At 61.6% G+C, this 54,959-nt stretch carries 57 protein-coding genes (2 of these 57 running past the window's edge); 33 read left to right on the forward strand and 24 right to left on the reverse strand.

Features of this window, described 5'->3' with window-relative positions:
- The 5 genes in view from kdpA to L6D81_RS04440 are tightly spaced (at most 57 nt apart) and all read left to right on the forward strand, a layout consistent with a single transcriptional unit that may run on beyond the window.
- Positions 1-968: the 3' portion of a potassium-transporting ATPase subunit KdpA gene (kdpA, locus tag L6D81_RS04420; protein WP_236178038.1), read on the forward strand. The gene continues 727 nt to the left of window position 1, outside the view; only the last 968 of its 1,695 coding nucleotides appear in the window; its start codon lies off the left edge, out of view; it ends in the stop codon at positions 966-968.
- Positions 969-978: 10 nt separating this feature from the next.
- Positions 979-3,036, forward strand: coding sequence for a potassium-transporting ATPase subunit KdpB (kdpB, locus tag L6D81_RS04425; protein WP_236178039.1), 2,058 nt, complete (start codon positions 979-981; stop codon positions 3,034-3,036).
- A gap of 57 nt (positions 3,037-3,093) precedes the next feature.
- Complete coding sequence (kdpC, locus tag L6D81_RS04430) at positions 3,094-3,639, forward strand: potassium-transporting ATPase subunit KdpC (protein WP_236178040.1); 546 nt, start codon at positions 3,094-3,096, stop codon at positions 3,637-3,639.
- A 34-nt stretch (positions 3,640-3,673) separates the two neighbouring features.
- Entirely contained in the window at positions 3,674-6,325 is a 2,652-nt protein-coding gene (locus L6D81_RS04435) for a sensor histidine kinase (RefSeq protein WP_236178041.1), read from the forward strand.
- Positions 6,326-6,373: 48 nt separating this feature from the next.
- On the forward strand, positions 6,374-7,072 hold the full coding sequence (locus L6D81_RS04440; RefSeq protein WP_039770498.1) for a response regulator: 699 nt from the start codon (positions 6,374-6,376) through the stop codon (positions 7,070-7,072).
- Here the strand turns inward: L6D81_RS04440 and L6D81_RS04445 are convergent.
- Complete coding sequence (locus L6D81_RS04445) at positions 7,069-8,106, reverse strand: patatin-like phospholipase family protein (RefSeq protein WP_236178042.1); 1,038 nt, start codon at positions 8,104-8,106, stop codon at positions 7,069-7,071. The two genes, L6D81_RS04440 and L6D81_RS04445, sit on opposite strands and share 4 nt — an antisense overlap.
- Before the next feature lie 217 nt (positions 8,107-8,323).
- On the opposite strand from L6D81_RS04445, the gene L6D81_RS04450 reads away from it, so the two are divergent.
- The 3 genes from L6D81_RS04450 (at position 8,324) to L6D81_RS04460 (ending at position 10,363) form a co-directional block, all read left to right on the forward strand.
- Positions 8,324-8,602, forward strand: coding sequence for a hypothetical protein (locus L6D81_RS04450; protein ID WP_011335323.1), 279 nt, complete (start codon positions 8,324-8,326; stop codon positions 8,600-8,602).
- A gap of 77 nt (positions 8,603-8,679) precedes the next feature.
- The gene (locus L6D81_RS04455) at positions 8,680-9,447 is read left to right on the forward strand and encodes a CHAD domain-containing protein (protein ID WP_236178043.1); all 768 of its coding nucleotides are present in this window, start codon (positions 8,680-8,682) and stop codon (positions 9,445-9,447) included.
- Between the two features lie 121 nt (positions 9,448-9,568).
- A complete protein-coding gene (locus L6D81_RS04460) occupies positions 9,569-10,363 on the forward strand; it encodes an acyl-CoA thioesterase (RefSeq protein ID WP_236178044.1) in 795 nt (264 codons plus the stop codon).
- A 1-nt stretch (position 10,364) separates the two neighbouring features.
- Here L6D81_RS04460 and L6D81_RS04465 read toward each other — a convergent pair whose 3' ends face one another.
- The 3 genes from L6D81_RS04465 to L6D81_RS04475 all read right to left on the reverse strand — a co-directional run bounded on the left by L6D81_RS04465 (position 10,365) and on the right by L6D81_RS04475 (position 13,247).
- Positions 10,365-10,730 carry an Mpo1-like protein gene (locus L6D81_RS04465; RefSeq protein ID WP_039770492.1) on the reverse strand — a complete coding sequence of 122 codons (366 nt, stop codon included), beginning with the start codon at positions 10,728-10,730 and terminating at the stop codon, positions 10,365-10,367.
- Positions 10,731-10,850: 120 nt separating this feature from the next.
- Positions 10,851-12,332: a methyl-accepting chemotaxis protein gene (locus tag L6D81_RS04470; protein WP_236178045.1), complete on the reverse strand. Its 1,482-nt coding sequence runs from the start codon at positions 12,330-12,332 to the stop codon at positions 10,851-10,853.
- A gap of 108 nt (positions 12,333-12,440) precedes the next feature.
- Positions 12,441-13,247: a TatD family hydrolase gene (locus L6D81_RS04475; protein WP_236178046.1), complete on the reverse strand. Its 807-nt coding sequence runs from the start codon at positions 13,245-13,247 to the stop codon at positions 12,441-12,443.
- Between the two features lie 236 nt (positions 13,248-13,483).
- Between L6D81_RS04475 and L6D81_RS04480 the strand changes: the two genes are divergently transcribed.
- From L6D81_RS04480 to L6D81_RS04490, 3 genes are all read left to right on the forward strand, one after another.
- Complete coding sequence (locus L6D81_RS04480) at positions 13,484-14,905, forward strand: MltF family protein (protein WP_236178047.1); 1,422 nt, start codon at positions 13,484-13,486, stop codon at positions 14,903-14,905.
- A gap of 107 nt (positions 14,906-15,012) precedes the next feature.
- The gene (locus L6D81_RS04485) at positions 15,013-15,447 is read left to right on the forward strand and encodes a DoxX family protein (protein ID WP_236178048.1); all 435 of its coding nucleotides are present in this window, start codon (positions 15,013-15,015) and stop codon (positions 15,445-15,447) included.
- Positions 15,448-15,697: 250 nt separating this feature from the next.
- Entirely contained in the window at positions 15,698-16,006 is a 309-nt protein-coding gene (locus L6D81_RS04490) for a hypothetical protein (protein WP_011335317.1), read from the forward strand.
- Positions 16,007-16,009: 3 nt separating this feature from the next.
- Here L6D81_RS04490 and greB read toward each other — a convergent pair whose 3' ends face one another.
- Genes greB through L6D81_RS04505 form a run of 3 tightly spaced genes read right to left on the reverse strand, consistent with a single transcriptional unit; the run spans position 16,010 to position 19,729 of the window.
- Positions 16,010-16,507 carry a transcription elongation factor GreB gene (gene greB / locus L6D81_RS04495; RefSeq protein WP_236178049.1) on the reverse strand — a complete coding sequence of 166 codons (498 nt, stop codon included), beginning with the start codon at positions 16,505-16,507 and terminating at the stop codon, positions 16,010-16,012.
- A gap of 34 nt (positions 16,508-16,541) precedes the next feature.
- Positions 16,542-19,046 (reverse strand): ABC transporter permease, encoded by a 2,505-nt coding sequence (locus L6D81_RS04500; RefSeq protein ID WP_236178050.1) that lies wholly within the window; start codon positions 19,044-19,046, stop codon positions 16,542-16,544.
- Complete coding sequence (locus L6D81_RS04505) at positions 19,046-19,729, reverse strand: ABC transporter ATP-binding protein (RefSeq protein WP_236178051.1); 684 nt, start codon at positions 19,727-19,729, stop codon at positions 19,046-19,048. Before L6D81_RS04505 ends, L6D81_RS04500 begins: the two co-directional genes overlap by 1 nt.
- A 10-nt stretch (positions 19,730-19,739) precedes the next feature.
- Between L6D81_RS04505 and L6D81_RS04510 the strand changes: the two genes are divergently transcribed.
- The 3 genes from L6D81_RS04510 to L6D81_RS04520 all read left to right on the forward strand — a co-directional run bounded on the left by L6D81_RS04510 (position 19,740) and on the right by L6D81_RS04520 (position 21,777).
- The gene (locus L6D81_RS04510; protein ID WP_192561918.1) at positions 19,740-20,345 is read left to right on the forward strand and encodes an arylesterase; all 606 of its coding nucleotides are present in this window, start codon (positions 19,740-19,742) and stop codon (positions 20,343-20,345) included.
- A 57-nt stretch (positions 20,346-20,402) separates the two neighbouring features.
- Positions 20,403-20,696, forward strand: coding sequence for a hypothetical protein (locus tag L6D81_RS04515; RefSeq protein ID WP_003226812.1), 294 nt, complete (start codon positions 20,403-20,405; stop codon positions 20,694-20,696).
- 109 nt (positions 20,697-20,805) lie between these two features.
- Positions 20,806-21,777: a L,D-transpeptidase family protein gene (locus L6D81_RS04520; RefSeq protein WP_236178052.1), complete on the forward strand. Its 972-nt coding sequence runs from the start codon at positions 20,806-20,808 to the stop codon at positions 21,775-21,777.
- A 123-nt stretch (positions 21,778-21,900) separates the two neighbouring features.
- On the opposite strand, the gene oprI is transcribed toward L6D81_RS04520, so the two are convergent.
- Positions 21,901-22,152 carry an outer membrane lipoprotei OprI gene (gene oprI, locus L6D81_RS04525; RefSeq protein WP_025113130.1) on the reverse strand — a complete coding sequence of 84 codons (252 nt, stop codon included), beginning with the start codon at positions 22,150-22,152 and terminating at the stop codon, positions 21,901-21,903.
- A gap of 637 nt (positions 22,153-22,789) precedes the next feature.
- Between oprI and L6D81_RS04530 the strand changes: the two genes are divergently transcribed.
- Positions 22,790-23,071 carry a GNAT family N-acetyltransferase gene (locus L6D81_RS04530; RefSeq protein WP_007955658.1) on the forward strand — a complete coding sequence of 94 codons (282 nt, stop codon included), beginning with the start codon at positions 22,790-22,792 and terminating at the stop codon, positions 23,069-23,071.
- A gap of 68 nt (positions 23,072-23,139) precedes the next feature.
- On the opposite strand, the gene L6D81_RS04535 is transcribed toward L6D81_RS04530, so the two are convergent.
- Positions 23,140-24,216: a 3-deoxy-7-phosphoheptulonate synthase gene (locus L6D81_RS04535; RefSeq protein WP_011335309.1), complete on the reverse strand. Its 1,077-nt coding sequence runs from the start codon at positions 24,214-24,216 to the stop codon at positions 23,140-23,142.
- Positions 24,217-24,346: 130 nt separating this feature from the next.
- On the reverse strand, positions 24,347-24,790 hold the full coding sequence (locus L6D81_RS04540) for a PilZ domain-containing protein (RefSeq protein WP_236178053.1): 444 nt from the start codon (positions 24,788-24,790) through the stop codon (positions 24,347-24,349).
- Between L6D81_RS04540 and L6D81_RS04545 the strand changes: the two genes are divergently transcribed.
- The 5 genes from L6D81_RS04545 (at position 24,789) to cysB (ending at position 28,750) form a co-directional block, all read left to right on the forward strand.
- Positions 24,789-25,175: a thioredoxin family protein gene (locus L6D81_RS04545; protein WP_236178054.1), complete on the forward strand. Its 387-nt coding sequence runs from the start codon at positions 24,789-24,791 to the stop codon at positions 25,173-25,175. The two genes, L6D81_RS04540 and L6D81_RS04545, sit on opposite strands and share 2 nt — an antisense overlap.
- Positions 25,175-26,131: a putative 2-dehydropantoate 2-reductase gene (locus L6D81_RS04550; protein WP_236178055.1), complete on the forward strand. Its 957-nt coding sequence runs from the start codon at positions 25,175-25,177 to the stop codon at positions 26,129-26,131. Before L6D81_RS04545 ends, L6D81_RS04550 begins: the two co-directional genes overlap by 1 nt.
- Before the next feature lie 23 nt (positions 26,132-26,154).
- A complete protein-coding gene (locus L6D81_RS04555; protein WP_236178056.1) occupies positions 26,155-27,060 on the forward strand; it encodes a 5'-nucleotidase in 906 nt (301 codons plus the stop codon).
- A 98-nt stretch (positions 27,061-27,158) separates the two neighbouring features.
- The gene (locus tag L6D81_RS04560) at positions 27,159-27,662 is read left to right on the forward strand and encodes a universal stress protein (RefSeq protein ID WP_236178057.1); all 504 of its coding nucleotides are present in this window, start codon (positions 27,159-27,161) and stop codon (positions 27,660-27,662) included.
- Positions 27,663-27,775: 113 nt separating this feature from the next.
- A complete protein-coding gene (gene cysB / locus L6D81_RS04565) occupies positions 27,776-28,750 on the forward strand; it encodes an HTH-type transcriptional regulator CysB (RefSeq protein WP_003183769.1) in 975 nt (324 codons plus the stop codon).
- A gap of 8 nt (positions 28,751-28,758) precedes the next feature.
- On the opposite strand, the gene L6D81_RS04570 is transcribed toward cysB, so the two are convergent.
- Positions 28,759-29,241, reverse strand: a complete 483-nt coding sequence (locus tag L6D81_RS04570; RefSeq protein WP_236178058.1) for a GreA/GreB family elongation factor — start codon at positions 29,239-29,241, stop codon at positions 28,759-28,761.
- 2 nt (positions 29,242-29,243) lie between these two features.
- A complete protein-coding gene (locus tag L6D81_RS04575; protein ID WP_236178059.1) occupies positions 29,244-29,651 on the reverse strand; it encodes a hypothetical protein in 408 nt (135 codons plus the stop codon).
- Positions 29,652-29,775: 124 nt separating this feature from the next.
- Between L6D81_RS04575 and earP the strand changes: the two genes are divergently transcribed.
- Together earP and L6D81_RS04585 are read left to right on the forward strand one after the other, a co-directional pair.
- Complete coding sequence (gene earP, locus L6D81_RS04580) at positions 29,776-30,918, forward strand: elongation factor P maturation arginine rhamnosyltransferase EarP (protein ID WP_236178060.1); 1,143 nt, start codon at positions 29,776-29,778, stop codon at positions 30,916-30,918.
- 48 nt (positions 30,919-30,966) lie between these two features.
- A complete protein-coding gene (locus L6D81_RS04585; RefSeq protein WP_003226785.1) occupies positions 30,967-31,536 on the forward strand; it encodes an elongation factor P in 570 nt (189 codons plus the stop codon).
- 65 nt (positions 31,537-31,601) lie between these two features.
- Here the strand turns inward: L6D81_RS04585 and L6D81_RS04590 are convergent, their stop codons facing one another.
- The 4 genes from L6D81_RS04590 to L6D81_RS04605 form a co-directional block, all read right to left on the reverse strand.
- Positions 31,602-32,615: an alpha/beta hydrolase gene (locus L6D81_RS04590; protein ID WP_236178061.1), complete on the reverse strand. Its 1,014-nt coding sequence runs from the start codon at positions 32,613-32,615 to the stop codon at positions 31,602-31,604.
- Between the two features lie 33 nt (positions 32,616-32,648).
- Positions 32,649-33,068 (reverse strand): organic hydroperoxide resistance protein, encoded by a 420-nt coding sequence (locus tag L6D81_RS04595; RefSeq protein WP_034155242.1) that lies wholly within the window; start codon positions 33,066-33,068, stop codon positions 32,649-32,651.
- A 270-nt stretch (positions 33,069-33,338) separates the two neighbouring features.
- On the reverse strand, positions 33,339-33,803 hold the full coding sequence (locus L6D81_RS04600; RefSeq protein ID WP_236178111.1) for a MarR family winged helix-turn-helix transcriptional regulator: 465 nt from the start codon (positions 33,801-33,803) through the stop codon (positions 33,339-33,341).
- An 83-nt stretch (positions 33,804-33,886) separates the two neighbouring features.
- Positions 33,887-34,843, reverse strand: coding sequence for a LysR family transcriptional regulator (locus L6D81_RS04605; protein WP_236178062.1), 957 nt, complete (start codon positions 34,841-34,843; stop codon positions 33,887-33,889).
- A 112-nt stretch (positions 34,844-34,955) separates the two neighbouring features.
- On the opposite strand from L6D81_RS04605, the gene L6D81_RS04610 reads away from it, so the two are divergent.
- Complete coding sequence (locus L6D81_RS04610; RefSeq protein WP_236178063.1) at positions 34,956-35,705, forward strand: sulfite exporter TauE/SafE family protein; 750 nt, start codon at positions 34,956-34,958, stop codon at positions 35,703-35,705.
- Here the strand turns inward: L6D81_RS04610 and L6D81_RS04615 are convergent.
- On the reverse strand, positions 35,695-36,549 hold the full coding sequence (locus tag L6D81_RS04615; protein ID WP_007955701.1) for a LysR substrate-binding domain-containing protein: 855 nt from the start codon (positions 36,547-36,549) through the stop codon (positions 35,695-35,697). The genes L6D81_RS04610 and L6D81_RS04615 overlap by 11 nt on opposite strands.
- 97 nt (positions 36,550-36,646) lie before the next feature.
- Between L6D81_RS04615 and L6D81_RS04620 the strand changes: the two genes are divergently transcribed.
- Both L6D81_RS04620 and L6D81_RS04625 read left to right on the forward strand, forming a co-directional pair.
- Positions 36,647-36,862: a DUF1127 domain-containing protein gene (locus L6D81_RS04620; protein ID WP_236178064.1), complete on the forward strand. Its 216-nt coding sequence runs from the start codon at positions 36,647-36,649 to the stop codon at positions 36,860-36,862.
- A gap of 64 nt (positions 36,863-36,926) precedes the next feature.
- Positions 36,927-38,174 carry a winged helix-turn-helix domain-containing protein gene (locus tag L6D81_RS04625; protein WP_236178065.1) on the forward strand — a complete coding sequence of 416 codons (1,248 nt, stop codon included), beginning with the start codon at positions 36,927-36,929 and terminating at the stop codon, positions 38,172-38,174.
- On the opposite strand, the gene L6D81_RS04630 is transcribed toward L6D81_RS04625, so the two are convergent.
- Complete coding sequence (locus L6D81_RS04630; RefSeq protein ID WP_103386347.1) at positions 38,171-39,517, reverse strand: class II 3-deoxy-7-phosphoheptulonate synthase; 1,347 nt, start codon at positions 39,515-39,517, stop codon at positions 38,171-38,173. The genes L6D81_RS04625 and L6D81_RS04630 overlap by 4 nt on opposite strands.
- Positions 39,518-39,667: 150 nt before the next feature.
- Between L6D81_RS04630 and L6D81_RS04635 the strand changes: the two genes are divergently transcribed.
- Positions 39,668-40,423, forward strand: a complete 756-nt coding sequence (locus L6D81_RS04635) for a spermidine synthase (protein WP_236178066.1) — start codon at positions 39,668-39,670, stop codon at positions 40,421-40,423.
- A 3-nt stretch (positions 40,424-40,426) separates the two neighbouring features.
- Here L6D81_RS04635 and L6D81_RS04640 read toward each other — a convergent pair whose 3' ends face one another.
- Complete coding sequence (locus L6D81_RS04640; RefSeq protein WP_236178067.1) at positions 40,427-41,218, reverse strand: crotonase/enoyl-CoA hydratase family protein; 792 nt, start codon at positions 41,216-41,218, stop codon at positions 40,427-40,429.
- Between the two features lie 422 nt (positions 41,219-41,640).
- On the opposite strand from L6D81_RS04640, the gene L6D81_RS04645 reads away from it, so the two are divergent.
- Positions 41,641-43,311 (forward strand): DEAD/DEAH box helicase, encoded by a 1,671-nt coding sequence (locus L6D81_RS04645; protein ID WP_476748319.1) that lies wholly within the window; start codon positions 41,641-41,643, stop codon positions 43,309-43,311.
- Between the two features lie 77 nt (positions 43,312-43,388).
- Here L6D81_RS04645 and L6D81_RS04650 read toward each other — a convergent pair whose 3' ends face one another.
- Positions 43,389-44,156: a DODA-type extradiol aromatic ring-opening family dioxygenase gene (locus L6D81_RS04650; RefSeq protein ID WP_236178068.1), complete on the reverse strand. Its 768-nt coding sequence runs from the start codon at positions 44,154-44,156 to the stop codon at positions 43,389-43,391.
- A 102-nt stretch (positions 44,157-44,258) separates the two neighbouring features.
- Here L6D81_RS04650 and L6D81_RS04655 point away from each other — a divergent pair, with 102 nt between their 5' ends.
- Complete coding sequence (locus L6D81_RS04655; RefSeq protein WP_236178069.1) at positions 44,259-44,915, forward strand: thiopurine S-methyltransferase; 657 nt, start codon at positions 44,259-44,261, stop codon at positions 44,913-44,915.
- A gap of 55 nt (positions 44,916-44,970) precedes the next feature.
- On the opposite strand, the gene htpX is transcribed toward L6D81_RS04655, so the two are convergent.
- Both htpX and L6D81_RS04665 read right to left on the reverse strand, forming a co-directional pair.
- Positions 44,971-45,858: a protease HtpX gene (gene htpX, locus L6D81_RS04660; RefSeq protein WP_064598312.1), complete on the reverse strand. Its 888-nt coding sequence runs from the start codon at positions 45,856-45,858 to the stop codon at positions 44,971-44,973.
- 304 nt (positions 45,859-46,162) lie between these two features.
- Positions 46,163-47,374 carry a pyridoxal phosphate-dependent aminotransferase gene (locus tag L6D81_RS04665; RefSeq protein ID WP_007955711.1) on the reverse strand — a complete coding sequence of 404 codons (1,212 nt, stop codon included), beginning with the start codon at positions 47,372-47,374 and terminating at the stop codon, positions 46,163-46,165.
- A gap of 225 nt (positions 47,375-47,599) precedes the next feature.
- Between L6D81_RS04665 and msrB the strand changes: the two genes are divergently transcribed.
- From msrB to L6D81_RS04680, 3 genes are all read left to right on the forward strand, one after another.
- Positions 47,600-47,995, forward strand: coding sequence for a peptide-methionine (R)-S-oxide reductase MsrB (msrB, locus tag L6D81_RS04670; protein WP_236178070.1), 396 nt, complete (start codon positions 47,600-47,602; stop codon positions 47,993-47,995).
- 102 nt (positions 47,996-48,097) lie between these two features.
- Entirely contained in the window at positions 48,098-48,583 is a 486-nt protein-coding gene (locus L6D81_RS04675; protein WP_011335290.1) for a glutathione peroxidase, read from the forward strand.
- Positions 48,580-49,041, forward strand: a complete 462-nt coding sequence (locus L6D81_RS04680; protein ID WP_236178071.1) for a MarR family winged helix-turn-helix transcriptional regulator — start codon at positions 48,580-48,582, stop codon at positions 49,039-49,041. Before L6D81_RS04675 ends, L6D81_RS04680 begins: the two co-directional genes overlap by 4 nt.
- Here L6D81_RS04680 and L6D81_RS04685 read toward each other — a convergent pair.
- The gene (locus L6D81_RS04685) at positions 49,025-51,346 is read right to left on the reverse strand and encodes a hybrid sensor histidine kinase/response regulator (protein ID WP_236178072.1); all 2,322 of its coding nucleotides are present in this window, start codon (positions 51,344-51,346) and stop codon (positions 49,025-49,027) included. The genes L6D81_RS04680 and L6D81_RS04685 overlap by 17 nt on opposite strands.
- A gap of 166 nt (positions 51,347-51,512) precedes the next feature.
- Here L6D81_RS04685 and L6D81_RS04690 point away from each other — a divergent pair, with 166 nt between their 5' ends.
- Together L6D81_RS04690 and L6D81_RS04695 are read left to right on the forward strand one after the other, a co-directional pair.
- Positions 51,513-52,403 (forward strand): ATP-binding protein, encoded by an 891-nt coding sequence (locus tag L6D81_RS04690; protein WP_236178073.1) that lies wholly within the window; start codon positions 51,513-51,515, stop codon positions 52,401-52,403.
- On the forward strand, positions 52,400-52,882 hold the full coding sequence (locus L6D81_RS04695; RefSeq protein ID WP_236178074.1) for a GAF domain-containing protein: 483 nt from the start codon (positions 52,400-52,402) through the stop codon (positions 52,880-52,882). Before L6D81_RS04690 ends, L6D81_RS04695 begins: the two co-directional genes overlap by 4 nt.
- Here L6D81_RS04695 and L6D81_RS04700 read toward each other — a convergent pair whose 3' ends face one another.
- Positions 52,883-54,959 carry the 3' portion of an HD domain-containing phosphohydrolase gene (locus L6D81_RS04700; protein WP_236178075.1) on the reverse strand. It continues 866 nt past the right edge of the window, so only the last 2,077 of its 2,943 coding nucleotides appear in the window; its start codon lies off the right edge, out of view; the stop codon is at positions 52,883-52,885.

Here is a 54,959-nt window from a genome sequence, read left to right on the forward strand (position 1 = left end):
ACTCGGCGCATCCGTTCGAGAACCCGACCGCCTGGAGCAACCTGTTCGAAGTCGCGTCGATCATCCTGATCCCGGTGGCGCTGGTGTTCACCTTCGGCCATTACGTGAAGGATCTGCGCCAGAGCCGCGCCATCATCGGCTGCATGCTCGCGCTGTTCATCATCGGCGGCGCCACTTCGCTGTGGGCCGAGTATCAACCGAACCCTGCCTTGAACAACGTCGCCGTTGAACAGACCGCGCCGCTGGAAGGCAAGGAAGCGCGCTTTGGCACCACCGCCACCGTGCTCTGGTCGGTGACTACCACGGCGGCGTCGAACGGTTCGGTCAACGGCATGCATGACAGCCTCAACCCGCTCAGCGGCATGGTCGCGCTGGTCAACATGATGGTCGGCGAAGTGATCTTTGGCGGCGTCGGTGCGGGGCTCTACGGCATGTTGCTGAACGTGTTGATCGCGGTGTTCCTCGCCGGCCTGATGATCGGCCGCACCCCGGAATACCTCGGCAAGAAACTCCAGGCCCGTGAAGTGCAACTGCTGGTCGTCACCCTGCTGGTGATGCCGGTCGGCGTGCTGGTGCTCGGCGCGATTGCTGCGAGCCTGCCGGGTCCGGTGGCGGCGGTGAGCAACCCCGGCCCGCATGGTTTCAGTCAGTTGCTTTACGCCTACACCTCGGCCAGTGCCAACAACGGCTCGGCGTTCGGCGGCTTCGGCGCCAACACAGCGTTCCACAACCTGATGCTGGGCCTTTGCATGTTGATCGGCCGCTTCGGTTACATCCTCCCGGTACTGGCCCTGGCCGGCAGCCTGGCGATGAAGAAAACCGCACCGATCGGCCAGAACAGTTTCCCGACCCACGGCCCGCTGTTCGTGACCCTGTTGACCGTGACCATTTTGCTGGTGGGCGGCCTGACCTTCTTGCCGACCCTCGCATTGGGCCCAATCGCCGAACATCTGAGCATGGGCTTCTAAGGAGTCAATGATGAATATGCCCGCAATCAAACCTGCCGCCATCAAGGCGCCGGAACAAGCGAAAACCGCGATCAGCGCCCTGTGGCGTCCGGCGCTGGTGCAAGCGTTCGTCAAGCTCGACCCGCGCCAGTTGCAGCGCTCACCGGTGATGCTGGTGGTCGAACTGACGGCGATCCTGACCACCGTGCTGTGCTTCATTCCTGACAGCAGCGTGCCGACTTTCGTCGCCGCACAAATCGCGCTGTGGCTGTGGTTCACCGTGCTGTTTGCCAATTTCGCCGAAGCGCTGGCCGAAGGTCGGGGCAAGGCCCGCGCCGACAGCCTCAAGGCCGGCAGCGAAGGCCTCAGTGCCCGACGCAAGCTGGCTAACGGCAGCTTCCAGGTGGTGCCGGCCACCAGCCTGCGCAAGGGCGATCTGGTGCGCGTCGAGGCGGGGGAGATGATCCCCGGTGACGGCGAAGTCATCGAAGGCATCGCGGCGGTCAACGAAGCGGCGATCACCGGTGAATCGGCGCCGGTGATTCGCGAGTCCGGCGGCGACCGTTCCGCCGTCACCGGCAACACCCGACTGGTGTCCGACTGGCTGCTGGTGAAGATCACCGCCAACCCCGGTGAATCGACTCTGGACCGGATGATCGCGCTGGTCGAAGGCGCTAAACGCCAGAAGACTCCGAACGAAGTGGCGCTGGACATGCTGCTGATCGGCCTGACCCTGATCTTCCTGCTGGTGGTCGTGACCCTGCAGCCGTTCGCCCACTTCGCCAACGGCAGCCTGCCGCTGGTGTTCCTGGTGGCGTTATTGGTCACGCTGATTCCGACCACCATCGGCGGTCTGCTGTCGGCCATCGGTATCGCCGGGATGGATCGTCTGGTGCGCCTGAATGTGATCGCCAAATCCGGTCGTGCGGTGGAAGCCGCGGGTGACGTGCATGTGTTGCTGCTGGACAAGACCGGCACCATCACTTTCGGCAACCGGCGTTGCAGCGCGGTGTATGCCGCGCCGGGTGTGGATGCCCGTGAACTGGCCGAAGGCGCGCTGTTCGCCTCGCTGGCCGATGAAACTGCCGAAGGCAAGTCCATCGTCGAGTACCTGCGCGGCTCCAATCCGCAGCCGGAACCGGCGCCGGAAACCCTGACCGCCGTGCCGTTCAGTGCGGAAACCCGCTTGTCCGGTGTCGACTATCAGGGCCGTGTGTTTCGCAAGGGCGCGGTGGATTCGCTGCTGGCCTTCCTCGGTCAACAACGCAAGGATCTGGCCCCGGCGCTGTCCCGGGAAATCGACAAGATCGCCCAGAGCGGCGGCACGCCGTTGCTGGTCTGCGCCGACGGCAAACTACTGGGTGCGATCCACCTCAAAGACGTGGTCAAGCCGGGCATCCGCGAGCGTTTCGCCGAGCTGCGCAAGCTGGGGATTCGCACGGTGATGGTCACCGGCGACAACCCGTTGACCGCTGCTGCCATCGCGGCTGAAGCGGGCGTCGACGACGTGCTGGCCGAAGCGACTCCGGAGAAAAAACTGGCGCGCATCCGTCACGAGCAGAACGACGGTCGTCTGGTCGCGATGTGCGGCGACGGTGCCAACGATGCTCCGGCGCTGGCCCAGGCTGACGTCGGCATGGCGATGAACGACGGCACGCAAGCGGCGCGCGAAGCGGCCAACATGGTCGACCTTGACAGCGACCCGACCAAGCTGCTGGACGTGGTGCAGATCGGCAAGGAATTGCTGGTGACCCGTGGCGCGCTGACGACCTTTTCCATCGCCAACGACGTGGCCAAGTACTTCGCGATCCTGCCGGCCCTGTTCGCGGCGATCTACCCGCAACTGGGCGTGCTGAACATCATGCAGTTGAGCAGTCCGCAGAGCGCGATCCTGTCGGCCATCGTCTTTAACGCTTTGATTATCGTCGTGCTGATTCCGCTGGCCCTGCGCGGCGTGCGGGTGCAGGCAGCGAGTGCGGCGGCATTGCTGCGACGCAATCTGCTGATCTATGGCCTGGGCGGGATTCTGGTGCCGTTCGTGGGGATCAAGGCGATCGACATGCTGCTGACGGCGTTGCATCTGGTTTGAACCTGAACAGCGGTGTGCCGGGCACACCGCTTCAAGCACGAATTCGAGGATTTTGAGATGTCCACACTGTTACGTCCGGCCCTGAGCCTGCTGGTGCTGATGACCCTGGTCACCGGCGTTGCCTATCCGCTGGTAGTTACGGGCGTCGCGCAAGTTGCCTTCCCCGAGCAGGCCAACGGCAGTCTGGTGCGCGACGCCGAAGGCAAGGTGCGCGGCTCGTCGTTGATCGCCCAGGATTTTGTCGGCGATGCCTGGTTCCATCCACGTCCATCAGCCGGTGCCTTCGCCACCGTGTCGAGCAGTGCGAGCAACCTGTCGCCGAGCAATCCGGCGCTGGCCACTCGGGTGATCGATGACGCCAACAAGTTGCAGGTGCCCGGTCAGGGCCCGGTGCCGCTGGCGCTGTTGACCACCTCCGGCAGTGGCCTCGATCCGCACTTGCCACCAGCGGCGATTGCCTATCAACTGGCGCGTGTTGCGGCCGCGCGTAATGTGCCGGTAGCGACTTTGCAACAACTGCTCGACGCGCACGTCGAACAGCCGCTGGTGGGCCCGCCGGTGGTGAATGTGCTGGCGCTGAACATGGCGCTGGAAAAGCTATGAATCGCGATGACACCAGGAAGAGAGAGCTTCAAGCATGAGTGACTCCGGCCGCGCCGACGCGCTGTTAGCAGAACTGCCCCGCGACGGACGCGGCCGGCTCAAGGTTTTTCTCGGCGCAGCGCCGGGCGTGGGCAAGACCTACGCGATGTTGCAGGCAGCCCACAGCCAGTTGCGTCAGGGCGTGAAAGTCATCGCCGGGGTGGTTGAAACCCACGGCCGCGCCGAAACCGAAGCGCTGCTTGGCGGCCTGCCGCAATTGCCGCTGGTGCGCTCGCAATACCGCGGTGTGACGCTTGAAGAAATGGACCTCGACGGCCTGCTCGCCGCCAAGCCGAAACTGGTGCTGGTCGACGAACTCGCCCACAGCAACGCCCCCGGCAGCCGCCACGCCAAACGCTGGCAGGACATTCAGGAGCTGCTCGCCGCCGGCATCGACGTCTACACCACGGTCAACGTCCAGCACCTGGAAAGCCTCAACGATCAGGTGCGCGGCATTACCGGTGTGCAGGTGCGCGAAACCTTGCCGGACTGGGTGTTGCAGGAGGCCTACGAACTGCTGCTGATCGACCTGCCGCCCCGGGAACTGCTCGAGCGCCTGCGCGAAGGCAAGGTCTACGTGCCGGAGCAGGCACGCGCCGCGATCGATGCATTTTTCACCCAGACCAACCTCACCGCGCTGCGCGAACTGGCGATGCAGACCGCTGCCGCGCAGGTCGATAACGATCTCGCTCAGGGCTATCGCCAACTCGGCCAGGCCGCACCGGCAGTGCGCGGTCGCTTGCTGGTCGGGGTCGATGGCGATACCCAGGCCGAACGGCTGGTGCGTCACGCCAGTCGGGTTGCCCAGCGCCGGCATTTGCCGTGGAGTCTGGTGCACGTCGACAACGGCAGCGTGCGGGACGAGCCATCGCGCCTGCGCCTGCAAAGTGCCCAGCAACTGGCCGAACGCCTCGGTGGCGAGGTGGTGTTGCTGCGGGCCGGCGAAGTGGCGAAAACCCTGATTCAGCATGCGGCTGAACGCCGGGCAAGTCTGGTGCTGGTCGGCCAGTCGCGGCCGCGCCTGCGCAGGCGTCTGTTTGGCGGTGGACTGGCGGCGCGTTTGTTGCGTCAGGCCCATGGCCTGGAAATCAACGTGCTGGACAGTGATCAGGAACAGCATCAACCGCGCCCGCGTTCAGCACCGACGCTGGTGTGGTTCGACTATGCGCTGGCGCTGGTCGCCACGGTGTTGGCCAGTGCACTGGCATGGGCGGTGTCCAGCGTGCTGCCCTTGCCGAACATCTCGCTGGTGTTTCTGGCGGCGGTGCTGCTGGTGGCCGTGCGCAGCAGTCTCGGCCCGGCGCTGGCCTGTGCGGCGTTGTCGTTTCTGACCTACGACTTTCTGTTCATCCCACCGAATTTCTCCTTCAGCATCCAGCGCGAAGAAGACGTGCTGACGTTGCTGTTCTTCCTGCTGATGGCGGCGCTCACCGGCAATCTCGCGGCGCGCCAGCGTCGGCAATTGCAGGCGCTGCGCGATACCCAGGAAGAGACCACTGAACTGCTCGACCTGTCGCGCAAACTCACCGCCGCCACCGACCGCCAAGCCGTGGTCAGCGCCGCCGCGCAGCACCTCAATGGCTGGAGCGATCTGCAATTGTGCCTGCTCAATCGCGACGGGCAGGGCGGCTGGAAAGTCGAGACCGGCGGGCCTTTGCAGTTCACCGAATCCGAACGCGCCGCCGCCGACTGGGCCTGGCAACACGATCAACCGGCGGGCATGGGCACCGGCACGTTGCCGTTCGGGCGCTGGTGGTGGTGGCCGCTGTCAGTGGAGGACGGGCCATTGGCGCTGCTCGGTGTGTGTGCCAAAGAGGGTCAGACATTGAGCGGCCAACGCCGTCGGTTGCTGACCGCGTTGAGTCAGCCTTTGGCTCAAGCATTGGCCCGGGCACAACTGGCCGATGACCTGGAAGCTGCGCGCCTGCACGGCGAAACCGAACAGCTGCGCAGTGCCTTGCTGGCTTCGGTGTCCCACGATTTGCGCACGCCGCTGACTTCGATGCGCGGCAGCATCGACAGCCTGCTGGCGCTCGGCGAAGCGATTCCGCTGGCGGATCGTCGCGAGCTGCTCGAAGGCACCCGCGATGAAGCCGAACGTCTCGATCGCTACATCCAGAACTTGCTGGACATGACCCGTCTCGGCCACGGCGCCCTGAAGCTGGCGCGGGACTGGGTGTCGCCGGCGGACATCGTCGGCAGCGCGCTCAATCGTCTGCGGGCGGTGTTGTCGTCGCTGCAAGTGAGCACCGATGTACCGGCCGAGTTGCCGCTGCTGTACGTGCATGCCGCGTTGATCGAGCAGGCGCTGGTGAACGTGCTGGAAAACGCCGCACGCTTCTCGCCGTCCCACGGCCGTCTGCAATTGCGCGCCGGGGCGGATGACAGCGAAGTGTTTTTCTCGGTCAGCGATGAAGGGCCGGGGATTCCGGTCGATGAGCGGGCGAAGATTTTCGATATGTTCTACACCGCTGCCCGAGGTGATCGGGGCGGGCAGGGCACGGGGCTGGGGCTGGCGATCTGTCAGGGCATGGTCGGCGCCCACGGCGGGCGAATCAGCGTCGGCGACGGCATCGACGGACGCGGCACCTGCATCACCCTGCACCTGCCGTTGCAGACGCAACCGGGGATGGACGGTGAAGCCTGATCCGCACTGCGCTACTCTCTTGCCACTCTTTTGTGTTGATGTGAATTCATGAGCCAGACCGCGACCATTTTGGTCATCGATGACGAACCGCAGATCCGCAAGTTCCTGCGCATCAGCCTCGCTTCTCAGGGCTACAAGGTGCTCGAGGCCGGCACCGGCGCCGAGGGCCTGGCCCAGGCGGCGCTGAACAAACCGGATCTGCTGGTGCTCGACCTCGGCCTGCCGGACATGGACGGCCAGCAAGTGCTGCGCGAGTTTCGCGAATGGGCCACGGCGCCGGTGCTGGTGTTGTCGGTACGCGCGAGCGAAGGGCAGAAAGTCCAGGCGCTGGATGGCGGCGCCAATGACTACGTGACCAAGCCGTTCGGCATTCAGGAGTTTCTCGCCCGGGTGCGCGCCTTGTTGCGCCAGGCACCCGCCGGCGAAGCGCAGCAGGCCGCGTTGAATTTCGGCCCGCTGACCGTGGATCTGGCCTATCGCCGGGTGCTGCTCGACGGCGTTGAAGTCGCCCTGACCCGCAAGGAATATGCAGTGCTGGCGCAACTGGCGCGGCATCCGGGGCGGGTGATCACCCAGCAGCAATTGCTCAAGGACATTTGGGGCCCGACCCACACCGAGGACAGCCACTACCTGCGGATCGTGGTCGGTCATCTGCGGCAGAAACTGGCGGACGATCCGACCCGGCCCCGGTTCATAGTGACCGAGGCGGGCGTCGGTTATCGCTTGTTGAGCGAGAGCAGCCTTTAGCTCTGCTCGCTCTCATAGCGATCCAGGGTATCCCGGGCAATCTCGCGACCCAGCGCGATCAGTTCCGGCGCCTTATAGAACTCGAAGAACCGGCATACCCGTTTCGGCACGTTGATCAACACGTCCGGTGGGTAGCCGGCGATCTTGTACTGCGCCAGCGAGGTCTGCATCACCTCGAAACTCTGGTTGATCAGGTCGAGCAATGAAGCGGGCCCGACGTTATCGACGATGAACGATCCGGTGGCGGACTTCGGTGCGCCATCGCGTTCAGGCGCGGCGGCCGGTTGCTGGGCTTCCGGCTCGGCGCTTTCGACCCACGGATTGATGTCTGCGGCTTCGGCACGCAGCGCTTCCTGTTCCAGCAACAGCAATTGCTCGGCCTGTTTGCGGCGGAACGGCATCTTCGAACCGAGCGAATTGATCAGGCTGTCAAAGCGCGTACGGAACGCGGCGGGCCGCTGGATCACCGGCAATTTGTAATGGCGCTGGTTGGTCGAGTTGAGGTTGACCGCGATGATCAGGTCGCAATGGCTCGACACCACCGGCACGATCGGCAATGGGTTGAGAATGCCGCCGTCCACCAGCATTCGGTTGCCCTGCATCACCGGGGTGAACAGGCTGGGAATCGCCGCCGAGGCGCGCATGGCCTGATGCAGGCAGCCCTCCTGAAACCAGATCTCCTGCTGGTTGGTGAGGTCGGCGGCCACCGCCGTGTAGGGAATGCGCAGGTCTTCGATGTTGATCTCGCCGACGATCTTGCGGATCTGACCGAAGACTTTCTCGCCACGGATCGCGCCGAGGCGAAAGCTGACGTCCACCAGGCGCAGCACGTCGAGGTAGTCCAGGCTTTCGATCCAGTTGCGGTATTCGTCGAGCTTGCCGGCGGCGTAGATTCCGCCGACCACGGCCCCCATTGAACAGCCGGCAATACAACTGATGTCATAGCCCCTTCGTTCGATCTCTTCGATGACCCCGATATGGGCATAACCCCGGGCGCCACCCGAGCCCAGCACCAGTGCGACACGCTTTTTCATCCAACTTCCTCCCGACAAGGTTCCACAATGCACCCATCGAGTGCCGGGCTTCAATCGCCGGGGTCGCTCGGGGCGGCGATGGCGTCGTTTTTTCGATACTTCCTGACCTGTCGGCGTTATCTTTTGCCGTGCGCTGTAATCGCGGGGCCCAAGGCACTTTTTCGCTGGCGCACCGTCTTACCTGCACGACTGTTGACCTATCTTCGAGGTGTGAGTGATGAAAGCCTGGATCTGTGTGCCGTTGATGGCCCTGGCATTGGCCGGTTGCGCCGGCAAGACCGCTTACCGCGACAGCTGCGGCAGTCAGCTCGACGCGGCGTGGCATGAACTGGATCTGGCCAAGGCCGAAGGGTTTGCCGGCACCGTCAGCTATTCCAAGGCGCTGTCGCTGTTGACGGCGGCCAAGACCCAGCAGCAATTCGAAGGATTCGAAGGCTGCACCAGGAAAGCCGAGAAGGCGCGTTTCTATATTCGCGAATCCCGCGCGGGGCGCTAAGCTGCTGACGTGGCGCAAGGGCAGGTCGCTCGCGCTGGCGCACACTCATGCAGCGTCATTGAATTCAGGAGCAAGTAATGTCTGCGTTGGTTGATCGGCTGGTGGCCCATGTCCTGAGCCTGGAAGTACGGCTGCTGGCCTGTCAGGCCCGTTTGACCGCTCGAACCGACCCTGAAGCACTGCACGACCTGCGCACCACCGTGCGGCGCTTGCGCAGTCTGCTGCGACCGTTGCGCGGCTTGCCGGGTGTAGAGCAACTGGAAAGCGCGGCGGCCAGCGTCGGGCAACTGACCACGCCGTGGCGCGACCGCGAGGTGCTGGCGGCCTGGCTGATCAAGCATGATCAGCCCGAAGCCGCGCAACGGCGCATGGCGCAGATGGCCGAGGCTTATCCGGCCTTGGCGGCCAGCGCCGAAGTGGCGTCGCTGCTGATGATCCTTGATGCCTTTCCACGTTTTCTGCGTGCGTCCCAGCGCCAGGGCTTGCTCAAGCGCCTGGATAAACGCATCGAAAAGCGCCTGGGCAAACAATGGAAAAACCTCGACGTGGCGCTGCACGACCCGGCCCACGACCGCCATCGCCTGCGTTTGCTGATCAAGCGCGTGCGCTACGGCATCGAGGCTTATCTGGAACTCGATCGTCTGCCCGAAGCTGCGTTGCCCCGTCTGAAATCCGCACAAGGCGCACTCGGTGACTGGCACGATTGCTGGCAATGGCTGGCCCGCGCCGAGCAGGAACCGGATCTGCAACCTTGCGTCGCCACCTGGCAGGCGACCATGATCCAGGCCGAAAGCAAGGCTGACCAGGTGCTGGAAAAACTCGACGCGACCTGCTTCAAATCCTGAAACCCGTTGGCGCGCAGCACTGCTGTCTTATCTGTCAGTCTCTTTGACCGGAATGGACGCTGCGCCGCTCTGCCGCGCTGGTTAAGATCCGGTCATTCCCTTTTTCGTGTCCGAGGTTTCCATGCGCTTTTGCGATCTGATCGATGCTGTCCGTCGTCAACCGGAGGTCACGATTCCGGCGGAGTGGGGGCAGGGCCGAGCCAGTTTTGGCGGCTTGGTTGCCGCCCTCCAATTTGAAGTGATGCGCACCAGGGTGCCGGCCGATCGACCGGTGCGTTCGCTGGCCATCACTTTTGTCGGCCCGGTCGAGCCCGGAGTGCCGGTGAGCTTCGAGGTCGAGGTACTGCGCGAAGGCAAGGCGGTCAGCCAGGTGCTGGGGCGTGCGGTGCAGAACGGTCAGGTGGTGACGATGGTGCAAGGCAGTTTCGGGGCTTCGCGGCCGTCGGAAGTGGCGGTTGAAGCCTATCCGGCGCCGGAGATGAAGCACTGGGAAGACTGCCAGGAGCTGCCGTACATCAAAGGCGTAACCCCCGAGTTCATGCGTCATCTGGCGATGCGCTGGAGTGTCGGCGGCATGCCGTTCACCGGCAATCAATCGCGGCTGATGGGCGGCTGGGTGCGTTTGCGTGGCGATGTGAAGGAAGAGCCGGTCAACGAAGCGCACCTGCTGGCGCTGGTCGATGCCTGGCCACCCGCGCTGTTGCCGTACCTGAAGAAACCGGCGCCGGGCAGCACCCTGACCTGGACCATCGAATTCGTTCAGCCGTTACGGGATGTGAGCACGCTGGACTGGTGCCAGTATCTGGCGGACATTGAGTATGCGACTGACGGTTACGGCCATGTCGCCGCCAAGCTGTGGAGCGCGAAGGGTGAACTGATTGCCATGAGTCGGCAGACGGTAACGATTTTCGCCTGACTCAATGCCGGCGATGGCGTTCACGCCAGGCGCGATACCAGCCGCCACTGAGGAAGAACCGCGGAAACGTCAGAAACTGCTCGACCAACAGGCGCGAGACGGCGTCCTTGCGATCACTGAACGGCTCGGAGGCTTGCGCCTCCAGGCTGTGACCATGGCGCTGCAGACCCAGCGCCGCGATGATGCCGATCACGCCGATCGCCACGCTGGCCAGACTCAGGCTGAACACACCCGAGACGATCAACAGAAACGCAACAATGAACAGCGGTACGGCAATCAGGTGCAGCACCAGATTGGTCGGGTGCTGATGGTTGTTCGGGTACGCGCGCCATTGCCACGCGGGAAGGTTGGGGTGACGTTTGCCCATGTTGCTGCTCCTCGATCCATGTTCGGTACATGATTGAAGAATAGGCCCGGGCAGCCGGGGCGGCGAATCAAGGTTGGCTATTGAAGTGATAGGGACAATGGCCATTTCTGATGTTGACCCCTAGAGCTTGAGCTGACCGATCGCCTGGTTCAGTTCCCCGGCCAGTTTCGCCAAGTCGTTGCTGGTGGTCGCCGAATCCACGGTCTGCTGCACGGTGTTTTCGGTCACATCGCGAATGCTCACCACTGCACGGTTCATCTCTTCGGCGACCTGGCTCTGTTGTTCCGCCGCCACCGCAATCTGCGTGTTGCTTTCGCGCATCTGCGCCACCGCCCCGGTGATTTCCGCCAGCGCTTCACCGGCCTCTTGCGCCTGCTGCACACAGTCGTCGGCCTTGTACGAACTCTCCTGCATGAAGTCCACCGCATCGCGGGTCCCGGCCTGCAACGCCGACACCATGGTGGTGATTTCATCGGTGGAGGTCTGCACGCGTTTGGCGAGGTTACGCACCTCGTCGGCCACCACCGCGAACCCGCGACCCATTTCCCCGGCACGGGCCGCTTCGATGGCGGCGTTGAGTGCCAGCAGATTGGTCTGCTCGGCGATGCTGTGAATCACGCTGACCACGCCGTTGATCTTCTGGCTGTCCTCGGCCAGGCGCTGGATCATCTCGGCAGTCTGCTGCACGCCGCTGGACAGCCCGGCAATCGAATGCTGGACGCGGGTCACCACTTGCTGACCGCTGCCGGCCAGGCCGTCGGCGGTCTGCGACAGGTCGCGTGTCGCGCCAGCGTGCTGGGCGATGTGGTAGACGGTGGCGGTCATTTCGTTGATCGCCGTGGCGGCCTGATCGGTTTCGCTCTGCTGGCCGAGCATGCCGTGACGCACCTCGTTCATGCTCGATGCCAGTCGCGCGGCGCCGACGTCCAGTTGCCGCGCAGTGTTGGCCACGGTGGTCACCACGCGCTGATAACCGGCCTGCATTGCATTGAACGCGTTGGCCATCTGCCCGACTTCATCCTTGCAGGCCAGCGGCACCCGGGCGGCGAGGTCGCCGGTTTTCTCCACGTGCAGCATCACGTCCTTGAGGGTGTTGAGCTGACTGAGCAGGAAGCGGATCAGCAACTGTGAGGCACCGAGCATCGCCAGCATCAGGATGAACACCGCCATCGCATAGTTGGCGAAGCGCTCGCGGAATACCTGGCTGAGGCTGGGGGCGTAGGCGATCACGGCGACCTGCTGGCCATCGGCACGGCTGAATACCTCGGCGCCGAGCAGCGGGTTTTCGCCGAACAATGGCAAGTGACTGATCTCGATCCAGCCGTTGCTGTCGGTGATCTCCAGCAGCGGCTGATCGTTGAGGCGCGGCGCGTCACCGCGTTTGAAGGTCAGCACCTGATCGGATTTGGGCAGCGCTTGCCCGGTCGGCCAGGCCTTGAGCAATTGCGCCTGGGCCTGGGCCGAGGTTTGCGCGGCGTGACTGCGGGCCTGTTGTTCAAGCTGTACGGCGTACAGTACCAGCAACAGGGTGGTGACAAAGGCGACCGCGTTGACCGCCCAGAATTTGTATTTCAGCGAAATATTGCTAAGCCAGGTACCCATGGAGGTCTTCTCTGATAGCGGAAACAGTTTTGGCAAGGTGCCATTATTGTGCCGCTACCCAGATGCCCGGTTCTTGATGTGCATCAACAAGTGATGCATCTGCCTCTTTCAAGGCAGGTCAGGTAGACCGTAGAACGCCCGTGCGCAGGCGGTAGTGTGGGCGGCCAGGTCTGCCTCGGTTTCGCCTCGATGCAACGCGACTTCACGCAACACTTCAGTGAGATACGCCGGCTCGTTGCGCCCGTTTTTCGGTTTTGGCCGCAGTGTGCGCGGCAGCAGGTACGGTGCATCGCTTTCCAGCATCAGGCGACCGCGCTTGATTTCCTTCACCAGCGGGTGCAAATGGGTGCCGCGACGCTCGTCGCAGATCCAGCCGGTGATGCCGATGTGCAAGTCCAGATCGAGGTAACTGAACAGCGCTTTCTGCTCACCGGTGAAGCAGTGCACCACGGCGGCGGGCAACTGATCACGGAAGTCGCGGAGGATTTCCAGCAGACGCTGGCTCGCATCACGCTCGTGGAGGAACACCGGCAATTGCAGCTCGACGGCCAGCGCCAGATGCTCTTCGAGGACTTTTTCCTGCTGCGGACGCGGCGAGAAATCGCGGTTGAAGTCCAGCCCGCATTCGCCCACCGCCACCCCGTTCGACTCCTGCAGCAGACTGCGCAGATGCCGTGCACTGTCGGCATTCCAGTCGCTGGCCGAGTGCGGGTGAATGCCGGCGGTGGCAAACAGTCGCTGGCCGTCCGGATCCAGTTGCTGGCACAGTTCCAGCGCCTGTTCGCTGCCCTCGACACTGGTGCCGGTCAGTACCAGTTGGCAGACCCCGGCAGCGTAGGCGCGGTCGAGCACGGCCTGGTGTTTGTCGGCGAAACTGGGGTTGGTCAGGTTGACGCCGATATCGATGAGTTGCATGGTGCTACCTCGGGCCGAAGGCCGGAAAGCATATCAGAGCTGTAGATTTATAAGAAAAGCCAAGAACTACAACGGCTTATGGCTGTCTGTTGAGGCCGCGAGACAGGCCGGGCTGGCAGAGTTGCCATCACTGTGCCAGTCTCTCGCACTTTATCAGCGCTCCAGGCGCTCTGTTTTCGTCGGTGTTTTACGGCCGCTCAGCGGTAAAAACACCCCGTATTCTTTCCGGAGAGTGGATGGTTCGTCCCTCGGTTTTGCTCCTGCTGTGTGGTTCGCTGCTGTTGCCGATGACCGCGGTCGCGCGGTTGCCCGGACCGCTGCAAGCTGTGCCGGCGGCCAAGGTTCGCGACCTGACCGAGATCCGCAGCAGCCGTGTCCTGCGGGTGCTGGTCAACCAGAGCCGCAACAGCTCCGGCGAAGTCCAGGGTCAGGCCATCGGCATCGAATACCACCGTCTGCGCGCCTTCGAACAATACCTCAACGGCCACGCCCGCGACGGCCAGGAAATCACCCTCAAGATCATCCCCAAAGCCAAGGATCAATTGCTCGGCGCGCTGCAGCGTGGCGAGGGCGATCTTGTTGCGCCGGGCGAACTGCTCGAGTTGCAACCGGGTCACGCGGTCGCCAGTAGTGAGCCGATTGCCAGCAACGTGCCGTTGCTGCTGGTCGGCATCAAGGGCGAGAAACGCTACACCAGGGTCGAGCAGCTGGCCGGCAAAACCCTGGCGTTGTCCACCGGCAGTGCGGCGGGGGAGGCGGTCAGTCAGCTCAACCAGAAACTGGCATTGCACAAACTGGCGCCGATCAAGATTGAATGGGTCGATCCGACTCTCGCGGTCGAGGATGTACTGGAGATGGTCCAGGGCGGGATTTTCCACCTGACCATCGTCGAGCAACCGATTGCCGAGCGTTGGGGCAAGATCCTGCCCAAGCTGCGTTTCGACCGGCAGGTGATGATCAGCGAACCGGGCGAGGAATACTGGTTCGTGCGCCGTGATGCGTCGATGTTGCGGGCGAGCATCGACCGCTTCCTGACCGGCTACAAGAAGCCGGCGAACGAAGATGCGGCCTTCCTGCGGATCTACCGCCGGCTTTATCAAGTTCACTATCCGTTGGCCAAGGCTGATCGCCTGCGTCTGGAAAAACTGCGTCCTACCCTGCAGAAACACGCCGAAGCGCAAAACATGGACTGGCTCAACCTGGCGGCGCTGGCTTTCAAGGAATCGGCGCTGCAGCCCAGCGCGCGCAGCGGCAGTGGCCCGACCGGGCTGATGCAGATCACCCCGTCCGCTGCGCAGCGGGTCGGCGTCAACAATATCCAGAATCTCGATGCGAATGTGCAGGCAGGGGCCAAGTACCTGGCGATGATCCGCCGCAAGTTCTTCAACAGCCCGAAACTCAACGAGCGCGAGCGCATGGCGTTCACTCTTGCGGCGTACAACATCGGCCCGGAGCGGGTGCAGGGGATGCGTGCCGAAGCGCGACGGCGCGGTCTGAATCCCAACCAGTGGTTCTTCCAGGTCGAGCGCATTGCCATGGAGCAGGTGGGAATGGGGGCCGTCAGCTATGTTAATAGCGTGAACAAGTATTACTTGGCGTTCGACCGGGAGCGGGAGTCGTTGGAGCCCCGGGGACAGAAAGTTGTCTCACGCAAATGATCTAATAAATTGATTGTTATGGCGGAATTTTTGCGCTTTTAACATGAAATTAACTGATTAATATGGCGACCAACCAACAAGCACTTCTGACAACAAGGAAACGCAACATGAGCTCTCTGATCAACAAGGTTCTGTTCACCCGCGCCGGCTACGGTCTGACCATCCTGCGCATTGTCGTCGGTGTGATCTTCGCCGCACACGGCTCGCAGAAACTCTTCGGCCTGTTCGGTGGCTATGGCCTGGCGGGTACGGCGCAATACATGGAAAGCATTGGCCTGACTCCGGGTTACCTCATGGCCACTCTGGCCGGCGGTACCGAATTCTTCGCGGGCCTGGCGCTGATTATCGGCCTGCTGGTTCGCCCGGCTGCATTGGGTCTGACCTTCCTGTCGCTGGTGGCCATCTTCACCGTGCACATCAGCAACGGTCTGTTCATGGCCAACAACGGTTACGAGTTTGCACTGGCCCTGCTTGGCGGCAGCCTCGCGGTGCTGATCGAAGGTGCCGGCAAGCTCTCGGTGGATCGCGCCATCGCCGGTTGAAGGCTCTGGCTCAAGCAAAAGGCCCGCATTGTGCGGGCCTTTTTTGTTGCGGCCGATTCTTGACACTGGCCGGTCACGTTCTCTAGGATGCCGCTCATGCGCCGATTTAAACAGCTACTTGCGGGGCGCCAGGTGACTATTCTTCAGTTGCCGTCAGAAGCCGGAACAGGGCTTCGAAATACCGCTAAAGCGCTGGTTCGGTGTTGCCTCTCACCTGCCATGCAGACTTTTGAGGCAGAGACACGACACGATGAATGCACTACGCCCTCCAGCACGTCCCGCGCCGATCACGGCACATATCACTCAGCGCAATCCGAAAATCCTGCTTGGCGGCAAACATCAGCCGACGCTATTGCGTTATCTCGATGGCTGGCCACGTCGCAGCGGCGGTCCTGCCGCATTCCTGATCCAGTTTGTCGAAGACGGTGAGTCGCTGGCGCGTTTTGCCGATGACAGTTTCGATCTGGCCGTCATTCAGGCCCCGAGCCGTGAAGAGGCGCCGGAAATGATTCGCCAACTGACCCGCGTCGCACGCCAGGGCCTGATCACCCGGCGCTGAGCGTCAGGGATATTCGATCGCCACGATGTAGACGAACTGTTCGCCGGTGGGCGTCTGTACCCGCACTTCAGCATCCAGCGCCTTGCCGATCAGGGCGCGGGCCAGTGGCGAGTCGATGCTGATCAGGCCCAGTTTCAGATCCAGTTCGTCCGGGCCGACGATGCGATAGCGCGACTGTTTGCCTTCTTCATCTTCAATAGTCACCCAGGCGCCGAAGTAGACCTTGTTCGGATCACTCGGTTTTTCGCTGACCACTTTCAACGCTTCAAGGCGTTTGGTGAGAAAGCGCACGCGGCTGTCGATTTCGCGCAGCATTTTCTTGCCGTAGGTGTACTCGGCATTTTCCGAACGATCACCCTGAGCCGCTGCCTCGCTGACCGATTGCGTCACTTGCGGGCGGCGCACATGCCACAGCTCATGGAATTCGGCACGCATGCGCGCTTCACCTTCGGGGGTGATCAGCGCGGTGCCGGCGGTGCGGGGAGGGCGATAACGGCTCATGGCTACTTCTTTTGATTAAGACGGCTTGAGTCTATCAACCCTCGCGCAACACTGTCAGCGGACTGGCGTTCAGTGCGCGCCGCGTGCCGAAGACGCCGGCGCCACCGATCAGCGCTGCGCCGATCAATGGCAACAGCAGCAACCACGGATGGGGATGCCACGGCAGGTCGAAGGCGAAGCGATACAGCACCAGGCTCACCACTTCCGACCCGATCGCCGCGAGCAATCCACTGACCGCACCGAGCAAACCGAACTCGATTCGGCGCGCCTTGATCAGCAACTGCCGCTCGGCCCCCAGCGCACGCAACAGCGCCCCCTGGCGAATGCGCTCATCCAGCGTTGCCTGCAACCCGGAAAACAGCACCGCCATCCCCGCCGCCAACACAAACAACAACACATATTCCACCGCCAGGGTGACCTGGGCGAGGATGCTGCGCAGCTGTTCGAGCAAGGCTTCGACCTGCAGGATGGTCACCGCCGGGAATGTCCGCGACAGCTCGACAATCTGCTGGTCGTGACCGGGCGCCAGATAGAAGCTGGTCAGGTAGGTCGCCGGCAGATCCTTCAGGGTGCCGGGCTGGAAGATCATGAAGAAGTTCGGCTGGAAGTTGTCCCAGTTGATCTCCCGCAGGCTGGTGACCTTCGCTTCGCGATTGACCCCGCCCACGCTGAACACCATGTGATCGCCCAGTTTGAGCTTCAGGCTTTCGGCCACCTTGCCTTCCACCGAAACGCCCGGAACGTCATCCGAGGGTTGGCCGGTCCACCACGAACCGGCGGTGATCTTGTTGCCCGCCGGCAGATCGGCAGCCCAGGTCAGGCTCAGGTCGCGCTGGATGGCGCGGTCGCCGGCCGAATCCTTGCTGACAATCTGCTGCACCGCTTCGCCATTGATGCTGATCAGCCGTCCCGGTACCACCGGGTACAACGGCGCGGCCTGGGCCGAGACATTGACCAGGTGATCGGTAAAGGCCTGTTTGTCCGCCGGCAGGATGTTCAGGGCGAAATAGTTGGGTGCGTTTTTCGGCAGCTGGTTCTGCCAGGTGTCGAGCAGTTCGCCGCGCAGCAAGGCGATCAACGCCATGGACAGCAGGATCAGCCCGAAGGCCAGTGACTGGCCGGCGGCTGCCAGGGGATGGCGCAACAACTGACCCAGTCCCAGACGCCACGGCAGGGACGCGCGCGCGAGCAGGCGACGCAGGCTCTGCAGCAGTAACAGCAGCAAGCCGCCGAGCACCAGCGCGGCGACCACACCGCCGCCGAGCAGGGCGAACGTCAGCAGCAGGTCCAGACTCAGACGCCACATGATCAGCCCGAGCGCACCGAGTGCTGCGCCGTAAACCATCCAGGTACTCGATGGAATCGGCAGCATGTCCCGGCGCAATACCCGCAGCGGCGGCACCCGGCCCAGTGCGGCGAGCGGTGGCAGGGCGAAACCGGCCAGTGCCACCAGTCCGGTGCCGATCCCGGCCAGCGCCGGCAGCAAGCCACCCGGCGGTACGTCGGTCGGCAGCAGATCATGCAGCAGCGCGAACAAGCCCAATTGCGCGAGCCAGCCGAGCAGGGCGCCGCCGAGACTGGCGAGCAGGCCGAGCACCGTCAACTGCAGACTGAACAGCACCAGGGTTTCCCGGCGCGACAGACCCAGGCAACGCAGCAGGGCGCTGGCATCGAAGCGGCGACTGGCGAAGCGGTTGGCCGACAACGCCACCGCCACCCCGGCCAGAAGCACGGCGACCAGACTGGCCATGTTCAGATAACGTTCGGCCTTGCCCAGTGCGCCACCAATCTGCCGATTGCCATCGCGGGCATCCTGAATCCGCTGATTGGCGGCGAGGCCCGGTTTGATCAGTTGGCGATAGGTTTCCAGCGCTTGCGGCTCACCGCGCCACAGTTCGCGGTAGCTCACCCGGCTGCCGGGTTGCACCACGCCGGTCGCGGCGAGGTCATCGAGGTTGATCAGCACTCGTGGCGTGAGGCTGTAAAAGTTGCCGGCACGATCCGGTTCGTAAGTCAGCACTCGCGTCAGTTTCAATGTCTTCATGCCGACATCGATGCTGTCGCCGATCTTCAGGTCCAGTGCCGTCAGCAGACGCGCTTCGACCCAGGCTTCACCGGGCTGCGGCTCGCCTCCGGCTTCCTCTGTCGCGTAAGGGGCGGGAGCGCTTTTCAGTTCGCCGCGCAACGGATAGGCGCGGTCGACCGCTTTGATGCTGGAGAGCTGAATGCCGTTGTCCGTGGCGATGACGCTGGAAAATTCCACCACCTGCGCATGATCCAGGCGCAGTTCGGTGCCGCTCCTGATTTGTTCCGGACGGGCCGGCGAGCTGCCTTCGAGCGACAGGTCGGCACCGAGAAACTCGGTGGCGCGCAGCATCATTGCGCCGTTGAGGCGGGCGCCGAAATAGCCGATGGCGGTACTCGCCGCGACCGCCACCACCAAGGCGAAAAACAGCACCCGCAGTTCACCGGCACGCGCATCGCGCAGCAGTTGACGCAGGGCGAGACTGAACAGACGCAACAGCGGCAGACGTGCCATCAAGGCTCCAGAGGGGCGACCAGCAGGCCGGCTTCAAGACGGATCAGGCGCCGGCAACGATGGGCCAGGCGTTCGTCGTGGGTCACCAGCACCAGGGTGGTGCCGCGTTCCTTGTTCAATTCGAACAGCAAGTCGCTGATGCGCTCGCCGGTGTGGCTGTCGAGGTTGCCGGTGGGTTCGTCGGCGAACAGCACATCCGGTTCGGCGGCGAAGGCCCGGGCAATCGCGACGCGCTGTTGTTCGCCACCGGAAAGCTGGCGTGGCGAGTGAGTCAGGCGCTGGCCGAGGCCGACCCGTTGCAGTAACTCAGTGGCGCGGCTTCGGGCGTCTTTGCGGCCGTCGAGTTCCAGCGGCAGCATGACGTTTTCCAGCGCGTTCAGACTGTCGAGCAACTGAAACGATTGAAAGACGAAACCCACGTGTTCGGCGCGAATGCGCGCGCGCTGGTCTTCGTCGAGCTGGCTCAGGGCTTGCCCGGCAAGGGTTACTTCGCCGCTGCTTGGCAGATCAAGGCCGGCGAGCAGGCCTAGCAGGGTGGATTTGCCGGAACCGGAGGCACCGACGATCGCCAGGCTGTCGCCCTTGTTCAGTTCCAGGCTGAGTTCGTGCAGGATGGTCAGTTCACCTTCCGCGCTGGGAACCACTTTGCTAAGGTTCTTCGCGGTGAGAATGCTTGCGCCCATGGAGAATCCGATGCGTGTGTGGTTTTTGAGTGCTGGCCTGGCCTTGATGTGCATGGCCCAGAACGCAGCGGCGGGTACAGTCCTGATCGTTGGCGATAGTATCAGCGCCGGTTTCGGGCTGGATACCCGGTTGGGGTGGGTGTCGTTGCTCGAACAGCGGCTCAAGACCGAAGGTTTTGACGATAAGGTGGTCAATGCGTCCATCAGTGGCGACACCAGTGCCGGAGGCCAGGCGCGGCTGCCGGCGCTGCTTGCAGAGCACAAGCCGGAACTGGTGATCCTCGAATTGGGCGGCAACGATGGCCTGCGTGGAATGCCACCGACGCAATTGCAACAAAATCTTGCTTCGATGATCGACAGCTCCCGCCAGAGCGGTGCCAAGGTGCTGTTGCTCGGCATGCAATTGCCACCCAACTACGGCAAGCGCTACACCGATGCCTTTGCCGAGGTCTATGGCAAACTCGCCGAGGAGAAAAAAATCCCGTTGGTGCCGTTTTTCCTTGAAGGTGTGGGCGGGCATCCCGACCTGATGCAGGCCGACGGTCTGCACCCGGCGGCCGGGGCTCAGGGCAAGTTGCTGGAAAATGTCTGGCCGACGCTAAAACCGCTGCTATGAGGCTTTTCTAGCGGCAGGCTTTCGGCTAATGTGGCGCCCCCTTATTTGGAGCCCCCGATGCCGCGTCCTGCCTGGTCCCTGTTCGCCTACCAACTGATCGAGCCTGACGAACAGCTGGACCTGTTCGCCTGCCAGGAAGTGCGGGTGCATCTGGTGACCCGTCAGCTGGAGCTCGGCGGATCGGCGGATCGAACCCTGTGCGGCAGTCTGCTGCCGGCGCAACCGCGCTGGTCGAGCGTGGATCGCCGGGTGTTTCAGGATCAGCGCCTGTGCTCGCTGTGCCGGGCGATCCTCGAATCGCAGAAGCGTGGCACCTCGCCGATCTGGCCTGAGCTGCGTTTCGAGCTCTGAGCCCTTTTTTGCCGATATCGCGGTCCATCGGCGCATCTCCCCGAATTCCCTGGGCGCGGTGTACAATCGCGCTCTTATACCCTTGTCGATCTTGCGAAGGATTCTCCGGATGTTGCCGCGTTTTCCTGCCGTCACCCGCTGCCTGTCTCTTGCCGCCCTGTGTGTGGCCGGTCCCGTTGCCGCACTGGAGTTTCCCTTGCCACCACCCGGTGAGGACATCATCGGCCAGGTACAGGTGATCAAGGCCAAGTACGAAGACACCTTTGCCGATCTGGGCACCGCCAACGATCTGGGCTATTCGGAAATGGTCGCGGCCAACCCGGGCGTCGATGCCTGGTTGCCGGGTGCCGGTACCGAGGTGGTCTTGCCGACCCGCTTCATCCTGCCGCCGGGTCCGCGTGAAGGCATTGTGATCAACCTGGCCGAATACCGCCTCTACTACTACCCGAAAGGCCGGAACGTGGTGTACACCTTCCCGCTGGGGATTGGTCGTGAGGGCTGGGGTTCGCCGATCGCCCATACCACGATCACTGCCAAGACGCCGAATCCGACCTGGACTCCGCCAGCCTCCATCAAGGCTGAACACGCCGCCGATGGCGATCCATTGCCGAACGTGGTGCCGGCCGGTCCTGACAATCCGCTGGGCCCGTTCAAGTTCACCCTGGGTACGCCAGGCTACCTGATCCACGGTTCGAACAAGAAGTTCGGCATCGGCATGCGCACCAGCCACGGTTGCTTCCGCATGTTCAACAACAACGTGCTGGAAATGGCCAGCATGGTGCCAGTGGGGACGTCGGTGCGGATCATCAACGATGCCTACAAGTTCGGTCGCAGTGGCGGCAAGGTCTATCTGGAAGCGCACACACCGATTGACGACAAGGGCAACCCGTCGGTGGTCGACAAGCATACGTCCGTGATCAATGCGATGCTCAAGCGTGAAGACATCACCAACAATCTGCGTGTGAACTGGGATTTGGTGCGTGATGTGGTCGCGGCTGAGGATGGCCTGCCAACCGAAATCGGTGCACCGAATACGTCACCGCCGATCGTTTCGAACACGCTGATCGATCTGCAGCAATAAGCTGAGAGACAGAACCCGCCGATGCTTGTGCAACGGCGGGTTTTTTGTTGCCTGAAGAAAGCCTCGGGCACAAAAAAGCCGACCCAAAAAATGGGTCGGCTTGATAACAATCCCGAAGGATTATTACTTGCGGCTAGCTTTGTCCAGCATGCGCAGAGCGCGCTCGTTAGCTTCGTCAGCAGTCTGTTGTGCTTTTTGAGCAGCAGCCAGCGCTTCATCAGCTTTACGGTAAGCTTCGTCTGCACGAGCCTGGGCGCGAGCAGCTGCGTCTTCAGTAGCGGTCAGACGTGCTTCGGTTTCTTTCGATGCGCTGCTGCAACCGGTAGCCAGAACTGCGGCCAGAGCCAGAGCAGAGAATTTCAGAACGTTGTTCATCGTGTTCCCCTTCAAGGACTTTCAATTAAGTGGCTGTCTCCTCCGATTGAGGAAATAGCCGGCGTACATACTACCCATTACTTGTAGTAAGTAAACTGACGTGAGGCAAGAAGCAAAAAAAATTGTAGGCGTTGATTCTTTTTCGAGCAACTTTTAACTGCGCTGTATAAAAAATGTTCAGTTGTAAGCCGCGAGATGAGCGAGTTGATGAGAAAAAGTTCCCGTTGCCGTGCGTTGTTTTGCAGGCAGTGGTCAAAGTCTGTCTATATGGATTCGTCCACACTTTTGTTGCGAATTTGCGCAGCACCTCGCATATCTTTGTCCATGTTGAGGTGACTTTAAAACGGGGGGCTCGTCTTAAGTCTCAACATCCGGCGATGTTCAGCCTTTCGGCTCGGGAAGATCGTCTCCCGAACCGGCCCTGAGTCCACCGGAACTGCCTTGTCACTCTGCATGATGACGAGTGTACCTTGAGCATTTTTGCCAATGGTGCCTACTATTTGATACGTGCTCGGGTTGCGCGAGATCGGTGCAGTTCTTCTCGGTGTCCGTCAGGCACGGGGTGGCGTAGATGTTCCTTCGCCGGGAAAACATCGGTAAGGTAGGGGTCAGAATTCGAGACCCGCGAGGAGTAGTGATGAGCGAGGCGTTGTCCATCCACCATGACCAGGCTGGTCATCAGTTCGAGACCAATGTGGACGGTCATCGTGCCTACCTGACCTATATGGATCTGGGGAAACAGACCCTGGATATCTACCGCACCTTCGTGCCCAACGCCTTGCGTGGCCGAGGCATCGCGGCAGCCCTGACCGAACGGGCGCTGCAATACGCCGATGAAATGGGCTACACGGTCATTCCGTCGTGCTCCTACGTGGAGCGTTATATGGAGCGTCATCAGCGGCGCACCGCCAAGATCTGACTGACCTCACCGCACACACAAAAACGCCGGGCAATGCCCGGCGTTTTTTTATGCCTGCGAAACGGCTGTCAGCCGCGCTGACGTTTCGGCAGTACATCCTTGAGCTTGGCGTGCATGCTGCGCAATGTGTTTTCGGTTGCGGACCAGTCGATGCAGGCATCGGTAATCGACACGCCGTATTGCAGGTCGGCGAGGTCTTTCGGGATCGCCTGGCAGCCCCAGTTCAGGTGACTTTCGACCATCAGGCCGATGATCGACTGGTTGCCTTCGAGGATCTGGTTGGCAACGTTCTCCATCACCAGCGGTTGCAAGGCCGGATCCTTGTTGGAGTTGGCGTGGCTGCAGTCGACCATGATGTTCGGCTTGATCTTGGCCTTGTTCAGCGCCTGCTCGCACAGGGCGACGCTGACCGAATCATAGTTAGGCTTGCCGTTGCCGCCGCGCAGTACCACGTGACCGTAGGCGTTGCCCTTGGTGGTGACGATCGACACGCCACCTTCCTGGTTGATGCCCAGGAAACGGTGCGGGCTGGAAACCGACTGCAAGGCGTTGATCGCCACGGTCAGACCGCCGTCGGTGCCGTTCTTGAAGCCGACCGCCGAGGACAGGCCGGAAGCCATTTCACGGTGGGTCTGGGATTCGGTGGTCCGTGCGCCGATGGCCGACCAGCTGATCAGGTCCTGCAGATATTGCGGGGAAATCGGGTCGAGGGCTTCGGTCGCGGTCGGCAGGCCTTTCTCGGCCAGATCCAGCAGCAACTGGCGACCGATGTGCAGACCGTCCTGGATCTTGAACGAGTCATCCAGGTACGGGTCGTTGATCAGGCCTTTCCAGCCGACGGTGGTCCGTGGCTTTTCGAAATACACGCGCATGACCAGATACAGGGTGTCCGAGACTTCTGCCGCCAGCACCTTCAGGCGATCGGCATATTCGTGGGCAGCCTTGATGTCGTGGATCGAGCAGGGGCCGATCACCACGAACAGACGATGGTCAGTGCCATCGAGAATGTTGCGGATGACTTCGCGACCCTTGGTGACGGTGCGCAGGGCAGCGTCGCTCAGAGGAATATCACGCTTGAGCTGATCGGGAGTGATCAGGGTCTCGTTGGAGGCGACGTTTAGGTCGTTGATCGGTAAATCAGCCATCGTTTACTCGTCAGGTCACGGGTGCCGGCCGCCAGCGATCCCCGCGCGGCGGAGCACAGCAGATTTAAGCGCGTCGGGGAGCCGAACCTTATCGCGTTAGACGCCTGCTAGACAATGGGCAAGTCACTGTTCAGTCCGGCACGGGTTGAGCAAAAGCCTTGCGAACGGTGTCGTGGGAGAATTCGTCGGCGTGCTGTTCGACCCATTGCAGGGCCAGGGCCTGAATATCCTGGAGGTCGTCGTGGGCGTCGTTGAGTCGGCAATAGCGTTCGATCTGACACACTTGCTCACCCATTCGCGCGCTGAACAGCGTCTGTTCGTCGGTGAAGGCGATGCCCACCAGATAGCCTTTCTTGCGTCGCAGGCACCAGGCCACGTAGCCCGGATAACAGATGTCGGCATTTAGAGTCGGCATGCGCACTTGCAGCGCAGTGCCATGGCGCCAGGCACGGTGGTAATTGCAAGCGATGCCGCCGAGGCTGATAGTGTGCAGCCGTTGACGCGAAATACACTCCGGTGTGCGCAAGGTCAATTCAACGGGCACATCATCCGGATGAGGAATAAACCGTCCCATGAGCACAGACTCCCTGTGTCGGCCATTTGACATTGTTTCCCCCAGTATAGTGGTCGAATCGCAGCTGACCGATTTCGACGCCGATCAACGGCTGCTGGCGATGAACGGTGTTTCGCTGGTGATCTTCACCAGCGTCGGCTGCGCCAGTTGCCGTTATGCCCGCGAAGTGTTGCCGGGTCTCGATCTGGCGGTCGATCGCGTGTGCTGGATCGATGCCGGTGACAACGGCGGACTGGTCGAGCGTTATCAGGTCTTTCATTTGCCGGCGCTGTTTGTGGTGCGCGACGGCGAGTTCTTCGGGGCGGTGCACACGCGCCTGAATGCCGATGAGCTGAACACTGCCGTGGCGCAAGCGCTGGGTCGAATTGCAGAGGAGTTGCCGTGATGGGGGCAGTCGTCAAGAGGCCGGTGGTAGGGATTATCGGCACCGGCGCAATCGGAGGGTTCTACGGCTTGATGCTGGCTCGGGCCGGATTCGATGTGCACTTTTTGCTGCGCAGCGAGTTTTCCGCGGTCGCCGAGCGCGGCTTGCGGGTGGACAGCGCGGTTCACGGCACGTTGACGCTGAACCCGGTGCAGGCCTATTCATCGGCTGAAGACATGCCGCCCTGCGACTGGCTGCTGGTCGGCGCCAAAACCACCAGCAATGCCGGGTTGGCGCCGTCGATTGTTCAGGCGGCGAAACCCGACGCGAAAGTGCTGGTGCTGCAAAACGGCCTCGACGTCGAGGACAGCCTGCGGGCGTTGCTGCCCGATTCCCTGCACTTGCTGGGCGGTTTGTGCCTGATCTGCGTCCACCGCGAGGGGCCGGGGCAGATCACCCATCAGGCGCTGGGGGCGGTAAACGTCGGTTATCACAGCGGCCCGGCAGCGGAGGACGCGGCGCGCATGGCGATCGTCGAGGAGGGCGCCGGCCTGTTCCGCGCCGCCGGTCTCGACTCCCAGGCGATGCCGAACCTGCATCAGGCGCGCTGGCAGAAACTGGTGTGGAACATTCCCTACAACGGGCTTTCGGTGTTGCTCGGCGCCGGCACCACGCCACTGATGGCTGACACTGACAGCCGCGCCTTGATTCAGGCATTGATGGCTGAAGTGGTGCAGGGCGCCAGGGCCTGCGGTCACGACATGCCGCCCGGCTACGCTGAATACCTGTTCATGATGACCGAGAAAATGCCCGACTATTGGCCGAGCATGTACCACGACTTCCTGCACAAGCGACCGCTGGAGCTGGAGGCGATCTACGCTCGTCCTTTGGCGGCGGCAAAAGCGGCAGGCTGCGAATTGCCGCGAATCGAATCGTTGTATCGCACACTGAGCTTTATCGACCGGCGTAACGTTTAAGCCGGTCGCACCGGGGGAAAGGCATGGCCAAGAACATCGATGACAAACTGGTGCTGGCGATTTCGTCCCGTGCCCTGTTCGACCTGAGTGAAAGCCACAAGGTCTATGAGTCGAGCGGCGTCGAAGCCTATCGGCAATATCAGATCGACCACGAAGACGAAATCCTCGCGCCGGGTGATGCCTTTCCGCTGGTGGAAAAACTGCTTAACCTCAACAGTCGCCTCGGCCGCGCCCGGGTCGAGGTGGTTCTGGTGTCGCGCAACAGTGCCGACACCGGCCTGCGCGTTTTCAACTCCATTGGTCACTACGGCCTGGCGATCTCCCGCGCGGCGTTCGTTGGCGGCCGTAGTCCTTATCCGTACCTGAAGGCTTTTGGTTGCGACCTGTTTCTCTCCACCCATGCCGAAGACGTACGCGCCGCGCTGGACGCCGGTTTTGCGGCGGCGACCATTCTGTCCGGCGGTGCCAGCCGTGCCGCCAGCGACGAATTGCGCATTGCCTTCGACGGTGATGCGGTGCTGTTTTCCGACGAGTCGGAGCGGGTCTATCAGTCCGGTGGTCTTGAAGCCTTCCAGGCCAAGGAGCGTGAATCCGCGCGTGAGCCGTTACGTGGTGGACCGTTCAAGGGCTTTCTCGCGGCGCTCAATCTGTTGCAGCGCGAGTTCACCGATGAGGAGTGCCCGATTCGCACCGCACTGGTCACCGCACGTTCGGCTCCGGCCCACGAGCGGGTGATCCGCACCTTGCGCGAATGGGACATCCGTCTGGACGAGTCGCTGTTCCTCGGCGGCCTGACCAAATCGGCGTTCCTCGAAGCCTTCGCCGCCGACGTTTTTTTCGACGATCAGGCCGGCCACTGCGAGCTGGCCCGGGAAGTCGTGGCGACGGGTCATGTGCCCCACGGCATCAGCAACGAACCGGCGGTCTAAAGCCCTCGTGGTTCAAGACGTTGCGTCGCACGTCGTACTCTCCAAGGCACTGCTAAGCTGAATCAAATCTCCGCCATGTTGGCACGCGAGGGGGTCATATGATTCGTTCGATGCTGTATGCCACTGACCTCGGTCTGTACGCACCGTTAGTGATGCAGCATGCCCTGGCGATGGCGCGAACGTTCAATGCCGATCTGTACGTGGTGCACGCGGTGGAACCCATGGGGCTGTTTGCCGAATCGGTGTTGCAGAGTTATCTCGATGAAGAGGCGTTGAACGAATTTCACAGTCAGGGTCTGAAAACCGTCATTGCCAATATCGAGCAGCGGGTGCTCGACAGTTTTCGCGAAGAGCTGGGGGACGAGGGCGAGCAGGATCTGCTGCGGATACGCGCAGTGCGGGTGCTGCAGGGCGATCCGTCACAGGTGATTCTCGATCAGGTGCAGAAACTCTCTGTCGATTTGCTGATCGTAGGAAGTCACAGCCATGGGGTCGGGGCCGAAACACCGCTGGGGCGAACGGCAGCCCGACTGCTGCAATTGTCCAAGGTACCGGTTTATCTGGTGCCGTTGGTGGAGCGTCGGCGTCGGGAGGATCGCTGAAGCGGGAATAATGGCACTTTGATAAAAAAGTTCTAGATTTATTCTTCAAACCATTAATATAGTTATATACCGTCGCTGATGCCCGTGGCGTCTACCTGCTTTGAGGGATTCATATGAAGCTTCAACAATTGCGCTACATCTGGGAAGTGGCGCACCACGACCTCAACGTTTCCGCTACAGCCCAAAGCCTCTACACCTCGCAACCGGGCATCAGTAAACAAATCCGTCTGCTGGAAGACGAACTGGGTGTCGAAGTGTTCGCCCGCAGCGGCAAGCACCTGACCCGCGTCACCCCGGCCGGCGAGCGCATCATCACCACTGCCGGTGAAATTCTGCGCAAGGTCGAAAGCATCAAGCAGATCGCCCAGGAATTCTCCAACGAGAAAAAGGGCACCCTGTCGATCGCCACCACCCACACCCAGGCGCGTTACGCACTGCCACCGGTGATCAGCAATTTCATCAAACAATACCCGGACGTGGCGCTGCACATGCACCAGGGCTCGCCGATGCAGATCGCCGAAATGGCCGCTGACGGCACCGTGGATTTCGCCATCGCCACCGAAGCGCTGGAGCTGTTCGGCGATCTGGTGATGATGCCGTGCTACCGCTGGAACCGCTGCGTGGTCGTGCCTCAGGGGCACCCGCTGACCAAGCTGCCGAAGCTGACCCTCGAAGCGCTGGCCGAATACCCGATCGTGACCTACGTGTTCGGTTTCACCGGCCGTTCGAAACTCGACGAAGCCTTCAGCCATCGCGGCCTGACGCCGAAAGTGGTGTTCACCGCTGCCGACGCCGACGTGATCAAAACCTACGTGCGTCTGGGCCTGGGCGTTGGCATCGTGGCGAAAATGGCGGTCGACACCAAACTGGATAACGATCTGGTGGTGCTCGATGCCAGCGAACTGTTCGAGTCCAGCGTGACCAAGATCGGTTTCCGTCGCGGCACTTTCCTGCGTGGCTTCATGTGCGACTTCATCGAGAAGTTCGCGCCGCACCTGACCCGCGAAGTCATGGCCAAGGCCATTCAGTGCCACAACAAGCAGGAACTGGAAGAGCTTTTCGATGGTGTCGAACTGCCCGTCCACTAAGTCCCCGTCTACAGCACCTCGGTGACAGCAAACTGTTGCCGGGTGCCTGCCACCAGAATCGCCACCTCGTCCCCCTCGAACTTGCCCAGCAGGCTTTTGCCCAGCGGCGAGCGCGGGGTGATGACGGTAATCGGCTGACCCACCACATCGACTTTCAGGCCCGCCGCGTCCGGCGCCAGAAACAGCCATTGCTCGCGACCCTTTTCGTCTTCAAGACCAAGCAGGGCGCCGATTTCAATCCCTCGCTGATCGTCGTACGCGCGCAGCGTCAGGTTCTGGCACAGCGCCAGCGACTGACGGATTTCCTCGACCCGTTTCGCCTGGCCCGCCGCCAGATATGACGCCTCGAGCCCCAGGGTGTCGTACTTGTTTTCGGCGATGTTCTCTTCGTGGGTCGCGGTTTCGTACGCGGTTTGCGCCGCGCGTTCGGCGATGTCGAGGTCGACGCGCAGCTTGTCGAGAATCAGTTGGTGAACGATCTGTTTATTCATGATCAATCGCAGAATTGCAGGACATTGGCGCGGCTTTTTTCGCTGGGGGCCGTCTGATCCTGCTGCAGCCAGAACTGGCATTTGGGGTTCGACAGATTACGTGTGCTGCCACGCGCCTGGTCCAGGCGTGCCTGCTGTTCGTTCTTGCGCAGGTTTTCTTCATACTGCTCGAACAGGCGGTTTTGTGGCTCAGGTTGTGGCTGGGGCTGGGCGGCTACCGGAGGCTTGCTCAGTTGTTGCACCGCCTCCGCCACCGGCTGCAACTGCCGGCTGAAGAGTAGCGAGGCGAGCCAGCAGGTCAGCGCAATGGCCAGGAAACCCAGCCACAGACCCAGAGCAATACTGCCGGTCAATTGCAGCGCGCTAAGCTGAACAGGCAACGGGCGACGCGGGTTGGGACGGTAGGGCATGGCTGCCTCCTGGCGGATGAATGCGGGCGAGTGGCGATTGTCGCACGAAGATTAATTGCCGTCGGCTCTTCTGCATGGAGACATTTATGCGGACAATCGGCGCTTTTGCCAACGGGAGCCTTGAATGCCGCCACTGAACACCCGCTGGGACATTTTTTGTACGGTCGTCGACAACTACGGCGACATCGGCGTGACCTGGCGTCTGGCCCGGCAACTGGTCAGCGAGCAGGCCATGACGGTGCGACTGTGGGTCGATGATCTGCGTGCTTTCGAACGCATTTGCCCAGAAATCGACATCGGCCTCGATCGGCAATGGCAGCAGGGCGTCGAAGTCCGGCACTGGCCGGCTGAATGGCAGGAATCAGAAGCGGCCGACGTGGTGATCGCTGCGTTCGCCTGCCAGTTGCCGAGCCTTTATATGGACGCCATGGCCGCACGGGAAAAGCCGCCGTTGTGGATGAACCTCGATTATCTCAGCGCTGAAGACTGGGTGATTGGCTGCCACGGTCTGCCGTCGGTGAAGTACAAGTCGGTGCAGAAGTACTTTTTCTTTCCGGGGTTTCAGCCGGGTACCGGCGGCTTGTTGCGTGAGAGCGGTTTACTGGACCGGCGTCAGCAGTTTCAGCGGGATCCCGAGGCGCAGCGACAATTCCTGCAGGGTCTGGGGATCGATCCTGCGCCCGATGCGCAGCTGATTTCGCTGTTTGCCTACGAGAATGCCGGGCTCGCCAGTTGGCTGGATGTGCTTGCGGCTGACTCTACGGCGACCCATCTGCTGGTGCCGGAAGGGCGGATTCTCGGCGATGTCGCCCGCTGGCTCGGGTTAGAGTCGTTGGCCGTCGGGGCAACGCATGTTCGTCAGTCGCTGACCGTGCAGGTGCTGCCGTTCGTCCGTCAGGATCAATATGATCAATTGCTCTGGTGCTGCGATTTCAACGCGGTGCGCGGCGAGGACTCGTTCGTTCGGGCGCAGTGGGCGGGGCGGCCGATGCTGTGGCACATCTATCAGCAGGATGAAGACATCCATCTCGACAAGCTCGACGCCTTCCTTGCGCTCTACACAAAACGCCTTTCGCCGGCTGCCGTCGAGGCGATGAACGGTCTCTGGCGGGCCTGGAGTGCCGGGCAGCCTATCGGCGACCACTGGCTTGAGGCCCGTAAATACTGGCCAGAACTGCAGGAAAATGCCGAAGCATGGTGTCTGGAACAGGCCTTGCAGGCCGATCTTGCGACGGCGCTGGTACAGTTTTACCGAAATTGGATATGATACGCGGCCTAGATTTTTGTAAATCCCATCCAAATTCGGATATTCGCAATGAAAACTGGTAAAGAACTCAAACCCGGTACCGTGATCCGTATCGACAACGATCCTTGGCTGGTTCAGAAAGCTGAATTCACCAAATCGGGCCGTAACAGCGCGATCATGAAGACCAAGCTGAAGAACCTGCTGACCGGTTACAAGACCGAAACCGTTTACGGTGCGGACGACAAGCTGGACGACGTGATCCTCGACCGCAAAGAAGCGACCCTGTCCTTCATCAGCGGCGACACCTACACGTTCATGGACACCACCGACTACACCATGTACGAGCTGAACGCTGAAGACATCGAAAGCGTTCTGCCTTTCGTTGAAGAAGGCATGACCGACGTTTGCGAAGCCGTGTTCTTCGAAGAACGTCTGGTTTCCGTAGAGCTGCCGACCACCATCGTGCGTCAGGTTGACTACACCGAAGGTTCCGCTCGCGGTGATACTTCCGGCAAGGTGATGAAGCCTGCCAAACTGAAGAACGGTACCGAGCTGTCGGTGGCTGACTTCATCGAAATCGGCGACATGATCGAGATCGATACCCGCGAAGGCGGTTCCTACAAAGGCCGTGCCAAATAAGCACTGCTTTTTGCGGAAAGAAAAAGCCCGACCATTGAGTCGGGCTTTTTTACGCCTGCTGAAAATTACTGCTTCAGGTGCTGCTTCAGTTCTTCCGAGGCCTGCAGCATCGCCGAGCGCACCGCCGGTACCTGGCTGACCACGTTGAGCAGACCGTAGTCGTGGATCATGCCGTTGAAGCGCACCGAGGTCACCGGCACGCCGGCTTCGTCGAGCTTGCGGGCGTAGGCTTCACCTTCGTCACGCAGCACGTCGGCCCCCGCTGTCTGGACCAATGCAGGCGGCAGACCTTTCAATTGCGCGGTCGTGGCCCGCAGCGGCGAGGCGTAGATCTCGTTCCGCTGGTTGGCGTCGGTGGTGTAGTTGTCCCAGAACCACTTCATCATGTTGCGGGTGAGGAAGTGCCCCTCGGCATACTGGTTATACGAACCGGTGTCGAAATTGGCATCGGTTACCGGCCACAGCAACACCTGGAATTTGATCGCCGGGGTGCCTTTGTCTTTGGCCATCAGGGCGACGACTGCCGCCATGTTGCCGCCCACGCTGTTGCCCGCCACTGCCAGACGCTTGCCGTCGACGTTGATCTCCTTGCCGTGTTCGGCCACCCATTTGGTTGCCGCATAAGCCTGGTTGATTGCCACCGGATAATGCGCTTCCGGCGAAGGGGTGTAATTGACGAACACCGCCGCCGCCCCCGAGCCGACCACCAGATCCCGCACCAGACGTTCGTGGGTCGGGAAATCCCCCAGTACCCAGCCGCCACCGTGGAAGAACATGAACACCGGCAGCTCGCCCTTGACCCCGGCCGGCCGGACGATGGTCAGGCTCAACGGTTGACCATCGACCTGGATGGTCTTCTCGCTGACGTCCGCTTTAGGCAGCGTCAGTTTGACCCCGGACTGCGCGCCCGTCAGTACGGCGCGGGCGTCTTTGGGCGTCATCTGCTCCATCGGTTTGCCGGTGCCGGCGTTCAGCACATCAAGGAATGCCTGGGTGTTGTGCTCAACCTCCCCGGCGAATGCGCTGTGGATGGACAGGGCGAGAAGGGTACCGGTCAAGGCTTTGCTGAAAGTGTTCATGTTCATTTCCTGTACGGGCCTGGTTGTCAGTGATTACACGGTGACGTGCAGACGCACATCGACGTTGCCACGGGTGGCGTTGGAGTACGGGCAGACCTGGTGGGCAGCGTCGACCAGGCTTTGTGCGTCAGCCTGTTCCAGGCCCGGCAGACTGATGTGCAGGTCGATGTCCAGACCGAAACCGCCAGGAATCTGGCCGATGCCGACGTGAGCGGTGATCGACGCGTCGTCCGGGATTTTGCGTTTGGTCTGGCTGGCCACGAATTTCAGGGCGCCGATGAAGCAGGCCGAGTAACCGGCGGCGAACAGTTGCTCAGGATTGGTAGCCGCGCCGCCGGCACCGCCAAGTTCTTTCGGGGTGGCCAGTTTGACGTCGAGGATGTTGTCGCTGGAGATCGCACGACCGTCACGGCCGCCAGTGGAGGTTGCGATTGCGGTGTAGAGAGTTTGCATGGTGTGAGCCTCATTAAGTGTGGTTTGTTGCGCTAATTGTTTGCGCGCTAACTAGGTGCGAAGTAAATGTACTGTGCTAATAGTTAGTGCGCAAGATAAATTTTTGAAAAAAGTTCGGGCAAGCCCTCGGATCAGGCTGAGTCGTGATCTCAAGCTTTTGATATGGAAGGTTTTTTTGAATGTAAATCGAGAGAAAAATTTTTCGGGGATGAGCCAGGAAGGTGCGATACGCCTGCAGGCGCAAGGCTGCGCCCACAGGGAAGGGGGGGCTTAAGCGAGGCTGTCCTGCAGATGACCGCGCAAGGCCTGCAATTCGGCTTGCAGGTTTTGCAGACGCTCCAGCGTGAAGCCGCTGGCCCCGAGGATGCATTGCGGAACGGTTCGGGCCTTGTCTTTCAAGGCGCGTCCCTGGGCAGTCAGTTCAACGATCACCACACGCTCATCCTCGCGGCTTCGCGTACGGCTGAGCAAACCTTCACCTTCCAGCCGCTTGAGCAACGGGGTCAGCGAACCCGGATCGGTCAGCAGGCGGGCGCTGAGTTCTCCTACGGTCAAACCATCCTTCTCCCACAGCACCATCATTGCCAGGTATTGCGGATAGGTCAGGCCAAGTGCTTGCAACAATGGCTTGTAGACTTTGGTCATCATCAACGAGGTGGAATGCAGGGCGAAGCAGGCCTGATTGTCGAGCAGCAGGTCTTCGCAGTGATCGGAGGTGTTGCGGTCGGTGGTCATGTCGGTGCCTTGAACGGTCATGCAGATGAATCTAGCGCTCGAATCTTTAATGCGCCAGACAATTGTGCCCGATGGCGAATCGGTCAGTGCCGGCCCAGCTCACGTTGCAGGGCCAGATCCCACGGTGGCACGGGGCTGAACCGGGTCTTGAGGTATTCCAGCAACAGGCGGCTGCGGGAGCTGGCCTGCTGCTGCAGCCGCAGTGCGTAGATGCCGGCGCTTTCGGGTTTTGGCAAGCCGTTTTCACAGAACAGCGGCAGCAATTCGCCACGCAACAGGTATTCGCTGGCCAGCCAGGTCGGCAGATGCGCGATTCCGAGTCCGGCGAGCGCACCGCAGACCAGCGCCTCAGCGTTGTTGGCGCTCATGCGCACCCGGGCGGGGCGGTGCAACTGCATCTGCCCATCCTGTTCGAAGCGCCATGCGAAGGGCGGGGCGAGGCCGTCCCAATCGAGGCCATCATGTTCGCTCAATTGCGCGGGCTCGCTCGGCACGCCCCGACGCTTGAGATAGTCAGGGCTGGCGCAGGCGATGCGCACAATGCTCGCCAATGGCGTGGCCACCAGCCGGGTGTCGGCCATTTGTCCGGCGCGCAGCACCAGATCAACCTTGCCCAGATTCGAGCCGTCCATGTCGACAAAGCTGTCGATCAGATGCAGTTGCACGTCGAGCCCCGGATACAGCACCAGAAAATCGGCAATCACCGGCGCCAGATGCCGTCGCCCGAACGCCGCGGGCGCATCCACCCGAATCAAGCCTTCCGGCGCGCTGCTCAGGGACACCGCTTCAGCGCGAGCCAATTGCAACTCGGCCACGATCCGCCGCGCCCGTTCGGCAAATGCCAGGCCGGCCGGCGTGGCGCGCACCGCATGGGTGCTGCGGATGAACAGCTGGCTGCCGACAGCACTTTCCAGACTGTCAATGCGCCGGGCAACGGCCGATGGCGTCAGCGGATGGCGGCGCGAAGCCGCAGAAAAACTGCCGCTCTCCAGTACATCGAGGAACAGCCCAAGCTGATCGGTCAATTGGTTGGGATTCATGAATCTGCTCAATGCCTATGCGAGTTTGGCACAGCCATTGTGCGTTGCTGTGCGTTTCCGTGCCAGCGCTGACTGCGTACGATGAGCTGACTGACGTATGAGGAATTCTGCCGTGATCGAGTTTTTGCTGTACCTGGTGTTTGGCGCCGCCCTTGGCACTCTGGGTGGGATCTTCGGCATCGGCGGCGGGCTGATCGCCATTCCACTGCTGGGCGTGTGGTTCGGGCTCGATCAGCAAATCGCCCAAGGCACGGCGCTGGTAATGGTGGTGCCGAACGTCATGCTGGCGTTGTGGCGTTATCACCAGCGCAACCGCATCGAACTTCGCCATGCGTTGCCTTTGGCGGTGATGGGATTCTGTTTCGCGTGGATCGGCTCGATCTGGGCCGTGGGCATCGACGCGCAAACCATGCGCATCGGTTTTGTCGCGTTCCTCGTGGCGTTGTCGGCCTACAACCTGGTGCGCATGTTTGGCGCGCGTCCGGCGGCAACTTCCGAGATGCGTTATTCATGGCCGTGGCTGGGTGTGCTCGGCGCGGCGTCGGGCACCATGGGCGGTTTGTTCGGTGTCGGCGGGGCAGTGGTGGCGACGCCGGTGCTGACCAGTCTGTTCGGCACCACTCAGGTGGTCGCTCAAGGTCTGTCGCTGGCGCTGGCATTGCCGAGCACCGGTGTCACGCTGGTGACGTACGCGGTGCACCACGAAGTGGACTGGATGATCGGCCTGCCGCTGGCCATCGGCGGTCTGGCCAGCATCAGTTGGGGCGTGAAAGTGGCCCACGCGATGCCGGAAAAACGCCTGCGCGGGCTGTTCTGCGGTTTCCTGGTGCTGTGCGCGGTGATGCTCGCCTTTAAAGTTTGAAGCCTTCGACGATGTGCTCGGCCAGGCATTCGGTGATCGGTGACGGATTGTTCAGGTTGCGGATCAGCATGATGCTGGCCTCGGGCAGCAGCGGCAGATCCTCGGCGGCCCCGAGAATGCGCAGGTCCGGGGTGATCAGGCTTTCCAGTTGCGCGGTGATCGCCAGGCCCGCGCTCACCACTGCCATCAACGCCGAGAGGCTGGTGCTGTTGTAGGCAATCCGGTATTCCCGGCCCATCGCGTCCAGCGCATTGCAGGCCCACAGGCGACAGAAACAGTCACTGTTGAACATCGCCAGCGGCAACGGCGTCTGTTCGTGAGCGCTGAAGTTTTGCGCCTCGGCCCAGACGAAACGCTCCTTGCGCAGCAACTGGCCAATCTCGTTCCCCGGCTCGCGAGTGACGATCGACAGATCCAGGTCCGTGCGTTGCAACAATTGTTTGGTTGACTCGCAGTGCACTTCGATCTGGATCAGCGGATAGAACTGGGCGAAGCGCGACAGGATCCCGGGCAGAAAGCGCATCACGTAATCGTCCGGCGTGCCGATCCGCACCGTGCCGACCATGTGCGGCTCGCGCAGGGTATTAAAGACTTCGCTGTGCAATTTCAGGATGCGCCGCGCATAACCGAGCAACACCTGGCCTTCAGCGGTCAGGCGCACCTGACGTCCGTCGCGTTCGAACAACTGGCGCTGCAGCACGTCCTCTTCCAGACGCTTCATCTGCATGCTCACGGCTGATTGGGTACGGTTCACCATTTCGCCGGCGCGGGTAAAACCGCCCTGATCGGCAATCGCGACAAAGGTGCGCAGGACATCGGTATCGATACTGGGATATGCCGACAATTGATGAATCTCCGTGATGCATGCCATCAGAAACATTCGTTGGATTGATCGTAGCTCCGGCGGGAGACTTGAGCCATCCCAAAAAGGAGGCAACACGATGAAAGGTCAAAGAGAGTACGCAGGCGAAGAAAAATTTTCCGGCCATATCGTTTCCGATCTGATGCACAAGTTTAGCCGGTGGTACGAATTGCACCGTGAGCGTGAGCTGCTCGCCAGTCTGAGCGACGAAGCGCTGAAGGACATCGGGGTTAGCCGTGCCGATGTCGAACATGAGTCGGTGCGGCCGTTCTGGGACGATCCGATACATAAATGATGAGGCCATCGCTACACAAACCCTCTTGCAGTGAGGTAGGTTGCGAGCAGACATGGAGGTACACATGCCCGCGACATTGTCCTTTTCCCTTAAACAGGCTCGACGTCTGGCACTGGCTGCCCAAGGGTTTCACGGGCGCCAGCCGCCGGCTGTCAAGGCCATGCACGTCAACCGGCTGATCGAACGCCTCGGCCTGTTGCAGATCGACTCCGTCAACGCTGTGGTGCGCTCGCACTACCTGCCGCTGTTTTCTCGTCTCGGTTCCTATTCTTCCGATTTGCTCGACCAGGCTGCCTGGAGTTCGGGGCGGCGTCGTTCGTTGTTCGAATACTGGGGGCATGAAGCGTCGTTGCTGCCGCTGTCGATGTATCCACTGATGGGCTGGCGCATGCAGCGGGCCAAGCGTGGTGAAGACATTTATCAGCAACTGGCGCGGTTCGGTCGCGAGCAGCAGGACACCATTCGCCGAGTGTTGGCGTCGGTTGAAGAGCAGGGCGCATTGGGCGCCGGCAGCCTGTCGACCCGCGAGGAAAAGGCCGGGCCGTGGTGGGACTGGAGCGCGGAAAAGCATGCGTTGGAATGGCTGTTTGCCGCTGGCGAAGTCACCGTGGCCGGGCGCCGAGGCTTCGAGCGGTTGTATGACTTGCCGGAGCGAGTGATTCCGGCTTCCGTGCTGCACCAGCCATTGCCCGATGAAGCCGAGGCGCAGCGCGGTTTGTTGTTGCATGCAGCGCAGGCGCTGGGTGTCGCCACGGAAAAAGACCTGCGTGATTACTTCAGGCTGAACCCCTCCGATGCCCGCCCGCGTCTGGCCGAACTGGTCGAGGACGGGCAACTGCTGACCTGTGAAGTCGCTGGTTGGCGGCAGATCGCCTACTGCCTGCCCGACCCAAAAGTCCCGCGCAAGGTTGAGGCCAGTGCATTGCTTTCGCCGTTTGATTCACTGATCTGGGAGCGCAGCCGGACCGAGCGACTGTTCGATTTCCGCTATCGGCTGGAGATTTACACGCCGCAGGATAAACGCGTTTACGGCTACTACGTGTTGCCGTTTCTGCACAACGAGCGGATTGCCGCGCGGGTTGATCTGCGCGCCGAACGGGCGGCGGGGCGGTTGGCGGTGCATGCGCTGCACGAGGAAGAAACGGGGCTGGACGAGACGGGGATGCTGGCCTTGGCGCTGAACTTGCGGCGCATGGCGGACTGGTTGGGGCTTGAGCAGGTGCAGCTCAATTGTCAGCGGGAAAGTGCGGGGCGATTGCGGGTGGCGTTGGCTCAAGTCGAAAACGACCGAGCCAACGTCATCGCGATTTAGCGTTTGACCTGTTTCAGGGTTTCGGCGATCAGGAACGCCAGTTCCAGCGACTGATCGGCATTCATCCGCGGGTCGCAGTGGGTGTGATAGCGATCCGACAAGCCATCTTCAGTGATCGGCCGCGCACCACCGATGCACTCGGTGACGTTCTGCCCGGTCATCTCGATGTGGATGCCGCCGGCGTAGCTGCCTTCCGCCTCGTGGACCTGGAAGAACTGCTTCACTTCGCCAAGGATCTGCGCAAAGTCGCGGGTCTTGTAACCGCTGCTGGCCTTGATGGTGTTGCCATGCATCGGGTCGGAACTCCACAGCACCTGCTTGCCTTCGCGCTGCACCGCACGGATCAGCGCCGGCAGGTGATCGCCGACCTTGTTCGCGCCCATCCGCGCGATCAGGTTGAGGCGGCCCGGGTCGTTGTCCGGGTTGAGCACATCGATCAGGCGGATCAGGTCGTCGGGGTTCATGCTCGGGCCGACCTTCACTCCGATCGGGTTGTTCACTCCGCGCAGGAATTCGACGTGGGCACCGTCGAGCTGACGGGTGCGGTCGCCGATCCACAGCATGTGCGCCGAGCAATCGTAGTAATCGTTGGTCAGGCTGTCGCGGCGCACGAAGGCTTCTTCGTAGTTCAGCAGCAGCGCTTCGTGGGCGGTGAAGAAACTGGTTTCGCGCAGTTGTGGCGAGCTGTCCATGCCGCAGGCGCGCATGAACGCCAGGGTTTCATCGATGCGATCGGCGAGGTGACTGTACTTCTCGGCCAGTGCCGAGTTGGCGATGAAGTCCAGGTTCCACTTGTGCACCTGATGCAGGTCGGCAAAACCGCCCTGGGCAAAGGCGCGCAGCAGGTTGAGCGTGGCGGTGGACTGGTGATAGGACTGCAGCAGACGCTCCGGGTCCGGTACGCGGCTGGCGGCGTCGAAACCGATGCCGTTGACGATGTCGCCACGGTAGGCCGGCAGGGTCACGCCGTCGATGGTCTCGTCGTTGGCCGAGCGCGGCTTGGCGAACTGACCGGCCATGCGCCCGACCTTGACCACCGGGCAACCGGCGGCGAAGGTCATGACGATCGCCATTTGCAGCAACACTTTAAAGGTGTCGCGGATCTTCGCGGCGGAGAACTCGGCGAAGCTTTCCGCGCAGTCGCCGCCCTGCAGCAGGAACGCCCGGCCCTGGGTGACTTCGGCAAACTGACGACGCAGCTCGCGCGCTTCGCCGGCAAACACCAGCGGCGGATAGCTGGCCAGCGTCTGCTCGACCTGGCGCAGATGCGCGGCGTCGGGGTATTGGGGTTGTTGCTGGATCGGCAGGGCGCGCCAGCTGTCAGGGCTCCAGGGTTGGCTCATCACGGTCTCTAAGGTTCTACGCACGGACGGCCATGTTAGCAGCAATTAGTGCGTGACCTGCTCCCGCCGCTTCGCCGACAATCGCCGCTTTGCCACGGCACCACAGCGGTGCCATCGCGTCACCGCGCCCGGTGACCACCAGGAGACGAAATGACTGAGGAGCGCGTCGAGCGGTTGCTCGCCGAAGTACAGGATGAGTTCGGCGTGATTCGCGTGCTGGAAGTGGCCGACTACCGCTTTCTGGAGTTCGGCGATGCCATCGAGCAAAGCTGCGTGTTTACCGCCGACCCGAGCTGGCTGGAGTACGACTACACCCGGGCGATGCTGATTGGCGCGTTGTGCCATGAGCAGCCGGAGAGCGCGCTGTTTCTCGGTTTGGGCGCCGGTACGCTGACCCAGGCCTGCCTCAAGTTCCTGCCGCTGGAAGACGTCGAAGCCATTGAACTGCGCCCCGATGTGCCACGCCTGGCCATCGAATATCTCGGGCTGGATGACGATCCACGGCTGTACATCCGCGTCGGCGATGCCCTCGAACTGCTGCCGACCGCTGAGCCAGCGGATCTGATCTTCGTCGACCTGTACACCGATGTCGGCCCCGGCGCCGGACACCTTGCGTGGAATTTCCTCGGTGATTGTCAGAAGCGTCTGAATCCCGGTGGCTGGCTGATCATCAATCAATGGGCCACCGATGACGGCAAACCTCTGGGCGCGGCGCTGTTGCGCGGGCTCTATCACCGACATTACTGGGAACTGCCGGTGAAGGAAGGCAACGTCATTCTGATCGTGCCGGCGGATCTCGATCAGGTGCCGGACATGCAGGCGCTGACTGCACGGGCTGAAGCGCTGGCGCCGAAGCTGGGCTACTCGTTGCAGACGTTGATCAACTGTATCCGTCCGGCGACTTGAGCCTTAAATGCCTTTGAAAATGCCGGGCCTGCGCTCCACCAGCGAGCGCACACCTTCCTTGGCATCTTCAGTGGCCAGCAATTTCTTCACCAGCGGCGGCAAGCTCTGCGCCGCTGCGGTCTCGCCCTCATAGCGCGCCTGGCGCGCCGAAGTCAGCGTTGCCTGCACTCCCAGCGGCGCCTGCCGGGCAATCCGTTCGGCCAGCTCGATGGCGCGCGGCAGCAAATCTTCAGTGGCCATGACTTCCTGCACCAGCCCCAGGCGCAGCGCATCGTGGGCATCGAATTCGTCGCCGGTCAGCAGCCAGCGCATCGCATTGCCCCAGCCGGCGACTTGATGGAAGCGCAATGTCGCGCCGCCGAACGGAAAGATCCCGCGCTGCACTTCCATCTGGGCGAAGCGGGTGTTGCTGGCGCACAGGTTGATGTCAGCGGCGAGCATCAATTCGATGCCGATGGTCAGGCAATAACCCTGCGCAGCGACGATCACCGGTTTGCTGACCCGTGGCCCGACGAACACGCCCCATGGGTCGCAACCGCCGGGCGGCACCTGCCAGCCCTGGGCGAGGGCGGAACTGGCATTCACCAGATCGAGTCCGGCGGTGAAATGCTCGCCATGCCCGAACACCACCGCCACCCGTGCGTCACTGTCGGCCTCGAATTCGCCATAGGCCAGGGCCAGGTCGTTGAGCAGGTCGAGGTCGAACGCATTGCGCTTGGCGGCGCGGTCCAGACCGATCAAATGCACGTGACCGTGACGCGCACGACTCACGCGGCCGGGGCAGGGCTGATTCATGGGTGTTTCCTCGCAGGGCAAGAAAGGGTGCAGCGACCAGATGCCGCACGTCGGTGAATCGTTTAAGCGCCATCGCCCGCAGGGCCGGGGTCTTTGAAAAATAGACCTTTGCCCGATTATCCGCAAAACCCCGTTACACAGCGGTGACAACTGTATTTCGCTGATAAAAAAAGCTCCCTTTTTGGGCAAATTCCGGTATAGTGCGCGCCGGCCTTTAACCGGGCCGCGTTTAGGTAGCGCAATTCCCCGAAGTCAGCTTCGGCTGCACGTCCGCACTGCGGGCTCTTCCTTGACGATTCTTTTTCATTCATTCGTTTTCGCAAATCCCCGCCGACAAAGCTGCCAGGGCGACTCTTGAGTCTCAACACGGCATGTGCAGCTTTGGAGCATGGGTCTTTGCGGATGCACTTAGAGGCAGACCCATGACCCAGGAAATCGGCGGCTTCGCCGCTCTTGAACTTCATCCCAATATTGTCGCTGCAGTAGTCGCTACCGGCTATGAAGAGCCTTCGGCCATTCAGCAGCAGTCGATCCCGATCATCCTCGCCGGTCACGATATGATTGGTCAGGCGCAAACCGGTACCGGTAAAACCGCTGCCTTTGCCCTGCCTATCCTGCACCGCATTGATCCGTCCAAGCGCGAGCCGCAAGCTCTGATCCTGGCCCCAACTCGTGAGTTGGCGCTGCAAGTTGCAACCGCTTTCGAAACCTACGCCAAGCAAATGCCGGGCGTGACTGTTGTGGCTGTCTACGGCGGCGCGCCGATGGGCCCACAACTGAAAGCAATCCGTAATGGCGCACAGATCGTTGTCGCCACTCCGGGCCGTCTGTGCGACCACCTGCGTCGCGACGAAAAAGTGCTGCAAACCGTGAACCACCTGGTTCTCGACGAAGCAGACGAAATGCTCAAACTGGGCTTCATGGACGACCTTGAAGTCATCTTCAAGGCCATGCCGGAAACCCGTCAGACCGTATTGTTCTCGGCGACCCTGCCGCAATCGATCCGTGCCATCGCCGAGCGTCATCTGCGCGATCCAAAGCACGTGAAGATCCAGAGCAAGACCCAGACCGTTACCGCGATCGAACAGGCTCACCTGTTGGTTCACGCTGACCAGAAGACTTCTGCCGTTCTCAGCTTGCTGGAAGTGGAAGATTTCGACGCTCTGATCATGTTCGTGCGCACCAAGCAAGCGACTCTGGATCTGGCCAGCGCCCTCGACGCCAAAGGCTACAAAGCCGCCGCGTTGAACGGTGACATCGCCCAGAACCAGCGTGAGCGCGTGATCGACTCGCTCAAGGATGGCCGTCTGGACATCGTTGTGGCGACCGACGTTGCCGCCCGTGGCCTGGACGTACCGCGCATCACCCACGTATTCAACGTGGACATGCCGTACGATCCGGAATCCTACGTGCACCGTATCGGCCGTACCGGCCGTGCCGGTCGCGAAGGCCGCGCGCTGTTGCTCGTCACGCCGCGTGAGCGTCGCATGCTGCAGGTCATCGAGCGTGTGACCGGTCAGAAAGTTGCCGAAGTGCGTCTGCCGGACGCCCAGGCCGTTCTCGATGCCCGCATCAAGAAACTGACCAACAGCCTGTCGCCGCTGGTGGCTGACGCCGAGTCGACTCATGGTGATCTGCTGGATCGCCTGACCGCCGACATCGGTTGCACCCCACGTGCCCTGGCTGCCGCACTGCTGCGCAAGGCCACCAATGGTCAGGCGCTGAACCTGGCAGCGATCGAGAAGGAACGTCCACTGGTGCCGAACAGCGCGCCACGTGGTGACCGTCCTGATCGTGGCGAGCGTCCTGATCGCGGTGACCGCGAGCGTCGTGCGCCAATGCCGCTGGGCGAAGGCCGTGCCCGTTGCCGTACCGCGCTGGGCGCGCGTGACGGTATCGCGGCGAAAAACCTGCTGGGCGCTATCCTCAACGAAGGTGGTCTGGCACGTGAAGCCATCGGTCGCATCCAGGTGCGTGACAGCTTCAGCCTCGTCGAGCTGCCGGAAGATGGTCTGGACAAACTCCTGACCAAGCTGAAGGACACTCGCGTCGCCGGCAAGCAGCTGAAACTGCGTCGCTACCGCGAAGATTGATCCGCCCTTGGGCTGATTGATCGAACATAAAAAATCCCCGACTGGTTCGGGGATTTTTTTTGCCTGCGATTTGGGCATCAGCCGAAGCGGTAGATGTCCATGCCCAGAGCCCCCATCGTGAAGCCTTGATGGGCAATGCTGAAGTCGCCGCCGGCACCTCGGGCGAAGTACAGCGGCAACAGGTGCTCGTCGCTTGGATGGTTGTGTACTGCGTTCGGTGCCTGCTGACGGTAATCGTGCAGGGCGGCTTCGTCGTTGGTGGCGAGCTTGTCGACTATCCAGTCGCGAAAGTCCCGGGCCCACGACTCGACGCTTTCCGGACCCGCGTGCCAGTCCAGTTCTCGCAGGTTGTGGGTGATGCTGCCGGAGCCGATCAACAGAATGCCCTGTTCGCGCAGGCCGGCCAGCGCCTGGCCGACGCGATTCTGCAGCGCCGGGCCGCCACGACTCGGCAGGGAAACCTGCACCACCGGGATGTCAGCCTGCGGGTACATCAGCGACAGCGGCACCCACACGCCGTGATCGAACGGTCGTTGCGGGTCGAGGCGCGCCGGCAGGTTGTTGGCGGTCAGCAGGTCGGCGACCTCGCGAGCCAGTTGCGGATTCCCCGGAGCGGGATACTGCACTTCAAACAATGCGCGGGGGAAACCACCGAAGTCGTGCCAGGTTTCCGGTTGCGGATGGCTGCTGACCAGCAGCTCATGGCTTTCCCAGTGGGCGGAAACGATGACGATGGCTTTCGGACGTGGCAGTTCAGCCGCCAGTCGTGAAAGGGCCGGGCCACTGGCGCCGGGCTCCAGTGCCAGCATGGGCGAGCCATGGGAGATAAACAGGCTGGGAAACATGGAAGGGTTCCTGAGCGTTAAGATGGCTTATCTTCAGTCAGTTCATTGATCTAATTCCAATATAAGTTTTAACGCCTTTTCATCGAATTCCTCGGAGGATGCATGCAGCCGGAGTTTTGGCACAAGAAGTGGGAATTGAACCAGATCGGCTTCCACCAGCCCGAGGTGAACCCGTATTTGCAGCGGCATTGGCCCGATCTGGCCTTACCGGCTCAGGCGCGAGTCCTGGTGCCGTTGTGCGGTAAAAGCCTGGATCTGCTGTGGCTGGCCGGACAGGGATATCGGGTGCTCGGCGTCGAGCTGTCGCAAAGGGCCGTCGAAGACTTCTTCCGCGAGCAACAATTGCAGGCGCAGATCAGTGAAGAGGGTGGTTTCAAGGTTTATCGGGGCGGGGCGATCGAGTTGTGGTGCGGGGATTTCTTCGCCTTGTCTGCAAGCGATGTTGCTGACTGCACCGGTCTGTATGACCGCGCGGCGCTAATTGCCTTGCCGGCACCGATGCGCGAGCGCTATGTGACGCATTTGCTGGGCATCTTGCCAGTGGGCCTTCGCGGTTTGCTCATCACGCTGGATTATGATCAGGCGCAAATGCCTGGGCCGCCGTTTGCGGTGGAAGATTCCGAGGTACAGCGATTGTTTGGCGGCGACTGGCAGGTGCAGGCGCTGGGGGAGCAGGACGTGTTGAGCGAAAGCGGGAAGTTCCTGCAGGCGGGAGTGACTCGCCTGGAGGAACGGGTGTACCGGCTGACTGGTCGGTAACGGGCACAAAAAAGGGCCCGCATCACTGCGGGCCTTTCTATTTGAGCCGGGCTGATCAGCCGCGACGACGCAGGGCGTCGATGCGCTCTTCCAGCGGCGGGTGGCTCATGAACATGCGGGCGAACCCTTGTTTGATGCCACCGTTGATACCGAAGGCGTTCAGGGTGTCAGGCATGTGCACCGGCAGGCCCTGTTCGGCGCGCAAGCGTTGCAATGCGTTGATCATCGCGCCCGTACCGGCCAGGCGAGCACCGGCATCGTCGGCACGGAACTCGCGTTTGCGCGAGAACCACATCACGATCGCGCTGGCCAGAATGCCCAGCACCAGTTCGGCGAAGATGGTCGCGATGTAGTAGGCCATGCCCTGGCCTTCTTCGTTCTTGAAGATCACCTTGTCGACGAAATTGCCGATGATCCGCGCGAAGAACATCACGAAGGTGTTCACCACGCCCTGAATGAGCGCCAGGGTAACCATGTCGCCGTTGGCCACGTGACCGATCTCGTGGGCCAGCACGGCCCGCACTTCGTCTTCCTTGAAGCGCTCGAGCAAGCCCTGGCTGACCGCGACCAGTGCATCGTTCTTGTTCCAGCCGGTGGCGAAGGCGTTGGCTTCATAGGCCGGGAAAATCCCGACTTCGGGCATCTTGATCCCGGCTTCCCGGGACAGCTGCTCGACGGTTTGCAACAGCCATTGCTCGTGGCGAGTGCGTGGCTGGGTGATGATCTGGGTGCTGGTGCTCATCTTCGCCATCCACTTGGAGATGAACAGCGAGAACAGGGAACCGGCGAAACCAAAGACTGCACAGAAAACCAGCAGCTGATTGAGGTTGAGATCAACCCCGTTGGCCGCCATGAACCCGTTGAAGCCGAACAGGCTCAGGGTGATGCTGGCTATCAGCACGACCGCCAGGTTAGTGGCCAAAAACAGCAGGATGCGCATCATGGTTGTAGAAATCTCCTCAAGCTAAAGATGTAGCGTACTGCGGGGTATATAAGGTGCGGCACCGGGCGATTCAACCGAGTGACTATTTCAAACTGTGTCCTACACCGGATTCACCCTGCCATGGGACGTTTCCCACCTGCGAAGTCTGCATGGATGACAGGCGCATGCCACCCGGTCTCATTGCGTCAGGCACGCATGATTCGTATGAATCGCAAGTGTAGAAGGTGCTGGAGGGGGGGCGGAGCAGAAGTGTTGCTGAATCAGACAGTGCGCAACGTTCGGGCCGTTGCGCACTGAGCGCCGGTTACTGGCGGTAGGACTTGAGGAAGTTGCCGATGCGGCCGATGGCCATGTCCAGGTCATCGACCCGCGGCAGGGTGACCACGCGGAAGTGGTCAGGCCACGGCCAGTTGAACGCCGTGCCTTGCACCACCAGCAGCTTCTCGGAGAGCAACAGGTCGAGCACGAACTTCTCGTCGTTATGGATCGGGCAGACTTTCGGGTCGATCTTCGGAAAAGCGTACAGCGCGCCCATCGGCTTCACGCAGCTCACGCCGGGAATGTCGTTGAGCAATTCCCAGGTACGGTTGCGCTGTTCCAGCAACCGGCCTTGTGGCAGGACCAGATCGTTGATGCTCTGATAGCCGCCCAGGGCGGTCTGGATCGCATGCTGGCTCGGCACGTTGGCACACAGGCGCATGTTGGCCAGCATGTCGATGCCTTCGATGTAGCTGTGAGCGTTGTGCTTCGGCCCGGAAATGGCGATCCAGCCGGAACGGAAACCGGCCACGCGATACGACTTCGACAGACCGTTGAAGGTCAGGCACAGCAGATCGGGGGCCAGGGATGCGGTGCAGATGTGCACGGCGTCGTCGTAGAGGATCTTGTCGTAGATCTCGTCGGAGAACACCACCAGGTTGTGCTGACGGGCCAGCTCGAGCATGCCCAGCAGCACTTCCTTCGAATACACCGCGCCGGTCGGGTTGTTCGGGTTGATGATCACCATCGCCTTGGTGTTCGGGGTGATCTTGGCCTTGATGTCGGCCAGGTCCGGGAACCAGTCGGCGCCCTCGTCGCACAGGTAATGCACCGCGTTACCGCCGGCCAGGCTGACGGCAGCGGTCCACAGTGGGTAGTCCGGCGCCGGCACCAGCACTTCGTCGCCGTTGTTGAGCAGTGCCTGCAGCGACATCACGATCAGCTCGGACACACCATTGCCCAGGTAGATGTCTTCGATGCCGACACCTTCGACCTGCTTCTGCTGGTAGTACTGCATCACCGCCTTGCGCGCGCTGAACAGGCCTTTTGAATCGCTGTAGCCCTGGGCGGTCGGCAGGTTGCGGATCACATCCTGAAGAATTTCGTCCGGCGCTTCGAAACCAAAGGGTGCCGGGTTGCCGATGTTCAGCTTGAGGATGCGATGGCCTTCCTCTTCCAGACGTTTGGCGTGCTTGAGCACCGGGCCGCGAATGTCGTAGCAGACGTTGGCGAGCTTGTTCGATTTGCTGAACTGCATGGCGATGTGATCCCGAAAATGAACGATCCAGGCGGCGGGTGGACAACCGTGCTGGGAATCCTGCGTCTTCACACAGGCAGGTGTCTTGAGCGGCGGTTTCCAACAATCCGTTTGAATGCGCAGGAACCCGCTGCCAGACTGGCGTGTGACGAGGCGCAATCATACGTGCCGCCCGATCCGTGGAAAAGGTACAGATCGGGCTTTTTCAGCCGCTGAGGTGTGATGATGGAAAAGATTGAAAAGACCCTGGAAGAATGGCGGGCGATGCTCGACCCCGAGCAGTTCAACGTGTGCCGCCTGAGCGCTACCGAGCGGCCGTTCTCCGGCAAGTACAACGCTACCAAGACCGATGGCGTCTACCACTGCGTCTGCTGCAACGAGCCGTTGTTCGACTCCAGGACCAAATTCGATTCCGGTTGCGGCTGGCCAAGCTTCTATGCGCCGATCGGCGACAATGCCATGACCGAAATCCGTGACACCAGCCACGGCATGATCCGCACCGAAGTGAAATGCGCCAAATGTGATGCCCACCTTGGCCACGTGTTCCCGGACGGTCCACCGCCGACCGGCCTGCGTTACTGCATCAACTCGGTGTGCCTGGACCTGGTGCCGCGCGAGTAACCGATGCGGGCGATCCACGGGTCGCCTTTCGAATAATTAAATTGCACGCAATTCAATTGCTCGCTATTTTTGCCGTCTATCCATTTTCCAAGAGTGCGCACCATGAGCGATAACCTGCTGAATATTCCGTGCACCACCATCAAGGGCGAACAAAAGACTCTGGCCGATTTCGCTGGCAAGGCAGTGCTGGTGGTCAATACGGCCAGCAAATGCGGTTTCACGCCGCAATACAAAGGCCTTGAGGAGCTGTGGCAGACCTATAAGGATCAGGGCCTGGTGGTGCTGGGCTTCCCGTGTAATCAGTTCGGCAAGCAGGAGCCGGGTAACGAGGGCGCCATCAGCGAGTTCTGTGAGCTGAACTACGGTGTCAGCTTCCCGCTGTTCAAGAAGATCGAAGTCAACGGGACCGGTGCGCATCCGCTGTTCGTGCAGTTGAAGAAGCGCGCCCCGGGTGTGCTGGGCTCCCAAGGCATCAAGTGGAACTTCACCAAATTCCTGATCGGCAAGGACGGGCAGTTGGTCAAGCGCTTCGCCCCGGCCACCAAGCCGCAGGATCTGAGCCGCGAGATTGAAGCCCTGCTCAAATGAACAGCCTGTCCGCCGATTCGCTGAAGCTCGACAGTCAGCTGTGCTTCAAGTTGTATGCCGCGTCGCGGGCGGTGATCCGTGCCTACAAGCCGATGCTCGATCAGCTCGGCCTGACCTACCCGCAATACCTGGCGATGCTGGTGTTGTGGGAATGGCAGCAAACCGCGCCGAAGCAGCCGACAGTCAAGGCGCTGGGTGAGCGTCTGGCGCTGGATTCCGGCACGTTGACGCCGCTGCTCAAGCGACTGGAGCAACTGCAACTGGTTCAGCGTCAGCGCTCCAGCCGGGACGAGCGTGAGGTTCATCTGAGCCTTACGCCTCAAGGGCAGGCGCTGCGTGAACAGGTCGGGCCATTGAAAGAGCGGCTGTTATGCGACAGCGGGGTGGATCTGGACCGGCTCAATGACTTGCGTGACGGTCTCGATCAGTTGCTTGGGCAGATCAAAGCACTGTCGTAGTCGGCATCCACTGATCCAGCAGCGCCGCCAGTTCTTCTCGGCGAAACGGCTTGGCCAGGTAATCGCTCATGCCCGCCGCCCGGCAGCGCTCGCGCTCTTCGGCCATCGCGTTGGCCGTCAGGGCGACGATCGGCAAGTGCGGCCAGCGCCCGCTCTGGCGGATCTGGCGGCTGGCTTCATAGCCGTCCATCACCGGCATGTTGCAGTCCATCAGCACCAGATCGAACTCGTCGTGTTCCAGCTGATCCAGCGCTTCCACACCATGGGCGGCGACCACGACATCACAGCCGAGTTTGCCCAGCATCCCTTTGGCCACCAGTTGATTGACCGGGTTGTCCTCCACCAGCAGCACCCGACCGCGCCGTTGCGACGGCACGCTCTCAAGGCGAGCGCGGTCGATGGTGGTGAGTTCCGGCAACAGCGTCCGGCGCAGATTCTGATACAGCGCGTTGCGGGCCAGCGGTCGCGCCTGCTGTTGCAACGGGGCGAGCGCGGCGGCTTCTTCACCCGGAAGGAAGCTGCCGTAGGCAGTCACCAGCAGAATCGGTGCCGTCATCGCCGGGCGCAGGCCGAACAGGCATTCGGGGCAATCGGTGATGATGACGTCGGGGGAGAGGCCGAGCAGCGGGTCGTCCAGGGTTCGCTGCTCGTAGGTCAGCCCCCAGACCGGTAGCAGGCTTTCCAGCAATTCGGCCAGCCCGCTGACCGCGTTGGTGATCGCCAGCACCTTGCCGTGCAACGGTGGCGGAATCACCGCGCGGGTGTGGCAGGGCAGCGGCAGTTCGGCGCAGAACTGACTGCCGAAACCCACTTCGGAACTGATGGTCAGGCGCCCCTGCATGGCTTCGCACAGGTTGTAGGTCAGTGCCAGGCCGAGCCCGGTGCCGCCGTACTGGCGGGTAATGCCGGCACCCGCCTGGGTGAACGGCTGGAAAATCTTCACCTGCGCTTCCTGAGCGATGCCGATGCCGGTATCGCAGACTTCGATGCGTACCCCGTCCTTCCAGGTGGACAAGCGCACATCGACCCGGCCGAAGCGAGTGAATTTCAGCGCATTGGACAGCAGGTTGCTGACGATCTGCCTGACCCGGGTCGGATCGCCGAGCACCAGCGCCGGGAAGTGCGGATCGATCAGGCAGGTCAGCTCGACGCTCGGTGCCGCGTTCTGCGAGAGCAGGTTGGCGGTGTCTTCGATCAGCGAGCCGAGATCGAAGGGGATGTGTTCCAGCTCAAGTTGCCCGGCATCGAATTTCGAAAGGTCGAGAATGTCGTTGAGCAATTCCACCAATACCTTGCCCGAGTCGTGGGCGATGGACAGTTGTTGCTGTTGTTCGGCGTTGAGCGGGCCGTCGAGCGACAGGGCGATCATCCCCAGCAGGCCGTTGAGCGGGGTGCGGATCTCGTGGCTCATGTTGGCGAGAAATGCCGAGCGTGCCTCGGCCATGTCCAGCGCCGTACTGCGGGCCACCTCCAGCTCCTGGTTGGACTGGCTGAGCCGTGCGTTGATTGCCTTGAGCTCGGCGGTGCGCGCCGACACGATGTCTTCGAGTTGCGCGAGGTAGTCGGTGAGGCGGTTCTCCGCATTGCGTCGCTGCTGGATTTCCGTGGCGATGTTCTCGAACTGCTGGTTGGCGACCTTGACCAGCACGCCGATCTCGTCATTGGCGTGCCCGGCCGGACATTCCAGGGTGGTCGGCTCGGCGCTGCGCGGGTCGCGACCGCTGAGTTCGCGGATCACCCGCACCAGCGGTTTGGTCAGCATCACGTAGAACAGTGCGAGCAGGATTCCGGTGAGAATCAGGCTGCGGGCGAAACCGTTGATCAGCGTGACTTCCGCGCGGCGCAGAAAGCGGCTGCCAAACGCGAAGGTGTCGACTTCCAGGCGCAGGGTGCCGAGGGATTCGTTGGGCAGGTGATCGAGGTAGAGGCGGTCTTCGAACTGGCGTTTGGCGCCGAACAGGAAGTCGCTGATCATCCGGTAGCCGCTTTGCAGCTCCGGGCGTTTGACGCTGGCCAGCACCGTCTGGTTGTTGTCGGTCAGTTGTGCGGAAATGATCGCTGGCGAACGCAGCAGGCCCAGGGCCAGTTCCTGAGCCAGTTCGGCATCGATGTTGTAGGCGATGCGCGAGGCCGGATTATGGCTGATTTCCAGCAACGACAGGATTTCACGGTTGATGGACGCGTCTTCACTGGCATAATCGATGCCGATTTGCAGCAGGCTGAGCAGCGTGCCCAGAATGAACCCGACCAGCACGGTAAGCCGGGCCTGTTTGTACGACAGCCGGTGGGTGAATTTGATATCCATGGGGTGTTGAACCACTTCCGTTTCCCTTCGCTGCTCAAGCATAGTCGATCATGCACGGATTCCGGGGTTCCCGAAGCGCCTTGTAACAAGGGCCGGGACAGGTTTCGAACGCTGTTTGTCGTCGCTGCAGCGCCATCATCACTGTGAACGAGCCCGAGGAGAAGACGTGGATTCCCGATTGAATGCTTTTCTTGAGCGCGCCGAGTCGGTTCTGGCGCGGATCGAACCCCTGTTGCCGGCTCCACGCCCGGTCATCGACTGGGGCACCTGCCTCGCTGCACGCTGGCAGCGTGACGGTCGCAGCGGTTATCTGCTGCCGCTGGAGGTCAGCCTCGACATGCGTCTGTCGGACCTGATCGGTGTCGACCGGCAACTGGAGCAGTTGGGCCGCAACACTCAGCAATTTCTTGACGGCATGCCGGCCAATCATGCGCTGCTGTGGGGGTCGCGCGGTACCGGTAAATCCTCTTTGGTACGGGCTCTGCTGGCCGAACACGCCATGGCCGGTTTGCGTCTGATCGAAATCGAGCGCGATCACCTGGCGGATCTGCCACGGGTGGTGGAGCAGATCGCCAAGTTGCCGCAGCGCTTTGTGCTGTTCTGCGATGACCTGTCGTTCGAGTCCGGCGAAGGCGACTACCGCGTGCTGAAAAGCGTGCTGGACGGCTCGCTCGAACAGGCGCCGGACAACGTGCTGCTGTACGCCACTTCCAACCGTCGCCATCTGGTGCCGGAAAAGGAAAGCGACAACGAAAACTGGAAGCGCGTCGATGGCGAACTGCATCCGAGCGAAGCGGTGGAGGACAAGATCGCGTTGTCGGATCGCTTCGGCCTGTGGCTGTCGTTCTATCCGTTTACCCAGGAACATTTCCTCAACGTTGTCGAGCACTGGATCGGCCAGCTGGCCGCCAAGGCCGGCCTGAGCTGGGAGCGCGACGAACAACTGGACATTCTTGCCGTGCGCTGGGCAACCGGCCGTGGCAACCGCAACGGACGTTGCGCGTACCAATTCGCCCGTTACTGGGTGGGACTGAAATTGTTGGAGCACAAGGCATGATTGATTTGCAACAGAGCGGCCAGGGCCTCGAAGGCTATGGCATGTTGGCCGCACAACTGGAGTCGCTGCTGGCGGACGAGCGCGATTTCATCGCCAACGCCGCACAGTTTTCGGCGTTCCTGTTCAACCAGCTCGATGACCTGAACTGGGCCGGTTTCTACCTCAATCGCAACGCAGAGCTGGTGCTCGGCCCGTTCCAGGGCCAGATCGCCTGCGTGCGCATTCCGTTCGGTCGCGGTGTGTGCGGTGCGGCGGCCGCCAGCCTGCAGACGCAACGGGTCGAAGACGTTCACGCGTTCCCCGGCCATATCGCTTGCGACAGCGCGTCGAACAGCGAACTGGTTGTGCCGTTGGTCAAGGACGGTCGTCTGATCGGCGTGCTCGACCTCGACAGCCCGAAGCTCGCGCGTTTCGGTGCCGAGGATCAGGCCGGGATTGAACAACTGGCGGCGATTTTCCTGCGTCTGACTGACTGCTGATCACGCTCCCAGGCCTGCTTTGAGCAGCAGGGCCGTCGGGTCCACGGCATCGATCTGCCGTGGATCGAGAAAGCGTGTGGCGTACTGCAAGTACACGCCATCGCGGAGGAACAGTCCGAACAGCTCGGCATCGATGTGCGCGTCGCGGCACATGGTGGCCATGATCCCCAGTGCTTCGCTGAGGGACTTGGCCTTCTTGTACGGGCGGTCGGCGGCGGTCAGGGCTTCGAAAATATCGGCAATCGCCATCATGCGCGCCGGCAGGCTCATGTCTTCGCGTTTCAGGCGCTTGGGATAACCGGTGCCATCCATCTTTTCGTGATGCCCGCCGGCGATTTCCGCGACGCTGTTCAGGTGTCCGGGGAAGGGCAGGTGACTGAGCATCAGGATCGTCTGCACCATGTGATGATTGATGATGTAACGCTCCTCGCGGGTCAGGGTGCCCCGGGAGATGCTGAGGTTGTACAACTCGCCGCGATTGTATTTGTAGGGCGGCACGTCGAGTTTGAAACCCCACGGATTGTCCTCCGGGATCAGTTCGCCCTCGGCGCGCTCCAGCAGATGCTCGGGCTTGTCCGCCAGCAGCGGTTCGCTGACCGGCAGGGTCGCAGCCGGAGTGCGTGCCTGACGCCGGTTCTCCTCCCATGACAGGCCCAATCGATCATCCAGCGTGCGCGTCCAGGTGCGTTGGGCGATGCCTTGCAGGCGTTGCAGATCACTTTCTGCCATGGCCTCACTGCCCAGATTGCAGCGGGCGACAAACGCGAAATCATCATCCAGTGCTGTCAGGGTGGCCTCGCGCAGGCTGGCCAGTTGCTGTTCTTCACCGCCCATGGCCATGGCTTGCCAGTAACTGACCCAGGCGTCGCGCTTGAGCACTTCGAAGCGGGTGCGGATTTCGTGAAGACGGTCGTTCAGGGTTTCCAGTTTGGTGGCTTTGTCGACCACGTATTCCGGGGTCGTAACCTTGCCGCAATCGTGCAGCCAGGCGGCGATGTGCAAGGCCTCCCATTCGTCTTCGTTCGGCTGGTAATCGCTGAAGGCCGGGGCCTGACTGGCTGCCGCGGCACGGGCGAGCATCAGGGTCAGCTCCGGTACGCGCTGGCAATGCCCGCCGGTGTAAGGGCTCTTGGCATCGATGGCGCCGGCCAGCAGTTGAATGAATGCATCCAGCAGTTGTTTCTGTCTGGCTTGCAGGCGCTGACTCTCGATACTCACCGCGGCCGCTCCGGACACCGCTTGCAGGAAGGCGATGCGATCTGGCCGGAGTTTTTCCAGATCGCTCGGGGTGCCGCCATCGTCGATCAGCAGCACCAGCAGGCCGACGGTTTCGTTGTGCCGGTTATGCAGACGGATTCCGATCAAATGCACCCTCGGCGAACCCATGGCCAGCAGCACTTTCTGCAGATCGGAGGCCTGTTCGAAACCCAGATTGCTGACGACCGTGTCGGCGTTCGCCAGTTGCCGAAACCATTCGGGGCTTTGCGGCGCATCAAGGCTGCGGCTTTGCAGATCGAATGCCGCCAACGCTTGCGACGTTTCTGCGACCACCAGACCGTAGGGCTCCATGCGATTGCCATCGTTTTCACGCAGATAAATCAGGCCCGCCTGGGCCTGGGCGATCTGCACTGTTTCGAACAGTACCCGTTGCAGCAGCGGCTCGAAGCGGGTTTCAGCGGTCAGGCTGTCAGTGATGCGGAAGAAGCTGGCCAGGGTGTCTTTCATGCGAGCCATCGACAGGCTCAACTGGTCGACTTCCAGCACGGGCGATCGGCGTGCGACGGGAAAGTTGAAGTCGAAGCTGCGGATCGCATCGGCTTCCTTGACCAGTGCGTGCAAGGGCTTCACCAGAATCCGCGAGATCAGCCAGCCCAGCGGCAGACATAGCAGCAAGACGGCCAGCGTGATGAGTGCTCCTTGCCAGCGCAGACGATAGGCATCGACCAACAGTTCATCTTCGGGCACCAGTAAAGCCATCTCTAAACCTTTCGGCCCGCCTTCCTGCAATTGGCTGCGTGCGACGATCCATTGTCGGCCATCGACCTCGAGCCGATTGCCCTGGTGCCCGGACAACAAG

It is taken from the genome of Pseudomonas sputi, assembly GCF_021603585.1.
Taxonomy (GTDB): domain Bacteria; phylum Pseudomonadota; class Gammaproteobacteria; order Pseudomonadales; family Pseudomonadaceae; genus Aquipseudomonas; species Aquipseudomonas sputi.

Coding starts and splice junctions, on each gene's coding strand:
- L6D81_RS04445 (WP_236178042.1), bottom strand. CDS start 8,106: ATGAAAAAGCGTGTCGCACTGGTGCTGGGCTCGGGTGGCGCCCGGGGT.
- L6D81_RS04585 (WP_003226785.1), top strand. CDS start 30,967: ATGAAAACTGGTAAAGAACTCAAACCCGGTACCGTGATCCGTATCGAC.
- L6D81_RS04480 (WP_236178047.1), top strand. CDS start 13,484: ATGGTTCGTCCCTCGGTTTTGCTCCTGCTGTGTGGTTCGCTGCTGTTG.
- L6D81_RS04575 (WP_236178059.1), bottom strand. CDS start 29,651: ATGCCCTACCGTCCCAACCCGCGTCGCCCGTTGCCTGTTCAGCTTAGC.
- L6D81_RS04505 (WP_236178051.1), bottom strand. CDS start 19,729: ATGGGCGCAAGCATTCTCACCGCGAAGAACCTTAGCAAAGTGGTTCCC.
- L6D81_RS04635 (WP_236178066.1), top strand. CDS start 39,668: ATGACTGAGGAGCGCGTCGAGCGGTTGCTCGCCGAAGTACAGGATGAG.
- L6D81_RS04515 (WP_003226812.1), top strand. CDS start 20,403: ATGCCGCGTCCTGCCTGGTCCCTGTTCGCCTACCAACTGATCGAGCCT.
- L6D81_RS04500 (WP_236178050.1), bottom strand. CDS start 19,046: ATGGCACGTCTGCCGCTGTTGCGTCTGTTCAGTCTCGCCCTGCGTCAA.
- L6D81_RS04595 (WP_034155242.1), bottom strand. CDS start 33,068: ATGCAAACTCTCTACACCGCAATCGCAACCTCCACTGGCGGCCGTGAC.
- L6D81_RS04675 (WP_011335290.1), top strand. CDS start 48,098: ATGAGCGATAACCTGCTGAATATTCCGTGCACCACCATCAAGGGCGAA.
- L6D81_RS04590 (WP_236178061.1), bottom strand. CDS start 32,615: ATGAACACTTTCAGCAAAGCCTTGACCGGTACCCTTCTCGCCCTGTCC.
- L6D81_RS04545 (WP_236178054.1), top strand. CDS start 24,789: ATGAGCACAGACTCCCTGTGTCGGCCATTTGACATTGTTTCCCCCAGT.
- L6D81_RS04665 (WP_007955711.1), bottom strand. CDS start 47,374: ATGCAGTTCAGCAAATCGAACAAGCTCGCCAACGTCTGCTACGACATT.
- L6D81_RS04555 (WP_236178056.1), top strand. CDS start 26,155: ATGGCCAAGAACATCGATGACAAACTGGTGCTGGCGATTTCGTCCCGT.
- L6D81_RS04435 (WP_236178041.1), top strand. CDS start 3,674: ATGAGTGACTCCGGCCGCGCCGACGCGCTGTTAGCAGAACTGCCCCGC.
- L6D81_RS04530 (WP_007955658.1), top strand. CDS start 22,790: ATGAGCGAGGCGTTGTCCATCCACCATGACCAGGCTGGTCATCAGTTC.
- L6D81_RS04450 (WP_011335323.1), top strand. CDS start 8,324: ATGAAAGCCTGGATCTGTGTGCCGTTGATGGCCCTGGCATTGGCCGGT.
- L6D81_RS04470 (WP_236178045.1), bottom strand. CDS start 12,332: ATGGGTACCTGGCTTAGCAATATTTCGCTGAAATACAAATTCTGGGCG.
- L6D81_RS04620 (WP_236178064.1), top strand. CDS start 36,647: ATGAAAGGTCAAAGAGAGTACGCAGGCGAAGAAAAATTTTCCGGCCAT.
- L6D81_RS04645 (WP_476748319.1), top strand. CDS start 41,641: ATGACCCAGGAAATCGGCGGCTTCGCCGCTCTTGAACTTCATCCCAAT.
- L6D81_RS04520 (WP_236178052.1), top strand. CDS start 20,806: ATGTTGCCGCGTTTTCCTGCCGTCACCCGCTGCCTGTCTCTTGCCGCC.
- L6D81_RS04460 (WP_236178044.1), top strand. CDS start 9,569: ATGCGCTTTTGCGATCTGATCGATGCTGTCCGTCGTCAACCGGAGGTC.
- L6D81_RS04600 (WP_236178111.1), bottom strand. CDS start 33,803: ATGACCACCGACCGCAACACCTCCGATCACTGCGAAGACCTGCTGCTC.
- L6D81_RS04440 (WP_039770498.1), top strand. CDS start 6,374: ATGAGCCAGACCGCGACCATTTTGGTCATCGATGACGAACCGCAGATC.
- L6D81_RS04570 (WP_236178058.1), bottom strand. CDS start 29,241: ATGAATAAACAGATCGTTCACCAACTGATTCTCGACAAGCTGCGCGTC.
- greB (WP_236178049.1), bottom strand. CDS start 16,507: ATGAGCCGTTATCGCCCTCCCCGCACCGCCGGCACCGCGCTGATCACC.
- earP (WP_236178060.1), top strand. CDS start 29,776: ATGCCGCCACTGAACACCCGCTGGGACATTTTTTGTACGGTCGTCGAC.
- L6D81_RS04455 (WP_236178043.1), top strand. CDS start 8,680: ATGTCTGCGTTGGTTGATCGGCTGGTGGCCCATGTCCTGAGCCTGGAA.
- htpX (WP_064598312.1), bottom strand. CDS start 45,858: ATGATGCGCATCCTGCTGTTTTTGGCCACTAACCTGGCGGTCGTGCTG.
- L6D81_RS04475 (WP_236178046.1), bottom strand. CDS start 13,247: ATGCAACTCATCGATATCGGCGTCAACCTGACCAACCCCAGTTTCGCC.
- msrB (WP_236178070.1), top strand. CDS start 47,600: ATGGAAAAGATTGAAAAGACCCTGGAAGAATGGCGGGCGATGCTCGAC.
- L6D81_RS04605 (WP_236178062.1), bottom strand. CDS start 34,843: ATGAATCCCAACCAATTGACCGATCAGCTTGGGCTGTTCCTCGATGTA.
- cysB (WP_003183769.1), top strand. CDS start 27,776: ATGAAGCTTCAACAATTGCGCTACATCTGGGAAGTGGCGCACCACGAC.
- L6D81_RS04490 (WP_011335317.1), top strand. CDS start 15,698: ATGAATGCACTACGCCCTCCAGCACGTCCCGCGCCGATCACGGCACAT.
- L6D81_RS04640 (WP_236178067.1), bottom strand. CDS start 41,218: ATGAATCAGCCCTGCCCCGGCCGCGTGAGTCGTGCGCGTCACGGTCAC.
- L6D81_RS04630 (WP_103386347.1), bottom strand. CDS start 39,517: ATGAGCCAACCCTGGAGCCCTGACAGCTGGCGCGCCCTGCCGATCCAG.
- L6D81_RS04650 (WP_236178068.1), bottom strand. CDS start 44,156: ATGTTTCCCAGCCTGTTTATCTCCCATGGCTCGCCCATGCTGGCACTG.
- kdpB (WP_236178039.1), top strand. CDS start 979: ATGAATATGCCCGCAATCAAACCTGCCGCCATCAAGGCGCCGGAACAA.
- L6D81_RS04510 (WP_192561918.1), top strand. CDS start 19,740: ATGCGTGTGTGGTTTTTGAGTGCTGGCCTGGCCTTGATGTGCATGGCC.
- L6D81_RS04535 (WP_011335309.1), bottom strand. CDS start 24,216: ATGGCTGATTTACCGATCAACGACCTAAACGTCGCCTCCAACGAGACC.
- L6D81_RS04540 (WP_236178053.1), bottom strand. CDS start 24,790: ATGGGACGGTTTATTCCTCATCCGGATGATGTGCCCGTTGAATTGACC.
- kdpC (WP_236178040.1), top strand. CDS start 3,094: ATGTCCACACTGTTACGTCCGGCCCTGAGCCTGCTGGTGCTGATGACC.
- oprI (WP_025113130.1), bottom strand. CDS start 22,152: ATGAACAACGTTCTGAAATTCTCTGCTCTGGCTCTGGCCGCAGTTCTG.
- L6D81_RS04560 (WP_236178057.1), top strand. CDS start 27,159: ATGATTCGTTCGATGCTGTATGCCACTGACCTCGGTCTGTACGCACCG.
- L6D81_RS04465 (WP_039770492.1), bottom strand. CDS start 10,730: ATGGGCAAACGTCACCCCAACCTTCCCGCGTGGCAATGGCGCGCGTAC.
- L6D81_RS04685 (WP_236178072.1), bottom strand. CDS start 51,346: ATGGATATCAAATTCACCCACCGGCTGTCGTACAAACAGGCCCGGCTT.
- L6D81_RS04695 (WP_236178074.1), top strand. CDS start 52,400: ATGATTGATTTGCAACAGAGCGGCCAGGGCCTCGAAGGCTATGGCATG.
- L6D81_RS04625 (WP_236178065.1), top strand. CDS start 36,927: ATGCCCGCGACATTGTCCTTTTCCCTTAAACAGGCTCGACGTCTGGCA.
- L6D81_RS04550 (WP_236178055.1), top strand. CDS start 25,175: ATGGGGGCAGTCGTCAAGAGGCCGGTGGTAGGGATTATCGGCACCGGC.
- L6D81_RS04485 (WP_236178048.1), top strand. CDS start 15,013: ATGAGCTCTCTGATCAACAAGGTTCTGTTCACCCGCGCCGGCTACGGT.
- L6D81_RS04655 (WP_236178069.1), top strand. CDS start 44,259: ATGCAGCCGGAGTTTTGGCACAAGAAGTGGGAATTGAACCAGATCGGC.
- L6D81_RS04680 (WP_236178071.1), top strand. CDS start 48,580: ATGAACAGCCTGTCCGCCGATTCGCTGAAGCTCGACAGTCAGCTGTGC.